47 protein-coding genes and 1 pseudogene (1 of these 48 cut by a window edge) are annotated in these 57,671 nt (G+C 70.0%); 12 read left to right on the top strand and 36 right to left on the bottom strand.

The features are described 5' to 3' along the window. The 14 genes from ACFVYE_RS07785 to ACFVYE_RS07720 all read right to left on the bottom strand — a co-directional run. On the bottom strand, positions 1–386 hold the 5' end (the start) of the coding sequence (locus ACFVYE_RS07785) for a sugar phosphate isomerase/epimerase family protein (protein WP_383961966.1). The gene continues 472 nt to the left of window position 1, outside the view; only the first 386 of its 858 coding nucleotides appear in the window; it begins with the start codon at positions 384–386; the stop codon falls past the left edge of the window. Then, entirely contained in the window at positions 383–1,441 is a 1,059-nt protein-coding gene (locus tag ACFVYE_RS07780; protein WP_389604576.1) for an SCO3242 family prenyltransferase, read from the bottom strand. Before ACFVYE_RS07780 ends, ACFVYE_RS07785 begins: the two co-directional genes overlap by 4 nt. Beyond that, positions 1,438–2,556: an inositol-3-phosphate synthase gene (locus ACFVYE_RS07775; RefSeq protein ID WP_383961960.1), complete on the bottom strand. Its 1,119-nt coding sequence runs from the start codon at positions 2,554–2,556 to the stop codon at positions 1,438–1,440. The genes ACFVYE_RS07780 and ACFVYE_RS07775 overlap by 4 nt, the downstream gene beginning before the upstream one ends. A gap of 131 nt (positions 2,557–2,687) precedes the next feature. Then, on the bottom strand, positions 2,688–6,410 hold the full coding sequence (locus ACFVYE_RS07770) for a ThuA domain-containing protein (protein WP_383961957.1): 3,723 nt from the start codon (positions 6,408–6,410) through the stop codon (positions 2,688–2,690). A 373-nt stretch (positions 6,411–6,783) separates the two neighbouring features. Continuing rightward, positions 6,784–7,788: a sugar phosphate isomerase/epimerase family protein gene (locus ACFVYE_RS07765; protein ID WP_383961954.1), complete on the bottom strand. Its 1,005-nt coding sequence runs from the start codon at positions 7,786–7,788 to the stop codon at positions 6,784–6,786. A 12-nt stretch (positions 7,789–7,800) separates the two neighbouring features. Continuing rightward, positions 7,801–9,042: a Gfo/Idh/MocA family protein gene (locus ACFVYE_RS07760; protein ID WP_383961951.1), complete on the bottom strand. Its 1,242-nt coding sequence runs from the start codon at positions 9,040–9,042 to the stop codon at positions 7,801–7,803. Positions 9,043–9,110: 68 nt separating this feature from the next. Beyond that, positions 9,111–10,148, bottom strand: coding sequence for a substrate-binding domain-containing protein (locus ACFVYE_RS07755; protein WP_114247671.1), 1,038 nt, complete (start codon positions 10,146–10,148; stop codon positions 9,111–9,113). Between the two features lie 100 nt (positions 10,149–10,248). After that, complete coding sequence (locus ACFVYE_RS07750; RefSeq protein ID WP_266356074.1) at positions 10,249–11,298, bottom strand: ABC transporter permease; 1,050 nt, start codon at positions 11,296–11,298, stop codon at positions 10,249–10,251. Beyond that, a complete protein-coding gene (locus ACFVYE_RS07745) occupies positions 11,295–12,821 on the bottom strand; it encodes a sugar ABC transporter ATP-binding protein (protein WP_389604572.1) in 1,527 nt (508 codons plus the stop codon). The genes ACFVYE_RS07750 and ACFVYE_RS07745 overlap by 4 nt, the downstream gene beginning before the upstream one ends. A gap of 141 nt (positions 12,822–12,962) precedes the next feature. After that, positions 12,963–14,144 (bottom strand): ROK family protein, encoded by a 1,182-nt coding sequence (locus tag ACFVYE_RS07740; protein ID WP_383961944.1) that lies wholly within the window; start codon positions 14,142–14,144, stop codon positions 12,963–12,965. Positions 14,145–14,353: 209 nt separating this feature from the next. Next, the gene (locus ACFVYE_RS07735) at positions 14,354–15,013 is read right to left on the bottom strand and encodes an NUDIX domain-containing protein (protein WP_383961942.1); all 660 of its coding nucleotides are present in this window, start codon (positions 15,011–15,013) and stop codon (positions 14,354–14,356) included. 30 nt (positions 15,014–15,043) lie between these two features. After that, the gene (locus tag ACFVYE_RS07730; RefSeq protein WP_389604570.1) at positions 15,044–15,829 is read right to left on the bottom strand and encodes a DeoR/GlpR family DNA-binding transcription regulator; all 786 of its coding nucleotides are present in this window, start codon (positions 15,827–15,829) and stop codon (positions 15,044–15,046) included. 155 nt (positions 15,830–15,984) lie between these two features. Then, positions 15,985–16,662 (bottom strand): GntR family transcriptional regulator, encoded by a 678-nt coding sequence (locus tag ACFVYE_RS07725; protein ID WP_389604568.1) that lies wholly within the window; start codon positions 16,660–16,662, stop codon positions 15,985–15,987. A 64-nt stretch (positions 16,663–16,726) separates the two neighbouring features. Next, positions 16,727–17,677, bottom strand: coding sequence for a beta-ketoacyl-ACP synthase III (locus ACFVYE_RS07720; RefSeq protein WP_383961933.1), 951 nt, complete (start codon positions 17,675–17,677; stop codon positions 16,727–16,729). 211 nt (positions 17,678–17,888) lie between these two features. Here ACFVYE_RS07720 and ACFVYE_RS07715 point away from each other — a divergent pair, with 211 nt between their 5' ends. Both ACFVYE_RS07715 and fdhD read left to right on the top strand, forming a co-directional pair. Then, a complete protein-coding gene (locus tag ACFVYE_RS07715; RefSeq protein WP_389604565.1) occupies positions 17,889–19,070 on the top strand; it encodes a 2-dehydropantoate 2-reductase in 1,182 nt (393 codons plus the stop codon). A gap of 5 nt (positions 19,071–19,075) precedes the next feature. Then, positions 19,076–19,924, top strand: a complete 849-nt coding sequence (gene fdhD / locus ACFVYE_RS07710; protein ID WP_389604563.1) for a formate dehydrogenase accessory sulfurtransferase FdhD — start codon at positions 19,076–19,078, stop codon at positions 19,922–19,924. 98 nt (positions 19,925–20,022) lie between these two features. Here fdhD and ACFVYE_RS07705 read toward each other — a convergent pair whose 3' ends face one another. Continuing rightward, positions 20,023–21,051, bottom strand: a complete 1,029-nt coding sequence (locus ACFVYE_RS07705; protein ID WP_383961925.1) for a bile acid:sodium symporter family protein — start codon at positions 21,049–21,051, stop codon at positions 20,023–20,025. A gap of 111 nt (positions 21,052–21,162) precedes the next feature. On the opposite strand from ACFVYE_RS07705, the gene ACFVYE_RS07700 reads away from it, so the two are divergent. Both ACFVYE_RS07700 and ACFVYE_RS07695 read left to right on the top strand, forming a co-directional pair. Continuing rightward, the gene (locus tag ACFVYE_RS07700; protein WP_383962028.1) at positions 21,163–22,074 is read left to right on the top strand and encodes a LysR substrate-binding domain-containing protein; all 912 of its coding nucleotides are present in this window, start codon (positions 21,163–21,165) and stop codon (positions 22,072–22,074) included. Between the two features lie 349 nt (positions 22,075–22,423). Further along, positions 22,424–24,223 (top strand): AMP-dependent synthetase/ligase, encoded by a 1,800-nt coding sequence (locus ACFVYE_RS07695; RefSeq protein WP_383961923.1) that lies wholly within the window; start codon positions 22,424–22,426, stop codon positions 24,221–24,223. 32 nt (positions 24,224–24,255) lie between these two features. Here the strand turns inward: ACFVYE_RS07695 and ACFVYE_RS07690 are convergent, their stop codons facing one another. From ACFVYE_RS07690 to ACFVYE_RS07670, 5 genes are all read right to left on the bottom strand, one after another. Continuing rightward, positions 24,256–26,319 (bottom strand): PQQ-dependent sugar dehydrogenase, encoded by a 2,064-nt coding sequence (locus tag ACFVYE_RS07690; RefSeq protein ID WP_389604560.1) that lies wholly within the window; start codon positions 26,317–26,319, stop codon positions 24,256–24,258. Between the two features lie 11 nt (positions 26,320–26,330). Beyond that, positions 26,331–27,971, bottom strand: a complete 1,641-nt coding sequence (locus ACFVYE_RS07685) for a glycosyl hydrolase family 8 (RefSeq protein ID WP_389604558.1) — start codon at positions 27,969–27,971, stop codon at positions 26,331–26,333. A 9-nt stretch (positions 27,972–27,980) separates the two neighbouring features. Next, complete coding sequence (locus ACFVYE_RS07680; RefSeq protein ID WP_389604556.1) at positions 27,981–29,333, bottom strand: carbohydrate-binding protein; 1,353 nt, start codon at positions 29,331–29,333, stop codon at positions 27,981–27,983. A gap of 292 nt (positions 29,334–29,625) precedes the next feature. Beyond that, positions 29,626–29,769, bottom strand: a complete 144-nt coding sequence (locus ACFVYE_RS07675; protein ID WP_383961912.1) for a hypothetical protein — start codon at positions 29,767–29,769, stop codon at positions 29,626–29,628. 11 nt (positions 29,770–29,780) lie between these two features. Next, a complete protein-coding gene (locus tag ACFVYE_RS07670) occupies positions 29,781–30,563 on the bottom strand; it encodes a Tat pathway signal sequence domain protein (RefSeq protein WP_383961909.1) in 783 nt (260 codons plus the stop codon). Between the two features lie 453 nt (positions 30,564–31,016). On the opposite strand from ACFVYE_RS07670, the gene ACFVYE_RS07665 reads away from it, so the two are divergent. Together ACFVYE_RS07665 and ACFVYE_RS07660 are read left to right on the top strand one after the other, a co-directional pair. Then, positions 31,017–31,853 carry an aldo/keto reductase gene (locus ACFVYE_RS07665; protein WP_389604554.1) on the top strand — a complete coding sequence of 279 codons (837 nt, stop codon included), beginning with the start codon at positions 31,017–31,019 and terminating at the stop codon, positions 31,851–31,853. 87 nt (positions 31,854–31,940) lie between these two features. Next, positions 31,941–32,423: an RICIN domain-containing protein gene (locus ACFVYE_RS07660; RefSeq protein WP_383961904.1), complete on the top strand. Its 483-nt coding sequence runs from the start codon at positions 31,941–31,943 to the stop codon at positions 32,421–32,423. A gap of 357 nt (positions 32,424–32,780) precedes the next feature. On the opposite strand, the gene ACFVYE_RS07655 is transcribed toward ACFVYE_RS07660, so the two are convergent. The 3 genes from ACFVYE_RS07655 to ACFVYE_RS07645 all read right to left on the bottom strand — a co-directional run bounded on the left by ACFVYE_RS07655 (position 32,781) and on the right by ACFVYE_RS07645 (position 36,505). Beyond that, on the bottom strand, positions 32,781–33,398 hold the full coding sequence (locus ACFVYE_RS07655; protein ID WP_383961901.1) for a hypothetical protein: 618 nt from the start codon (positions 33,396–33,398) through the stop codon (positions 32,781–32,783). A gap of 984 nt (positions 33,399–34,382) precedes the next feature. Then, positions 34,383–35,336: a methyltransferase domain-containing protein gene (locus ACFVYE_RS07650; protein WP_389604551.1), complete on the bottom strand. Its 954-nt coding sequence runs from the start codon at positions 35,334–35,336 to the stop codon at positions 34,383–34,385. Between the two features lie 425 nt (positions 35,337–35,761). Next, entirely contained in the window at positions 35,762–36,505 is a 744-nt protein-coding gene (locus ACFVYE_RS07645; protein ID WP_383961895.1) for a class I SAM-dependent methyltransferase, read from the bottom strand. Between the two features lie 79 nt (positions 36,506–36,584). Here ACFVYE_RS07645 and ACFVYE_RS07640 point away from each other — a divergent pair. Then, positions 36,585–36,930: pseudogene (locus tag ACFVYE_RS07640) on the top strand (LysR family transcriptional regulator); the annotation flags it as partial. A gap of 20 nt (positions 36,931–36,950) precedes the next feature. On the opposite strand, the gene ACFVYE_RS07635 reads toward ACFVYE_RS07640, so the two are convergent. Beyond that, on the bottom strand, positions 36,951–37,280 hold the full coding sequence (locus ACFVYE_RS07635) for a 4a-hydroxytetrahydrobiopterin dehydratase (RefSeq protein WP_383961892.1): 330 nt from the start codon (positions 37,278–37,280) through the stop codon (positions 36,951–36,953). Positions 37,281–37,343: 63 nt separating this feature from the next. Between ACFVYE_RS07635 and ACFVYE_RS07630 the strand changes: the two genes are divergently transcribed. Continuing rightward, complete coding sequence (locus tag ACFVYE_RS07630; RefSeq protein WP_389604548.1) at positions 37,344–38,207, top strand: helix-turn-helix domain-containing protein; 864 nt, start codon at positions 37,344–37,346, stop codon at positions 38,205–38,207. Here ACFVYE_RS07630 and ACFVYE_RS07625 read toward each other — a convergent pair. Both ACFVYE_RS07625 and ACFVYE_RS07620 read right to left on the bottom strand, forming a co-directional pair. Next, entirely contained in the window at positions 38,197–38,862 is a 666-nt protein-coding gene (locus tag ACFVYE_RS07625; RefSeq protein WP_383961887.1) for a DUF1275 family protein, read from the bottom strand. The two genes, ACFVYE_RS07630 and ACFVYE_RS07625, sit on opposite strands and share 11 nt — an antisense overlap. Positions 38,863–38,899: 37 nt before the next feature. Continuing rightward, positions 38,900–40,114, bottom strand: coding sequence for an RNA-guided endonuclease InsQ/TnpB family protein (locus tag ACFVYE_RS07620; RefSeq protein ID WP_389604545.1), 1,215 nt, complete (start codon positions 40,112–40,114; stop codon positions 38,900–38,902). Between the two features lie 50 nt (positions 40,115–40,164). Between ACFVYE_RS07620 and tnpA the strand changes: the two genes are divergently transcribed. Then, entirely contained in the window at positions 40,165–40,605 is a 441-nt protein-coding gene (tnpA, locus tag ACFVYE_RS07615) for an IS200/IS605 family transposase (RefSeq protein WP_383975643.1), read from the top strand. Between the two features lie 276 nt (positions 40,606–40,881). Here the strand turns inward: tnpA and secD are convergent, their stop codons facing one another. The 9 genes from secD to ACFVYE_RS07570 all read right to left on the bottom strand — a co-directional run bounded on the left by secD (position 40,882) and on the right by ACFVYE_RS07570 (position 53,232). Continuing rightward, positions 40,882–43,203 carry a protein translocase subunit SecD gene (gene secD / locus ACFVYE_RS07610; protein WP_383975640.1) on the bottom strand — a complete coding sequence of 774 codons (2,322 nt, stop codon included), beginning with the start codon at positions 43,201–43,203 and terminating at the stop codon, positions 40,882–40,884. A gap of 30 nt (positions 43,204–43,233) precedes the next feature. Then, positions 43,234–43,836, bottom strand: a complete 603-nt coding sequence (locus ACFVYE_RS07605; RefSeq protein WP_389604542.1) for a hypothetical protein — start codon at positions 43,834–43,836, stop codon at positions 43,234–43,236. Next, a complete protein-coding gene (locus ACFVYE_RS07600) occupies positions 43,833–44,657 on the bottom strand; it encodes a rod shape-determining protein MreC (RefSeq protein ID WP_383975634.1) in 825 nt (274 codons plus the stop codon). Before ACFVYE_RS07600 ends, ACFVYE_RS07605 begins: the two co-directional genes overlap by 4 nt. 157 nt (positions 44,658–44,814) lie before the next feature. Continuing rightward, on the bottom strand, positions 44,815–46,926 hold the full coding sequence (gene ligA, locus ACFVYE_RS07595) for an NAD-dependent DNA ligase LigA (protein ID WP_389604540.1): 2,112 nt from the start codon (positions 46,924–46,926) through the stop codon (positions 44,815–44,817). Between the two features lie 27 nt (positions 46,927–46,953). Then, positions 46,954–49,053, bottom strand: coding sequence for a phage holin family protein (locus ACFVYE_RS07590; RefSeq protein WP_389604538.1), 2,100 nt, complete (start codon positions 49,051–49,053; stop codon positions 46,954–46,956). A gap of 100 nt (positions 49,054–49,153) precedes the next feature. Further along, on the bottom strand, positions 49,154–49,567 hold the full coding sequence (locus ACFVYE_RS07585) for a hypothetical protein (RefSeq protein ID WP_383975626.1): 414 nt from the start codon (positions 49,565–49,567) through the stop codon (positions 49,154–49,156). A gap of 153 nt (positions 49,568–49,720) precedes the next feature. Then, a complete protein-coding gene (locus ACFVYE_RS07580) occupies positions 49,721–51,160 on the bottom strand; it encodes a gamma-aminobutyraldehyde dehydrogenase (RefSeq protein WP_383975623.1) in 1,440 nt (479 codons plus the stop codon). Positions 51,161–51,250: 90 nt separating this feature from the next. After that, positions 51,251–51,661, bottom strand: coding sequence for a YybH family protein (locus ACFVYE_RS07575; RefSeq protein ID WP_389604535.1), 411 nt, complete (start codon positions 51,659–51,661; stop codon positions 51,251–51,253). Positions 51,662–51,693: 32 nt separating this feature from the next. Then, positions 51,694–53,232 (bottom strand): purine-cytosine permease family protein, encoded by a 1,539-nt coding sequence (locus tag ACFVYE_RS07570; protein WP_389604533.1) that lies wholly within the window; start codon positions 53,230–53,232, stop codon positions 51,694–51,696. A gap of 98 nt (positions 53,233–53,330) precedes the next feature. Between ACFVYE_RS07570 and ACFVYE_RS07565 the strand changes: the two genes are divergently transcribed. The 3 genes from ACFVYE_RS07565 to ACFVYE_RS07555 all read left to right on the top strand — a co-directional run bounded on the left by ACFVYE_RS07565 (position 53,331) and on the right by ACFVYE_RS07555 (position 56,455). Beyond that, entirely contained in the window at positions 53,331–54,782 is a 1,452-nt protein-coding gene (locus ACFVYE_RS07565; protein WP_383975614.1) for a PucR family transcriptional regulator, read from the top strand. Positions 54,783–55,055: 273 nt separating this feature from the next. Beyond that, positions 55,056–55,838: an MBL fold metallo-hydrolase gene (locus ACFVYE_RS07560; protein WP_389604531.1), complete on the top strand. Its 783-nt coding sequence runs from the start codon at positions 55,056–55,058 to the stop codon at positions 55,836–55,838. Then, positions 55,835–56,455, top strand: coding sequence for a DedA family protein (locus ACFVYE_RS07555; protein ID WP_383977278.1), 621 nt, complete (start codon positions 55,835–55,837; stop codon positions 56,453–56,455). The genes ACFVYE_RS07560 and ACFVYE_RS07555 overlap by 4 nt, the downstream gene beginning before the upstream one ends. A gap of 17 nt (positions 56,456–56,472) precedes the next feature. On the opposite strand, the gene ACFVYE_RS07550 is transcribed toward ACFVYE_RS07555, so the two are convergent. Next, entirely contained in the window at positions 56,473–57,528 is a 1,056-nt protein-coding gene (locus ACFVYE_RS07550; RefSeq protein WP_383977275.1) for an MBL fold metallo-hydrolase, read from the bottom strand. Between the last annotated feature and the right edge of the window lie 143 nt (positions 57,529–57,671).

Raw genomic sequence — 57,671 nt, 5'->3', positions numbered from 1 at the left:
GGGGTGGTGTCCGGTGGGGTGATGCCGCTGAAGCAGTGCACGGCGTGCGCACCGAGGTCGGCGGCGATGCCGACGGCCCGGACGAGCAGCCGGGTGCGGGCTGCGCGGGCCTCGGGGTCCGGGTCGAGGAGCGACGGCCCGTGCTTGCGACGGGGGTCGAGGACGTAGCGGGCCCCGGTCTCGACCGTGACGCCGAGGCCCAGCTCCTGGAGCCTGGACGCCACGTGGCGGGTGCGCGCGGCGACGTCGGGGGCGAGGGGATCGAGGTGCATGTGGTCGAGGGTCAGCCCGACCCCGTCGTACCCGAGATCGGCGAGGAGTGCGAGGGCGTCGTCCAGGCGGAGGTCGGTGAGCCCGTTGGTGCCGTAGCCGAGGCGGATCGTCATGTGAGGCTCACCTTCCGGGCGAGGGTGCGGGCGAGCGGGACGAGTCCCATGACGGCGAGCCCCGAAGCTGCTGCTCCGGCGCGGGCGGCGAGTGCTGCCTGGAGCGGGATCATCGCCCGGATGCCGCCGCCGACGGCGCGCTGGGTGAGCGGCGGGGACGGGTTGAGGGCGGCGTGGAGGAGGGGACCCGCGGCCGTACGGAAGTAGGAGCCCGTGAGCGCGGTGAGCAGGAGGCGGGGGGTGGTGGAGGCGGGGGTCGCCGGTGGCCGGTGCGGCTCCCCCTTCCTGCCGCGTCCCGCATCCGGGCTCGCGTCCCCGGGTCCGCGCTGCTCGCGCAGGGCTGCGGCGCCCAGTGCGGCAGTGACCGCGAGCGCGGCGAGGGGCGCGGTGGTGGATCCGCCCTGCGCCTCGTGCCGTGAGACGGCGGTGACGGCGTAGGTGTGCGCCCCGAGCAGGCCGGCGGCCGGGAGGGCGCCGGAGACGAAGCCACGCGAACCCGAGGCCGGTCCCGGGCCCGTGCGCGAACCGGAAGCCGTAGCCGCACTCGCACCCGAGGCCGTACGCGACGCCGAGCCCGCACGCGACCCCTGGCCCGCCGCCCTCTTCGCCGCGCCGGTGGCGGTGGCGCCGAGCAACAGATCCAGTCCCCGGGCCGCCGCCATCGCCGCCGGTCCCGCCGGGGTGTGCTTGAGACGGAGGTCGTACGCCCAGACCGTCGCCGCCAGCCCCGTGGCAACCGCGAGGGCCGGTCGGCCGGCCCGTGCGGCAAGGCCCAGTCCTGCGGCCGTCAGCGCGCCCGCCGCCGCGAGGGCCGCGCCGGGAGCGATGCGGCCCGAGGGGATCGGCCGGTGCGGGCGGTCGACGGCGTCCTCGTCGCGGTCGGCCCAGTCGTTGAGCGCCATGCCCGCCTCGTACAGGCAGAGCGAGGCGCCGACGGCGAGCGCGGTACCGCGGTCGGGGCGCCTGCCCGACGCCGCTGCCCCGGCGAGTGCGTCGCCGGGGACGGTGAACAGCGCCGACACCCGCAGCAGCTCCGCCCAGGCCCGTACCGTCACTTCTCCCCCCGCAGCGTTTCGGCGAAGGCGAGCAGCGCCATGTACTGCTCGAAGAGTGCGGCAGGGCCGCCGTCCGGGTCCTTGAAGTAGAAGCCGAGCTGGGGCAAGGGGCCGGTCAGCCCCTTCTCGTGGGCGCGGGCCACCAGTCTGGCCAGGTCCAGAACCAGGGGTGCGGCCAGTGCGGAGTCGCACCCCTGCCAGGTCGTCTGGAGCACCATGCGCGCCCCGAGGAATCCGTCGAACGCGATGTGGTCCCAGGCCGTCTTCCAGTCACCGAGGGCCGGTACGTCGTCGATGTGCACCTCGCCCTCGGGCGCGGTTCCCAGCGTGTCGGCGAGGACGCGTTCCTTGCCCGCGTTCTTGGCCGCGGCCGCGCCCGGGTCGGCCAGCGCCGCTCCGTCCCCGCCGCCCAGCAGGTTGGTGCCCGACCAGGCCCGTACAGGCAGGGCGCGTTGCACGAACATCGGGGCGAGTACGGAGCGGAGCAGCGTCTGGCCGGTCTTGCCGTCGCGGCCCGCGTGAGGAAGTCCGCAGCCCGCGACGGCGTCCTGGAGGGCGGGGGTACGCAGCCCGGTGGACGGGGTGAAGTTGATGTACGGGCAGCCTGCCCGGAGCGCTGCCGCGGCATAGAGCGAGCTGGCGGGCAACCGCCGCTCGCCGGGGGCCGGGAGCGGTTCCGTGGAGGCGACATTGATCACGACCGTCCTGGCCAGGTCGTTCCGGTGCCCGAAGTCCGCGAGGTCGTCGGCGAAGGCGGTGATGAGCTCCTCGTCGCTGCGGGTGTCGCCGGGCAGCGGCCCGCCGGGCCGAATCTCCGCGTCGGCGGCGGCGAGTTCGGAGCGTACCGCCGAGGGCAGGCCGTGCGGCAGCACTCCCCCGGTGGCCAGTGCCTCGGCCCGTTTGGGCAGCGGACAGCCGACGGTGTCGTGTCCGCCGAAGACCAGTGAGGTGAGGGTGGGCAGCGCGCTCTCGGCGAACGGCGGTGTTTCGGTGACCATGCCCGCCGCCGGGTGAAGCCCTGCTGCGATGGCCGCGCACCCCGCTGTGGCGGTGGTGGCGACGGAGCCGCGTGCTCCGATGAACCAGACTCCGGTACGAACGGCGGGTGCTGACACGGGCTGCCTCCCTGGCTGGGGGTCCTGGCTGGGCAGAGCAAGTGGCGCTGTGCGACGAGGTGGACGGGATCGGGTGGTGACGGCGGGCGGGGAGGAGGTCCTTCCCCGCCCGCCGTCGGCCGGAGTGCGCCCTACGCCGAGGGCAGTTCCTTCAACTGGATGTTGCGGAAGGACACATGATCACTGGCACCGTGGTTCTGGATGCCGATGTAGCCGTCCTTCAGGCTCCGTACCGGATCGGTGTTGGTGAAGTCGTTGATCTTCACTCCGTTGAGGAAGACCTGGAGACGTTCGCCCTGGACCTTGATCTCGTAGCTGTTCCACTGGCCGGGCGGTCGCAGGACCTGGTCACGGGCCTTGATGTTCGCCGCCTTGAAGGTGTAGACGGAGCCCGTGGTGCGGTCGGGCGCGTCGGTGGCGTCGATCTGGACCTCGTAGCCGTTGTTCACCGCGGACCAGGGGTCGTCGGACTCCGGGAAGCCGACGAAGACACCGGAGTTGTCGTCGCCCTCCATCTTCCAGTCGAGCTTGAGCGAGTACGACCCGAGCTCCTTGGCCTGGTAGGTGAGCAGACCCATGCCGCCCTCGGAGCGCAGTTCACCGTCGACGACGTCGAACTTTCCGGGGCCGGCCTGCTTCCAGCCTTCGAGCGTCTTGCCGTTGAAGATCGACCGGTAGCCGGTGTCGGGCTTGCAGTCGGCCTTCACCTGACCGGCCGCGTACCGCATGCCGCCGAGAAGGAGCTGACGGAAGGCCGGTTCGGCGTACGACTCCTTGGTGTGGCCGAGGCCGGTGTAGAAGGAGCGGCCGCCCTGGTAGCTCTGGCACCAGGTGATCGGGTGATCGCCCTTCATGGTGCCGCCGGTGTAGGTCGTCTCGTCGAGTGTGGCGAGGACCTTGGCCTGACTGCGCGGGTTGGTGCGGTAGTTGTACCACTCGTCGGTACGGTCCCAGGCGTCGTCGAGGTGTGCGGTCGCCGGGTGGTTGTGGTCCTCGACGCGTACGGTGGCGGGCTGGATCGCGGGGTGCCCGGCGAAGTACGCACCGACGAGTCCGCCGTAGAACTCCCAGTCGTACTCGGTGTCCGCGGCGGCGTGCACGCCCATGTAGGCGCCGCCGGTGGCCACATAGTTCTCGAATGCCTTCTGCTGATCGGCGTTGAGCACATCACCGGTCGTCGAGAGGAACACGACGGCGTCGTACCGCGCCAGGTTGCTGGTCGTGAACTGGCCGGCCTCCTCCGTGGAGTCGACGGTGATGTTGCTGCTCCTGCCGAGTTCCTTCAGCGCCTCGATGCCCGTGGGGATCGAGTCGTGGCGGAAGCCGGCCGTCTTCGAGAAGACCAGGACCCGCTTGGCGGTCCGGTCGGGGGCGCTGTTGGAGAGCTCGAAGTCATCGACGTCGTACAACGCTCCGGCGCCTCCCTTGAAGACGAGGAAGAGTTCCGTGGCCTTCTTGGGAACTCCGCGCAACGGTACGTCGATGTCCTGGAAGTTCTCCCAGCCGCCGGTCACCGGCACCGGTGCGGAGCCGAGGATCGTGCCGGTCGGGGATCCGGACCGTACTTCGAGGAAGCCGCCCGCCCCGCCGGAGGCGATCCGGGCGGTGAGCTTGGTCGAGTCGCCGAGGATGTACGGCTTGAAGGCGATCCAGTCGTCGTTGTCGATGTCGCCGACCGTCTTCCCTCCGTGGGCGGCCGCCTTGTCGTACGTCTTGATGCCGGACGACGAGGTGAAGTGCTCGGCCTGCCGGTGGCGGGGCTGGAGCTGCGACTGGTCGTGGCCGGACAGCGCGGCCTGGCCGCCGCCTCCGTTGTCGGTGTAGGAGGCGTCGATGACTCCGAAGATGTTCGCGTTCGGGTCGTGTCCGCCGTCGATCGCGGTCTTGATCGTGCCGGAGCACCCGTTGACGGTGGTGATGGGGTGTCCGTGGCTGTCGTGGCCGAGGACGAAGCGCACCTCGACCTTGGAGCAGTCGATCGTGCCGTCCTCGGGATCGGTGACGGTCACCTTGAACGGGATGTCGTCCCCGAAGTCGAACAGCTGCCCGTCACCGGGGAGTTCCAGGTTCACCTTGGGTGCCGTGTTGCCCACGGTCACATGGACGCTTGCCGCGCCGGTGCGCCCGGTGGGGTCCTTGGCGGTGACGGTGGCGGTGTAGGTGCCGTTCTTCTTGTACGTGTACGTCGGGTTGGCGGCCGTGGAGGTTCCGCCGTCGCCGAAGTCCCAGGCGTACGTGAGTGCGTCGCCGTCACCGTCCGTGGTGCCCGCGGAGGAGAACTGCACCTTCAGCGGTGCGGTGCCGGATGTCTTGTTGACAGCTGCCTCGGCGACGGGTGAACGGCCACCGGTGGCGTTCTCGATGCGGTAGAGCGCGGAGTTCTCGTCGCCGCCGAACCAGGAGAGACCGTAGTCCAGGACGTACAGCGCCCCGTCCGGGCCGAAGGCCATGTCCATCACCTGGGTCCCGGACCACGGGATGTCGTTGATGGACTTGACCGTGCCGTCGCCGTCCTGCTCGATGCGCTTGATCCATTGCCGGCCGAACTCGCCGGCGAAGAAGTCCCCGTCGTACGCCTCGGGGAACTTCACGGGCGAGTCGAGGTCGGCGTCGTAGTGGTAGACGGGGCCGCCCATCGGCGACTCGGAACCGGTACCGAACTCGGGCACGGAGCCGCCGTCGTACGGAATCCACGCGGGCTGCGCCGCGGGCAGGTCGACCAGGCCGGTGTTGTGCGGCGAAGTGTTCTTCGGGGCTGCGCAGTCGAAGGCGGCGCCGGAGGTCTTCGTCGCGAAGTCGTAGTCGATGAAGGGGTCGTTGTTCCCGGTGCAGAACGGCCAGCCGAAGTTGCCCGCCTTGGTCACCCGGGCGAACTCGACCTGTCCGGCCGGTCCGCGCTTCGGGTCGGCCGCGCCCGCGTCGGGGCCGTAGTCACCGACATACACGATGCCGGTGGCCTTGTCGACGCTGAAGCGGAACGGGTTGCGGAAGCCCATCGCGTAGATCTCGGGCCGGGTCTTGTCCGTGCCCGGGGCGAAGAGGTTGCCCTCGGGGATGGTGTACGAGCCGTCGTCGGCGACCTTGATCCTCAGGACCTTGCCGCGCAGGTCGTTGGTGTTGCCCGAGGTGCGCCGGGCGTCGAACGCCGGGTTGCGGTCGGGGCGCTGGTCGATGGGGCTGTAGCCGTCGGAGGCGAACGGGTTGGAGTCGTCACCGGTCGACAGGTACAGGTTGCCCTGGGCGTCGAAGTCGATGTCGCCGCCGACGTGGCAGCAGATGCCGCGCGACGTCTTGACGTCGAGGACCTTCTTCTCGCTGGCCAGGTCGAGGGTGCCGTCCTCCTTGAGGACGAAGCGGGACAGCCGGTTCACTCCGTCGAACTTGGCGAAGTCGGCGGCGGTCCCGGTCTCGGGCGCGTCGCCCGCGGGGGTGTCCAGCGTGGGTGCGTAGTAGAGGTAGATCGCCCGGTTCTCGCTGAACTCGGGGTCGATGCCGACGCCCTGGAGGCCTTCCTCGTCGTGCGAGTAGACGGGCAGGACGCCGGAGACCTTGGTGTTGCCGGCGCTGTCGGTGATCCGCAGCTCGCCGTTGCGCGAGGTGTGCAGGACGCTGCGGTCGGGGAGCACGGCCAGCGACATGGGCTCGCCGGTCTCGGCTGCGCCCTTGGCGAGGGTGACCTGCTGGAAGTCCTCGGCCGCCGCGTCGGCGGCGGCCGGCGAGGACGGTCCTGCTGCGGCCGCTCCGGGCGAGGCACCCAGGGCGAGGGTGGCCGCCGCGAGCAGTCCGCCGGTGAGCAGCGCGAGGGATTTACGGACGCGGAGCCGCGTTCTGCTCCTGCTTCTGGTTCTGTGCACGAGTGTCCTCCGGAGAGTGCCGGTTGTACGGGCGGGTGCTGCCGTGCCGTTCTGCGCGGGGACTGCCGCGCAGGTCATACGGGGCCTGTGGGGCGCCGGTGACCCGGGTCATGTCATGAACACGTTTGGGACGGTAGACCTGTTCGTCCGGGACGGAAAGCCCTTACGCAGCGGTCTTGTTGAACTTTTTCCTGCATCAGGACAAAGCGGTGCGAGGGCAGGGGTGAGCGCGGGGTGGCGGCCGACTCTCTGCCTGCCCCGCCCCTTCACGAACCGGGACTCCGCCCCGGACCCCGGTCCTCGATCGCCGGACGGGCTTGGTTTTCGGCGACCGAGGAGCGGAGGACCGGGGGCAGCCCCCCGGAAGGACCCGTCAGTCCCCGCCCCCGAACGCCGCGTCGAACGAAGCCGACGGTGGCTCGAAGTCATACCGCTTCAGCGTGGCAAGCGCTTCCGGCGCACCCGCCAGCCGGTCCATCCCCGCGTCCTCCCACTCGACGGAGATCGGCCCCTCGTACTCGATGGACCGGAGCATCCGGAAGACGTCCTCCCACGGCACGTCACCGTGCCCGGCGGAGACGAAGTCCCAGCCGCGCCGCGGGTCGCCCCACGGCAGATGGGAGCCGAGTCGGCCATTGCGGCCGTCCAGCCGCCTGCGGGCCTCCTTGCAGTCCACGTGGTAGATCCGGTCCCGGAAGTCGTACAGGAAGCCGACCGGGTCGAGGTCCTGCCAGACGAAGTGGCTGGGGTCGAAGTTCAGCCCGAACGCGGCCCGGTGGCCGACGGCCTCCAGAGCGCGGTGCGTGGTCCAGTAGTCGTACGCGATCTCGCTGGGGTGCACCTCGTGGGCGAACCGCACGCCCTCCGCGTCGAAGACGTCCAGGATCGGGTTCCAGCGCTCGGCGAAGTCCTCGTAACCCCGCTCGATCATCTGCGGCGGGACGGGCGGGAACATCGCGACCAGGTGCCAGATCGAGGAGCCGGTGAAGCCGATGACGGTACGCACACCGAAGGCGGCGGCCGCGCGGGCGGTGTTCTTGATCTCCTCGGCGGCCCGTTGGCGCACCCCTTCGGGTTCACCGTCGCCCCAGATCCGGGCCGGCAGGATCCCCTGGTGCCGTTCATCGATCGGGTTGTCGCAGACGGCCTGGCCGACGAGGTGGTTGGAGATCGCCCAGCACTTCAGTCCGTACTTGTCGAGCAGCTGCCGCCGCCCGTCCAGATAGCCGGGGTCGGTCAGAGCCTTGTCGACCTCGAAGTGGTCGCCCCAGCAGGCGAGTTCGAGCCCGTCGTACCCGAAGTCCCGGGCCAGCCGGCAGACCTCCTCCAGCGGCAGGTCGGCCCACTGGCCGGTGAAGAGTGTGAAGGGACGGGGCATGCGCAGGACCTCCTAGAGAACTACGGGGGTGTGTACGGAGTTCTTCTCGGCGCTCTCCTCCACCGCTGCGAGCACCCGCTGCACCTGCAGTCCGTCGGCGAACGACGGTGCGGGGGCGGTTCCTTCGGCGATCGTCCGCACCAGGTCACGGGCCTGGTGGACGAAGGTGTGCTCGTAGCCCAGGGCGTGGCCCGGCGGCCACCACGCCTCCAGGTAGGGGTGTTGGGGTTCGGTGACGAGGATGCGCCGGAACCCTGCCGTGGTGGCGGGTTCGGTGTGGTCGTGGAAGGACAGTTCGTTGAGCCGTTCCAGATCGAAGGCGAGCGAGCCGTGCTCCCCGTTGATCTCCAGCCGCAGCGCGTTCTTCCGTCCGGCCGCCATCCGGGTCGCCTCGAACGAGGCCAGCGCCCCGGAGGCGAGCCGGCCGGTGAACAGGGCCGCGTCGTCGACGGTCACCGCGCCCCGCTCGGCCGAGTCCGCGGCGCCGGAGAGCCCGGCCGACGGGCCGGCGAGCAGCGGCCGTTGCGTCACGAACGTCTCACTGACCGCCGACACCCCGACCAGCAGCTCCCCCGCCAGATACTGGGCCAGGTCGACGATGTGCGCCCCCAGGTCGCCGAGCGCTCCCGAGCCGGCCCGCTCCCGCTTCAGCCGCCAGGTGAGCGGTGATTCGGGGTCGACGAGCCAGTCCTGGAGGTAGGTGGCGCGGACATGCCTCAAGGTGCCGATCCTCCCCTCGGCGATCAGCTGCCGGGCATACGTGATCGCGGGCACCTTGCGGTAGTTGAAGCCCACCATCGCCACCTGACCGCGGGCCGCCGCGCGCTCCGCCGCCTCGGTCATGGCCTCGGCCTCGGCGACCGTGTTGGCGAGCGGCTTCTCGCACAGCACGTGTTTGCCCGCCTCCAGGGCGGCGATGGCGATCTCGGCATGGCTGTCGCCGGGGGTGCAGATGTCGACGAGCTGCACATCGTCCCGGTCGATCAGGGCCCGCCAGTCGGTCTCCGCCGCCGCCCAGCCGTGGCGGGCGGCCGCCGCCTCGACCGCTGCCCGGTCGCGTCCGCAGATCGCGGCGAGAGCCGGTTTCATCGGCAGTTCGAAGACGTGTCCGGCGGTGCGCCACCCCTGCGAGTGGGCGGCGCCCATGAACGCGTATCCGACCATGCCGACTCCCAGCGTCGGCGCACTCGTCATCGGCCGATACGTCGGCGGCGGCGCTGCGGCCTCCTGATCCGTCTCTTCCCTACGGGCCATCCGGGCTTCCTCCTCGTCGGTCGTTCGATGGGCTCGGCAGGAGGGTCAGGACCCTCCTGCGGGGCGGATCAGCTGAAGCCCGTCGGCAGGTACTGGTCGATGTTCTCCTTGGTGACCACGGCCGAGTAGAGGGTGAGACTGGTCGGGATCTCCAGTTCGGCCAGGCCGCCGATGCCCTTGCCCTGTCCGAGTGCGCGGGCCAGGTCGATGGCGGACGCGGCCATCGTCGGCGGGTAGAGAACGGTGGCCTTCAGCACGCTGTTGTCGGCCTTGATGGCATCCATCGCGGACTTGGCACCGGCGCCGCCGACCATCAGGAATTCGTCGCGGCCCGCCTGCTGGATGGCGCGCAGCGCGCCCACGCCCTGATCGTCGTCGTGGTTCCACAGGGCGTCGAACTTCTTCTGCGCCTGAAGGAGTTGGGCCATCTTCGCCTGGCCCGACTCGACGGTGAAATCGGCGGCCTGACGGGCCACCAGTTTGATGTTGGGGTAGTTCTTCAGCGCGTCGGCGAAGCCCTGGCTGCGCTGCTTGGTGAGCTCCAGGTTGTCGATGCCGGCCAGCTCGACGACCTTGGCGTTCGCCTTGTCCTTGAGCTGCTCGCCGATGTACGTACCGGCGTTGAGGCCCATGCCGTAGTTGTCGCCGCCGACCCAGCAGCGGTACGCCTGCGGCGAGGCGAAGATCCGGTCCAGGTTGACGACGGGGATACCCGCCTTCATCGCTTCCAGACCGACCTGGGTGAGCGCCTTGCCGTCGGCGGGGAGGATGACGAGGACGTCGACCTTCTTGTTGATGAGGGTCTTGACCTGGCCGATCTGCGCGGCGGTGTCGTTGGAGCCCTCGGTGATCTCCAGGGTCACCTCGGAGTACTTCGCCGCCCGCGACTTGGCGTTCTCGTTGATGGCGTTGAGCCAGCCGTGGTCGGCCTGCGGGCCCGCGAAGCCGATGGTGACGGGCTTGCCGGGCTTGTCGTCGGCGGCGGGCTGATTGCTCTGCGCGGTCTCCGATTTCTTGGGCTCGTTGCTGGTGCAGGCGGTGAGGAGGGCGCCCGCGGAGACGGCTGCGGTGCCGAAGAGCAGTCCTCTGCGGCTGGTTTCTGGCATGGCTGTCAAACCCTTCATCCGGTGCGTGACATGTCACATATGGCGTACAGGGCGGTGGGTGGGGTGGAGAAGCGGAGCTGCCGGGAGTGCGCCCGAGGGCTCAGGTCTCCCCGTGCGCCGATGTGCGGCGCTGGACCAGGACGGCGGCGACGATGATCGCGCCCTTGGCGATCTGCTGGACATCGCTCTGCAGATTGTTGAGAGCGAAGATGTTGGTGATGGTGGTGAAGACGAGGACGCCGAGGACGGAGCCGACGATGGTGCCGCGTCCGCCGCTGAGCAGGGTGCCGCCGATGATCGCTGCGGCGATGGCGTCGAGCTCGTACAGATTGCCGTTGGTGTTCTGTCCCGAGCCGGAAAGGATGATCAGCATGAAGGCGGCGATGCCGCAGCACAGCCCGGAGAGCAGATAGAGGTAGAGCCGCTGCCGTCGTACGTCGATACCGGCCAGCCTGGCCGCTTCCGCGTTGCCGCCGACCGCGACCGTACGTCGTCCGAAGGTCGTGCGGTTCAGCACCAGCCAGCCGATGACGGTCACCGCGGCGAACATCATGACCAGGGGCGGGATGCCGAGGACGTACGAGTCGGGCAGGCCCAGGTCGAGGACCGACTTGACGGTGACGATCTGGGTCTTGCCGTCGGTGATCTGGAGGGCGAGCCCGCGGGCCGAGGCGAGCATGGCCAGCGTCGCGATGAACGGCACCATCCGGCCGTACGCGATGAGCACCCCGTTCACCAGCCCGGCACCGAGTCCGACGATCACGGCGGTGAACAGAATTCCCGCGAACCCGTACTCCTGGGTGGCGAGCGTGGTCGCCCAGACGGAGGCGAGCGCGACCATCGCGCCGACCGACAGATCGATGCCGCCGCTGGTGATGACGAAGGTCATCCCGACGGTGACGACGCCGATGACGGACGACTGGGTCAGGATCAGCTGAAGGTTCCCGGTGTCCAGGAACGCGTCGGGCTCGGTGAACCCGCCGACGGCGACAAGTACGGCGAGGACGCCGAGGAGCGAGAGGTTGCGGACGTCCGCGCGCAGGCCGAAGGTGCGCGAAGGTCCGTCCTTCTTACGGGGTTCGGCGACCGGGGCGGGGGCGGCCCCCTTGTCCGGCCCGCCCTGCTGTGCCGAGGAGACGGGCTGCGTCATGACGTCGGGCTCCCTTCCATCACTAGGTCGAGTACGCGGTGCTCGTCGAGCTCCCGGGCGTCCGCCGTATGCACGACGCGGCCCTCGCGGAGCACCAGCACCCGGTCGGCGAGGCCCAGCACTTCGGGCACCTCGCTGGAGACGAGCAGCACGGCGAGGCCTTCATCGGCCAGCCGGCGGATCACGGCGTAGAGCTCGGCGCGGGCGCCGACGTCGACACCGCGGGTCGGTTCGTCGAGCAACAGCACCCGGCAGCCGCGCAGCAGCCAGCGGGCCAGGACGGCTTTCTGCTGATTGCCGCCGGAGAGCGTGCGGACGGGGGTGTCCGGGTTGTCGGGACGCAGGGAGAGCTCGCGGGTGGCGGCACGGGCCGCCCGGCGCTCGGCCCCCCGGTCGAGCCAACCTGCCCTGGAGAAGCGGGACATGGAGGAGACGGAGACATTGCGGGTGACGGATTCGAGCATCAGCAGGGCCTGCGCCTTGCGTTCCTCCGGGGCGAGCCCGATGCCTGCGGCGACGGCCGCGCGGACGCTGCCGGGCCGGAGCTGTTTGCCGGCCACGGTGACCCGTCCGGCGCTCGGCCTGCGGGCGCCGTAGACGGTCTCCAGGATCTCGGAGCGCCCCGATCCGACGAGTCCGGCCAGGCCGACGATCTCGCCGGGCCGGAGCTCAAGGTCCAGCGGGTCGAATTCGCCCTTCCTGGCCAGTCCCTCGACCTTCAGTACCGGCTCCGCCACTGCCGCTCCCGCGCTGCCCGTGGCGCGCGGCGGGAAGACGTACTCGACATTGCGGCCGGTCATCATGGCAACGATGTCTCGTGTCGGTGTGGACTTGGCGGGCAGCCCCACGGCGACGGCCCGGCCGTCCTTGAGCACGGTCACACGGTCGCCGATCCGGCGGATCTCCTCCAGGCGGTGCGAGATGTAGACGACGGCGACTTTGTCGGCGGTGAGGGCGGCGACGATACGGAAGAGGTTGTCGACCTCGTCGGGGTCGAGTGCGGCGGACGGCTCATCCATCACGATGAGCCGTACGTCGTGGGAGAGCGCCCGCGCCATGGAGACGATCTGCTGCTGGGCGGCGGACAGTTCGCCGACCGCCCTGGCCGGGTCGATCTCCGGGTGGCCGAGCCGCTTCAGCAGTGCGGCGGCCGCCGTGCGGCCCTCGCGGGTACGGACGACGAAGCGGGCGGTGGTGGGTTCATGGCCGAGGAAGACGTTCTCGGCGACCGACAGTCCCTCGACCAGGTCGAGTTCCTGGTAGATGGTGGCGATGCCCAGGCGCATCGCGGCGATGGGCGACTTGAGCGCGGCCGGTTCGCCGCGCCAGGTGATCTCGCCGCCGTCGGGCTGATGGGCCCCGGCGAGCACCTTGATGAGGGTGGACTTGCCGGCGCCGTTCTGCCCGAGGAGACAGTGGACTTCGCCGGCCTGGACCTCCAGGTCGACGCCGTCCAGGGCGCGTACTCCGGGGAACGACTTGGTGATGCCGGACATGGTGAGCAGGGGTGGTTCCGGTGCCATGACAAATCCCCTCGGCTAGTGGGGTCTCCCCGGCTCGAGCGCAGCCGAGAGCTTGGGGAAGGCCGGTGAGCGGGCAGGGCTGTACCAGGTGCGGTGGTGCGGGTGTTTCCGGTCTGTGCCGATGTGCTGCCGGCCCGAGGGTCAGGCCGGTGAGAACAGGTGGTCGCTGATGAGGCGGGCGGCGCCGATCACTCCGGCGGCCGGTCCCAACTCGCCCAGCACGATGGGAAGATTGCCGGTGGCCAGCGGCAGCGACTGCCGGTAGACCTGGGTCCGGACGCTGGCGAGGAGCGTGTGGCCGAGTCCGGTCACACCGCCGCCGATCACCACCAGTCCGGGATTGAAGAAGCTGACAAGTCCCGCGATGACCTGGCCGACCCGGTTGCCGCCTTCGCGGATCAGGTCGAGCGAGGTCGCGTCACCGGCGGCCGCGGCGGCGGCCACATCGGCGGCGGTGAGCTTTCCGGCCGCCTCCAGCCGGCCCGCGAGTTCCGCCGACTGCCCGGCGCGCGCCGCGTCCTCGGCGTCGCGGGCGAGCGCGGCACCGCTGAAGTGGGCTTCCAGGCAGCCCCGGTTGCCGCAGGCGCAGGCGCGTCCTTCGGGCTCGACCTGGATGTGGCCGATGTCTCCGGCGCTGCCCGTCGTACCGCGGTGGACCTCGCCGCCGACGACGATGCCGCAGCCGATACCTGTACCGATCTTGACGCAGAGGAAGTCGCCCACGGAGCGCGCGACGCCCGCGTGCTGCTCCCCCATCGCCATCAGGTTCACATCGTTGTCGACCATGACGGGGCAGCCCAGTTCCTGGCTGAGCGCCTCGCGTACCGGGAAGCCGTCCCAGCCCGGCATGATCGGCGGTGCGACCGGTACCCCTTCGGGGAAGCGGACCGGTCCGGGTACGCCGATGCCCGCGCCGTCGAATCCTTCGGCGAGCCCGGAGGCCCGGAGCTTGGCCGCCATGGACAGCACCTGCTCGAAGATGGCGACGGGCCCTTCGCGTACGTCCATGGGGTGGTTGAGGTGACCCAGGACCTCCAACTCGGCGTTGGTGACGGCCACATCGACGGATGTGGCACCGATGTCGACGCCGAGGAAGCGCAGCTGCGGGGCGAGCCGGATGTTGTGCGAGCGACGTCCTCCGCGGGATGCGGCGAGTCCGTCGGCCACGACAAGTCCGGTCTCCAGCAGCCTGTCGACCTCGACGGCGAGCTTGGAGCGGGAGAGATCGACCTGATCCCCCAGCTGTGCCCGTGAGTTGGGCCCGCCGTCGCGCAACAGCCTGAGCAGTCGCGCTTGATGCGCATTCGCGGGTCGTGCCGTCATACGTCTCACGCGCCCCTCCCCGCCACATCGGCCTGTCCGTCGGGCTTTCGAGGGGAACGTAGCAGCGGTTGCCGGGAGTGGGAAGAAGTTGCGCAGGAATCCGCTACAACTTTCTCCACACCGAGGACAAAGCCGTTCGGTCAGGTCATGGTCCGGCCACCGGCGCGGGTGACATTCGGGGCGTGCACCGGGGCGGTTCGGGTCGGAGGTCAGCGATGCCGGAACGGGCCGTCCAGGGCCGCCCACTGGAGCAGCATGATGGTCTTGGCGTCGGCGATGGCCCCGCCGCGGACCATGGAGAGAGCCTCCTCGAAGGGGAGTTCCACGGTCTCGATGTCCTCGCCCTCGGCCGCGACCCCGTGTGCGCCGGCGGTGTCTGCCGTCGAACGGTAGGGGGCGGCGAAGAAGTGCAGGCGTTCGGTGACCGAGCCGGGGCTCATGTAGACGTCGAAGACGCGCTCGGGGGTGCCGACGAGGTGTCCGGTCTCCTCGGCCGCTTCCCTGCGGATGGCTTCCTCGGGGCTGTCGCCGTCGAGCAGCCCGGCGGCGGTCTCGATCAGCATCCCGTCGTGGTGCCCGTTGACGTAGGCGGGCAGCCGGAACTGACGGGTCAGCAGAACTGTGCGGCGATCGGGGTGGTAGAGCAGAATCGTGGCGCCGTCGCCCCGGTCGTAGGTCTCGCGCTGTTCCCGGCTCCAATGGCCGTCGCTGTGCTGATAGTCGAAGGTCGTCCTGCGCAGGACGTACCAGTCGCAGGACAGCACCTCCACGTCGCTGATGCGCACCCGCGGATTGCCGGTCAGGTCGCGGCCGTGCCGGTCCAGACCGGTGCGCCCGCGGCGGTCGGGGGTGTCCAGGCCTGCGGTCATGATGTGTGCTCCTCGCGGTTGATCCGGTTCTCAGGCCAGGACGGTGCCAACGCCCGCGTCGCGCAGGGCGGACAGCGTCAGCGGGCCATTGGGGTGGGTGGCGGCGTCCTGGGCCGCGCTGTCGGTGACGAACACGTCCACCGCACCGACGGCGGCGACCTGACTGAACGCGCGCACCCCGAGTTTGGTCGCGTCGGCAACGGCGATGGTCCGATCCGATTGCGCGAGCGCGGCCTGCTTGACGGCCGCGTCGTCCAGCGAGAACTCCGACCAGCCGTACTCGGCGTGCACACCGCCGATGGACAGTACGAAGCAGTCGAAGGCCAGCGCCTCGATGGTGCGCAGGGCCAGCGGGCCGACCAGCGACTGTTCACCGGGGCGGGACCGGCCGCCGACGATCAGCAGCTCGATGCCGGGCCGGTCCGCCAGGCGGACCGCGGCTTGAAGACTGAGCACCGCCACCGTCAGGGGCGCCCGTTCGGCCAGGTGCTCGGCGACGTGCACGGTGGTGGTGCCCGCGTCGAGGAGCACCCGCGATCCCGGCTCCACCATCGCGGCCACGGCCGCACCGAGCCGGTCCTTCGTCGCGGCCTGCCACGGCTCACGGGCAACGAAGCCCGCGCCCTCCTCCCGCGGACGCGTGGCGACCGCACCGCCGTGCACCCTGCGCACCAGCCCCTGCCGCTCCAGTGCGTCGAGATCCCGGCGGACGGTCATTTCGGAGACCCCCAGGCGATGGGAGAGCTCCGACACGGAAACCCGGTCGGAGCCCTGCACCAATCGCAGGGTCAGGTCCAGACGATTGGCGACACCCATGACTCATTTCTAACACATCGATGTTCGATTGAACATCTGATCGTGAGAAAACCGGGCGGCACCAGGGACCAGGACGGCGCGGAACGCGGAAAAGGGCCGGGGCTCAAAGCCCAGACCCTTCTCTCACCACGCCGTTCGACCTGTCCGGCCGCGCGCTAGCTCTCTTCGCGCTGGTGGTACGTCTTGCGCGTGTGTTCCGTGTGCGCCCTCATGATCTCCGTGGCCCGCCGCTCGTCACGCGAGGAGATCGCCGCGATGAGCGAGCGGTGCTCGATCCAGGACTGGGTGCCGCGCCGGCGGGCCACCGGGGTGTAGTACCAGCGCACCCGGCGGTCCACCTGCCCGGCGAGTTCGGACAGGACTACATTGCCGGCCAGCTCCATGACCTTGGCATGGAAGGCCGCGTTGGTGGCGACCGCCAGGTCCACGTCGTCGTCGGCGACAGCCTGCTCACCCTTGGCGCAGAGCTCCTCCAGGGCGGCGATCCCGGCCGTGCCGGAGTTGGCCGCGGCAAGACGGGCGGCCTCGGCCTCCAGGAGGGTGCGGACCGAGAGCAGCTGGTCGGCCTCGTCCTCGGTGGGCTCATGGACGAATGCGCCCTGGGCGGGCCGCAGATCGACCCAGCCCTCGGTGTTCAGCCGCTGCAACGCCTCCCGCACCGGCTGCCTGGACACTCCGAGATGGCCGGCCAGCTCGCTCTCGACCAGATGCTGGCCGGGGCGGAGCGCACGCGTCGTTATGAGCTCGAGCAGCGCCTCGTACACGCGCTCGCGTAGCGGACCGGGCCGTTCCAGCTTCGGCACAGCCCCTTGCGGCAGTCCTGTGGACAACATCGCGGTCCCCCTCCGGGCGACGAGCAATTGCTTATCGTCTACAGTCTACCGAGCGCAACGCCCCTCAGGGACAGCGGATCACCTGACCCGCGTACGAGAGATTCCCGCCGAAGCCGAAAAGCAGCACCGGCCCGCCGCTGAGGACCTCGCCGCGTTCCACCAGCTTGGACAGGGCCATCGGGATGGACGCCGCGGACGTATTGCCGGAATCCACGACATCCCGGGCGATGACCGCGTTGACCGCACCGATCTTCCTGGCGACCGGTTCGATGATCCTCAGATTGGCCTGATGCAGTACCACCGCGGCCAGATCCTCGGGGGCGACACCGGCCTTCTCGCACACTCTGCGGGCGATGGGCGGCAGCTGCGTGGTGGCCCAGCGGTATACGGACTGCCCCTCCTGCGCGAAGCGCGGGGGCGTCCCCTCGATCCGTACCGCGTTCCCCATCTCCGGCACCGAGCCCCACAGCACGGGGCCGATCCCGGGCCGGTCGCCGCCGTCCGGGTCCGCGACGACGACCGCCGCACCGGCTCCGTCGCCGAGCAGGACACAGGTGCTGCGGTCGGTCCAGTCCGCGATGTCCGCCATCTTGTCGGCGCCGATGACGAGGACGCGCTCGGCCGCGCCCGCCCTGATCGCGTGATCGGCGGTGGCGAGGGCGTGCGTGAAGCCGGAGCAGACGACATTGATGTCCATCACCGCGGGCGAGCCCATGCCGAGCCGGGCGGCGACCCGGGCCGACATGCTCGGTGAACGGTCGATCGCGGTGGAGGTCGCGACAAGAACCAGATCGACTTCGGCGGGCTGCAGCCCCGCCGCGGCGAGCGCCTTGCCCCCCGCGTGCGCGGCCATCTCGTCCACCGGCTCGTCAGGGCCTCCGACACGGCGGGTCTTGATGCCGACGCGACTGGTGATCCACTCGTCACTGGTGTCGACCATGGCCGCCAGATCGTCGTTGGTGAGCACCTTGGCGGGCTGATAGTGGCCGAGCGCCACGACACGTGAGCCGGTCATGTAGAGGTTCCCCTCGCTGTATGGCAGGAACTATCCAGTCTTGGTGGCTACCGCCCGGTACGCGTGCACGTGATCCCACAGGATTACCGGCCGAGGCTTGGAGGCTTGACAACACCCTTGACCGCCCTGAACGCATACTGTAGACAATATTCTGTCGACTTGGCATCGCCTCCTGTTCCCTCGCTCGGTCCCTTACCGAACGGAGAGCCCCGTGAAAGTCGCAGTTGTCGGTGCCGGTGCGATCGGCGCCTATGTCGGGGCCGCGCTCCACCGCGCCGGCGCCGAGGTCCATCTCATCGCCCGCGGGCCGCATCTGGCCGCGATGCGGCGTGACGGCGTACGCGTCCTCAGCCCTCGCGGAGACTTCACCGCGCGCCCCTCGGCCACCGACGACCCCTCCGAGGTGGGGCCCGTCGACTATGTGTTTCTCGGGCCCAAGGCCAACTCCTATGCGGCATCGGGCCCGCTGGTTCATCCGCTGCTGCACGGGGACACCGCGGTCATCGCCGCGCAGAACGGCATCCCGTGGTGGTACTTCCACGGGCTCACCGGCCCGCACGCCGGACGCCGCATCAACAGCGTCGACCCGGCGGGCACGGTCAGCGCCACCCTGCCGCCCGAACGCGCCATCGGCTGCGTCGTCTACGCCGCCACGGAGATCGAGGCACCGGGCGTCGTGCGCCACCTCGAAGACGCCTGCCGGGTGTGCGTCGTCGAGGTGGAGGGGGCCCACACCCTCGCCCCGGCGTGCTCGCGCCGTGCGGAGCCGGGCATGACGGTCCGGACGGACAGTGAGCGCGCCCGGCACAGCCGCAAGGTCGTGCTGGAGCTGCTCGCCTCGTCCACGGACCTGTCGACGACGCCGCGGGCCGCCGAGTGGATCAAGGAGTACGAGGCGAAACCGGACCGCTTCGGCGTCGAGGCGGCGCGCGTCGACGAGGAACCGAAGGTGGACAACGATCTCTACGTCCGCGAATACGACAAATGCATCCTCTGCTACAAGTGCGTCGACGCCTGCGGCGAGCAGTGGCAGAACACCTTCGCGATCGCCCTCGCGGGCCGCGGCTTCGACGCCCGTATCTCCACCGAGCACGACGCACCGCTCACCGATTCGGCCTGTGTCTACTGCGGCAACTGCATCGAGGTGTGCCCCACCGGGGCGCTCTCCTTCAAGACCGAATTCGATATGCGCGCGGCCGGGACCTGGGACGAACAGGCCCAGACGAAGACCACCACCATCTGCGCGTACTGCGGTGTCGGCTGCAATGTCACACTCCATGTGCAGGACAATGAGATCGTCAAGGTCACCTCTCCGCACGACAATCCGGTGACCCACGGCAACCTCTGCATCAAGGGCCGGTTCGGCTTCCAACACGTACAGAATCGGGTTTAACCGCTATGGGACGGGTCACCGAGCGTCGCCGCACCATCCGTATCCGGGACGGGGCCGTCACCACGCGCCCCGACACGCTCGTCGCCGAGGAGCCCCTGGAGATCCGGCTGAACGGCAAGCCGCTCGCCATCACGATGCGCACGCCGGGCGACGACTTCGCCCTGGCGGCGGGCTTCCTGGTGAGCGAGGGCGTGATTGGTGACGGCTCCGAGGTGCAGGGGATCGTCTACTGCGCCGGGGCCACGGCGGACGGCGTCAACACGTACAACGTCGTGGATGTGAAGCTCGCCCCCGGCGTCCCGGTCCCCGACATCACACTCGAACGCAATGTGTACACCACGTCGTCCTGCGGGCTGTGCGGAAAGGCGAGCCTCGACGCGGTGCGCACCACCACCCGGCATCCGATCGCCGACGCTCCCCCGGTCCGGGTCGAGCCCGCCCTGCTCGCCGCCCTCCCCGACCGACTGCGCGCCGCGCAGCGGGTCTTCGACCGGACCGGGGGTCTGCACGCGGCGGCGCTGTTCTCCGAGACGGGTGAACTGCTCGACGTCCGGGAGGACGTCGGCCGGCACAACGCGGTCGACAAGCTGGTCGGCCGGGCTCTGACCGACCACCGGCTGCCGCTGTCCCGGGCGATTCTGCTGGTGTCGGGGCGGGCCTCGTTCGAGCTGGCCCAGAAGGCGGTGATGGCCGGGATCCCGATGCTCGCGGCGGTCTCGGCACCGTCTTCCCTCGCCGTCGATCTGGCGGCCGAGACCGGACTGACCCTGGTCGGCTTTCTGCGGGGTCCTTCCATGAACGTGTACGCGGGTGAGCACCGCATTGCCCTGGAGGCGACGGTCGGCCAGGGCTGATACGCCCCGCCCGTCTGCACGGGTCAGGGGTCCGGCCGGCGGGGAGCGCCCCCTGCGCCGGCCGGTCCCACCCTCTGGGCGGGACTCCGGGCGCATCCTCAGCCCACCGTGACGGGCTCCCGTGACACCGCACTGTTCTCCCGGTTCTCCTCCTGCGGATCGCGCGAGCGGCGCTTGGCGATCACCGCGCACACCATCAGCTGCATCTGGTGGAAGAGCATGAGCGGCAGTACGGCGAGGGACGCCTGCGCCCCGAACAGGACGCTCGCCATCGGCAGCCCGGAGGCCAGGCTCTTCTTCGAGCCGGCGAACTGGATGGCGATCCGGTCCCCACGGTCGAAGCCGAGCCGCTTCGCCCCGTACCAGCTCAGCGCGAGCATCAGCGCGAGCAGCACCGCCTCGGCGCCGAGCAGCGCCCCGAGCCTGGCCGGGGTGACCTGGTGCCAGATGCCCGCGACCATGCCCTCGCTGAATGCCGTGTAGACGACGAGCAGGATCGAGCCGCGGTCGACATGGCCGAGGACCTTCTTGTGGCGGGTGATGAAGCCACCGATCCAGCGGCGCAGCAGCTGCCCCGCGACGAACGGCAGCAGCAGCTGGACCGCGATCTTCAGCAGCGCATCGGCCGAGAATCCACCGCCGCTGTTGCCCAGCAGCGCGGCGGCGAGCAGCGGCGTGAGGAAGATGCCGGCGATCGAGGAGAAGGAGCCCGCACAGATCGCCGCGGGCACATTGCCGCGGGCGATCGAGGTGAAGGCGATCGACGACTGGATCGTCGAGGGGACGAGGCACAGGAAGAGGAAGCCGCTGTAGAGCTGCGGCGTCAGGACGTACGGCACCAGTCCCTTGGCCGCGAGACCGAGCAGCGGAAACGCCACGAAGGTGCAGACGAGGACGGTGAGGTGGAGCCGCCAGTGCTTGAGGCCGTCGAGTGCCTCGGCGGTGGAGAGACGGGCGCCGTACAGGAAGAAGAGAAAGGCGACGGCCCCGGTCGAGGCGCCGCCCGCCACATCGGCGGCGGTCCCCGATGCGGGCAGGATCGCCGCCAGCACGACCGTGCCGATCAGCGCCAGGATGTACGGGTCGATCGGCAGCCAGGACGGCAGTTTCAGGGTGCGGCGGCTCATGTGCTCCACATGTTCTCTTGGTTCTGGTCGTGCCCCTCTCCATCCTGCTCTTGATCATCGCGATCGGGAATCCGGCATACCGCTCTCACTGTCATCACGGTTCGCGATAGCCTGGGGGCCATGTACGACCCCGCGCAGTTGCGTACCTTTCTCGCCGTCGCCCAGACACTGAGCTTCACCCAGGCGGCCCGTCGGCTGGGTGTGCGGCAGTCCACGGTGAGCCAGCATGTGCGGCGCCTGGAGGATGCGACGGGGCGGCAGCTGTTCACCCGGGACACGCACCGGGTCGATCTCACCGTGGACGGTGAGGCGATGCTCGGTTTCGCCCGGACGATACTTGAGGCCCATGAGCGGGCCGCGACCTTCTTCACCGGCACCCGGCTGCGCGGACGGCTGCGGTTCGGGGCCTCCGAGGACTTCGTGCTGACGCGGCTGCCGGAGATCCTGGAGTCGTTCCGCCGCGACCACCCGGAGGTCGAGCTGGAGCTGACGGTGGAGCTCTCCGGGACGCTGCACCAGCGGCTGGCTGCGGGCCGGCTCGATCTGGTGCTCGCCAAGCGGCGCGCCGGCGACACGCACGGCGAACTGGTCTGGCAGGACGCGCTCACCTGGATAGGTGCACCGCAGCTGCGGATCGACCCGGATCGTCCGGTGCCGCTGATCCTCTTCCCACCGCCGGGCATCACCCGGGCCCGCGCTCTGGAGGTCCTGGAGGAGCACGGCCGGTCCTGGCGTGTCGCCTGTACGAGCACCAGCCTCAGCGGACTGATCGCTGCGGCCCACGCGGGCCTTGGCGTGATGGCTCACAGCCGGGGACTGATCCCGCCGGGTCTGGCGCCGGTGCCGGCCAGAGCGGGTCTGCCGGAGCTGGGCGATGTGGATTTCGTCCTGCTGCACGGCCGCCGCCGGGACGGGGCGCAGGAGGCCGCGGACGCCCTGGCGGCGGCGATCCTGGCGGGCGGCGACCGGCTGATCCGCGGTGTCGGCACAATCGGTTCGATCAGTGGCCGGGACGGCGCATGACCGCACGTCTGGACGGGGAGAATGGACGGCGGCCGCAGTTCCGCACCCGACCCGGCCAGGTCGCGCATATGCGGGACCGTCTGCGGATCAACACCCTCGTACCCGCTCGAAACGGAAGTGACAGCGGCGTACAGATTCGGTGGAGATTCCGGCGCCGGCCTCTTACTCCGCGGTCTCAGCCGCGCCCGAGCCTTGCCCATCTGGCCGGATTTCGGTGGCTGACCTGTGCATATGCCACGTTGTCCGCCGTTACGGGGCCCTCCCACCGCGCCGCCGGGTGGGGTAGCGTCACGGCGCTGTGCGGAGCGCCACAAGGAGCAGGTCATTGCGCGAGTTCACTGTCCCACCCATGGCGGCCGCGCCCCTCGTAGGCGGGCTGGCCGATGTGGTGTTCGACTACGCCGAGGAAGATCCGCACCGGGTCGCGCTCGGCCGAAAAGACGCGAGCGGACGCTGGCAGGATGTCACTGCGGCAACGTTCCGCGACGAGGTGCTGGCGCTCGCCAAGGGGCTGATCGCGCACGGCGTCAGATTCGGCGACCGGGTGGCCCTGATGTCGCGTACGCGCTACGAGTGGACGCTCCTCGACTTCGCACTGTGGACGGTCGGCGCCCAGTCCGTACCGGTCTATCCGACGTCCTCGGCCGAACAGGTCTTCTGGATGCTGCACGACGCCGATGTGTCCGCCGTCGTGGTCGAGCACGAGGACCATGCGATGACGGTCGCGTCGGTGATCGACCGGCTGCCGCAGCTCAAGCGGCTCTGGCAGTTGGACGCCGACGCGGTGACCGAGCTCATCGACGCGGGATCCCATGTCGAGGACGAGGTGGTGCACCGCCACCGGCGCGCGGTGACACCCGAGTCGGTGGCGACCGTCATCTACACCTCGGGCACGACGGGACGCCCCAAGGGCTGCGTGATCACGCATGCCAACTTCATGTTCGAGACGGACACCATGGCCGCCCGCTGGGAGTCGGTCTTCCACTCCAAGCCGGGCGACGAGGCGGCGACCCTGCTCTTCCTGCCCCTGGCGCATGTCTTCGGCCGTATGGTCGAGATCACGGCGGTCCGCGGCCGGGTGAAGCTGGGCCATCAGCCGGAGCTGTCGGCGAAGGCCCTGATGCCGGACCTGGTGTCGTTCCGGCCGACGTTCATCCTGGCGGTGCCGTACATCTTCGAGAAGGTCTTCAACGCTGCCCGGCGCAAGGCCGAGGCGGAGGGCCGGGCCGGGCCGTTCGACAAGGCCGTGGACATCGCGGTGAAGTACGCCGAGGCGACGGAGGCGCGGGCGTTCGGGACCGGTCCGGGGCCGTCCGCCGGGCTGCGGATGCAGCACCAGTTCTTCGACAAGGTCGTGTACAAGAAGGTGCGCGAGGCGATGGGCGGCCGGATCCGGCACGCCATGTCCGGCGGTTCGGGGATGGAGCGGCAGCTCGGGCTGTTCTTCGAAGGCGCGGGCGTCAGGGTGTACGAGGGGTACGGGCTGACCGAGTCGACCGCGGCGGCCACCGCCAATCCGCCGGAGCGCACCCGGTACGGCACGGTCGGGCAGCCGATCCCCGGCACCACCGTGCACATCGCCGAGGACGGCGAGGTGTGGGTGCACGGCGGCAATGTGTTCGCGGGCTATCTCGGCGACCCGAAGGCCACCGACGCGGTACTGCGCGACGGCTGGCTGGCCACCGGGGATCTGGGGGCGCTCGACGAGGACGGCTATCTGACGATCACCGGGCGGAAGAAGGAGATCCTGGTGACGTCCGGCGGCAAGAGTGTGTCGCCGGCCGGTCTGGAGGAGCGGGTGCGAGCACATCCGCTGGTCGCGCAGTGCATCGTGGTCGGCAACGACCGGCCGTACATCGCGGCCCTGGTCACGGTCGACCAGGAGTCGGTGGACCACTGGCTCGCCATGCAGGGGCGGCCGTCCATGAGGCCGGGGGATCTGGTACGGGATCCGGACCTGGAGATGGAGGTCCGGCGCGCGGTGGTGGCCGCCAACACAGCAGTGTCGCAGGCCGAGTCGATCCGTACGTTCCGGATTCTGGCGCATCCGTTCAGCGAGGAGCACGGTCTGCTCACGCCGTCTCTGAAGCTGAAGCGCAAGGCGATCGAGACGGCGTACGCGGCGGAGGTCGACGCGCTGTACCGCTGAGGCACGGCCGTGCCCCAGCGGTCGAGCGCCTGCTAGGTGATCGAGATGCGGAACAGCTTGTCCGCGCCGTCCGGTTCGCCTCCGTTGTTGTCGCAGTTGGTGGTGGAGAGCCAGAGCTGGTCCTGGCCGGGCACCTTGGTGACCGTACGCAGCCGGCCGTACGTACCGACGTAGTACGCGGTCGGCGTGCCGAGGTTCTCGGTGTCACCGGTGATCGGCACCCGCCACAGCCTCTCGCCCTTCAGCGCGGCCATGTAGATGACATTGCGGACGATGGCGATCCCGCTGGGCGAGGCCTCGGAGACGTTCCAGGTCTTCTTCGGATCGGTCATTCCGGCGGTGGAACAGCTGCCCTCGCAGACGGGCCAGCCGTAGTTGTTGCCCGGCTTGATGAGGTTGAGCTCGTCCTTCTTGCTGTCGCCGAACTCCGCCTCCCACAGGCGTCCTTTGCCGTCGAAGGCGAGGCCCTGCGGGTTGCGGTGGCCGTAGCTGTAGACGTAGTTGCCGAACGGGTTGCCGGGGGCGGCCTTGCCGTCCGTGGTCATCCGGAGGATCTTGCCGTTGAGCGAGTTCTTGTCCTGCGCCAGGTCGGGGGTCTGGGCCTCGCCGGTCGACGCGTACAGGTAGCCGTCGGGGCCGAAGGCGAGCCGTCCGCCGTTGTGGTACCTGCTCTTCTTGATCCCCTGGAGCAGGACCGTGTATCCGCCGAGCGAGCTGCCGTCGTATGTCATGCGGGCGACGCGGTTGCCCTCGGACGCGGTGTGCATGAAGTACACGTAGTGGGTGGTGGACCACTTGGGGTCGACGGCGACACCGAGCAGGCCGCCCTCACCGTTGGTCGTGACGGCGCCCGGCACGGTGCCGACCTGGGTCCTGGTGCCGCCGGGGGTGACCTTGAAGACCTTGAAGCTGTCCCTTTCGGTCACCAGCGCGGTCTTGCCGTCGGGCATCCAGTAGGTGCCCCAGGGGATGGACCAGCCGGTGGAGACGGTGGCGATGCCCGACGGTACGCCGCCGTCGGTGGCGCAGGCCGGGGTGGTGAAGGTGACCGTGTTGCCCGGAGGCGAGACATTGCCCGCCGCGTCCTTGGCAACGACATCCAGGGTGTACGGGCTGGCGCAGGCGAGCCCGGTGAGGGTGGTCGTGGTGGCCGGCGGGGTGCCGGTCACGGTCTTGTAGACGGTGCTGCCGCTGCGTACCTCGTATGCGGTGACGGCCTTGTTGTCCGTCGATGCTCCCCAGTTCAGGACAACGCTGTTCGCGGTGAGGCCCGAGGTGGACAGGGTGCCGGGTGCCGAGGGCGCGGTGGTGTCGGAGCTGGGCAGGGTGGTGCAGTCCACGATCGGGCTGACCGACGACACATTGCCGGCCGCGTCACGCGCGAACAATGTGATGTTGTACGTGGTATTGGGGGTGAGCCCGGTCAGGTTCTTCGTCGTGGCGGTGCCCGCCGCCTCCGCGAACTTGTTGCCGTGTTCGTAGATGTCGTACGCGGCGACGCCCACGTCGTCGGTGGCGGCGTCCCAGTTCAGCGTGAGGCTGTCCTCGGTAATCGCCGAGCAACTGGGCCGGCCGGGTGGGGTGGGTTCTTGTGTGTCCGACGAGGTGACCGTGAAGTCGATGTAGTCGAGGTTGGGCAGCCCGTTGGCCGTCGTGGACGTCAGCCGGATCTTGTTGCTGCCTGCCTTGACCGGGGTGGTCAGGGTGGAGGTGGCCCAGGTGTTCCAGTCGGCGGTGGCGTCGAAGGCGCGGCCGGCCGAGACGACCGTGCCGCCCACGGCGACATCCGCGGGCCGGCCGGCCGTCGTGCCATTGGAGTACCGGATGGCGATCTGTCCGGTCCCGGCCGAGGCCGCGGTGACCGTGAACTCCACATGGCTGCCGACGACATTGTCGCCGTTGACGAAGCCTGTCCCGGAGTAGCCGGTGTGGTTGGACTCGGCGGCGCCCTGGACGATCGTCGCGGACTCCGCCTCGTACCGGGTGGCCGCCGCGGAGGCGGATTGCGGCACCGCCTGCACCAGACCGGTACAGAGCAGCATGACCGCGAGCGCGGCCACTCTTCCTCGTAACGTGGTGAGTGTGCTGTTCTTCATCTGAACCTCCGTCAGGGAACCCAGTAGTTGCCGGATGCGACGATCATCGACTGCAGCTGGACGCTCCCGCCGTAGTAGAGCTGTGGGTCGATCGAGGTGGCGGCGAGCTTGCTCCAGAGCGCGTCGAGCCAGGCCTGGGAGCCGGAGTCGGTCAGCGCGGTCACGACGAACGGGGCGGTGAATGCCATGTCGTCGCCGCTGTCGAACGCCGTGCCGTTCAGGTGGTAGCCGGTGACGATCCTGTCCGGGTCACCGCCGGTCCTGGACTTGATCCAGGAATTGAGCTTGCGCGCCGAGGCGAGCGAGGCTGCGTCCCCGCTGGTGACGGCGTCCGTGCCGATACGCCACGGGTCGCGGCAGGCGTTCCAGGAGTAGTCGCCGTCGTTGGGGCCTTCGAGCACCTCACCCGCAGCGGGCTTGGGCGTGGTGTTCGTGTTGACGACGAAGTCCGCCAACAGGCCTGTGCTCGCCGCGTACTTGGACTGCTGGGTGGTGATCAGATTCTGATGGGCCGTGCGCACATTGTCCCAGGTGCTGTCGCCCGTAGCCGTCCCGAAGGCGCGGAAGTGGTCGATGAGCCAGTCCGAGGAACGGGTCATCCAGTAGTGGGACTCACCGGAGTCCGACCAGTCACCGAGCAGCATGAGGTGGGTGGTCGGGTTGACCTCGCTCTTCTTGATGGCGTTGATGTGCTTGACCGCGAGATCCTTGTAGTTGTACGTGCCCGTGGATCCCCACTGCTTGTCGGCGAGGAGCAGCCCGTAGGCGACGTCGAGGTCCCCGTCCGTCGCCGAGTCGGAGCCGTCGACGCTCTTGCAGGAGGCGTCCTGCTCGGCGGCGAGAAGGTTGGCGTTGTTGACCGAGGGGTGCGCAAGCATGTACTTCACCATGCCGTCGAAGACGGTCTTCGCCTCCGGGTCGGCTCCTGCCATCGTCGCAGTGACGACCATGCCGTAGCCCTGGGCCTCGGCGACGTAGGGGTGGTCGGCGTCCGGCGAGATGACCTCGTACCAGCCATTGCCGCAGTTCTTCCTGACGAACGCGGACTTCCAGGCGTTGTACGTCTTGATCACGGCCTGGTCGAGCGCGGACTGTGAGCCGGACGGCTTCAGCGTCCCTGCGGCGTACGGGAACCGGTGGCTGCCGAAGGGCACCGCGGGACCACCGGCGGCGGGGTCCTGGCTGTCCAGGTAGTCGAGGTTGGGGCCGCCGTTCGCCGTGGTCGCAGTGGCACGGATCGTGTTGGTTCCGGCGACGAGCCGGGCGGTGATGGTCTTCGTCGCCCAGGTGTCCCAGGAGCCGGTCCCGTTGAAGGCTGCCCCGGAGGCGACGACCGTACCGTTGACGCTGATGTCCATCGGGCGGTCGGTGGTCGTACCGTTGGCGTAGCGGATGGCGAGCGAGGTGCTGCCCGCCGTGGCGTTCACCGTGAACTCCACCGACGAGCCGGCGACGTTGGTGTAGTCGACGAAGCCGGTTCCGGAGTAGCCGGTGTGATTCGTCGCCACGGCCGCCTGGGAGAGCGTCGCGCCCTCCGCCTCGTAACGGGTGGGCGCGGCAGCCGCGGGCGGCGCAGCGAGCAGGGGCAGCAGCAGTCCGGCGGCAGCGAGGGCCGTCCCGCCGAGGGTTCGCATTCTCGTGGTGGTACGCATCGGACCTCCTCAGCCCTTGTACTGGACGACGATCTCGGTGAAGTCGTACGGGGACTGGGAAACCCCGCTGCAGGCGTCCGCGTCGTTGCCGGAGCCGCAGGCGCGGTCCCGGTTGACGGACCAGAAGGCGAAGCGCGCGATGTGGTGCTGCTGCGCGTAGCCGAGGATCGTTCTGAAGTCGGTGGTGGTGACGGTCTCGTCCGACTCGTCGGTCTTCCCGTTCATCGAGGAGACCCCGATGTGCCGGTAGGCGGCGTCGTCGCTGTACCCGTACGCGCTCTTGACCGCGGCCTTCAGTCCGTCGAGCGCGCCGACCGTGGCCGAACCCATGGTGCCGGTGTGCCCGCCGAAGTCGAACGGCATGATCACCCAGCCGTCGTTGGCGAGGCCCGCTGCCGCTCCCCGTTTGATGAGGTCCTTGCCGTTGGCGTCGGGGCCGGTCGGCGTGGTCCCCATGGTCACGTACGTCACGATGCCCGGGTTGTCGGTCTTGACGATCTTCAGGGCGTCGACCACCCGCTGCCGCACCGTGGCGTTGGAGAACTCGGTGTCCTCGATGTCGATGTCCAGCGCCTTCAGGTGGTACGCGTTGATCACCTTCTGGTACGCCCCGGCGAGCGCGGCGGCGCTGGAACACTTCTCACCGAGCTTGTTGCCGCTCCAGCCGCCCGCCGAGACGACGATGTCGCCGCCGGCCTCCCGGATGGAGTTGATGGCGGCCTGGTCCGAGCCGCCGGTCAGGGCCCGGTCGCCGTCCCACTTCGGGTTGCAGGTGCCGTCCGAGAGGATGAAGGCCAGCGTGAACCACTTCACCCCCGTCGCCGCCATCACATCGGTCGGCTTCTGCGGGTTCCCCCAGCCGAGGTACTCGTACGGGGCCGCGGCCATCGCACCGGGGCCCGCTGCCGTCGTACCGGTGGTCAGGGAGTCGATGTTGGGGCCGCCGTTCGCCGTGGTGGCCGTGGCCCGGATGGTGTTGGCACCCGCCTTGAGCGTGACGGCGACCGGGGCGGTGGCCCAACTGTCCCAGGACCCGGTGCTGTTGAACGCCTTGCCTGCGGCAATGGTGACGCCGTTCACTGAAATGTCCAGCGGGCGGTTGGTGGTGGTGCCGTTGGCGTAGCGCAGGTCGAGCGTGGTGGAGCCGGCGGTGTCGGCGTCAACGGTCCACTCGATGTAGCCGCCGGCGACATTGGTGTAGTCGACGAAGCCGGTGCCGGTGAATCCGGTGTGGTTCGTCGCCACGGTCGCCCGGTACAGGCTCGCGTTCTCGCCCTCGTACGCGGCCGTGGCGGCTGAGGCCTTCGGGAGGTGGGCGAGCAGGGGCAGAAGCAGACAGCTGAGTCCGGCGAAGACTGCCACGATGCGACGTGGGGGTGCGGCAGGGTGCACGGTGATCCCTTCCGGTTCGGCGTTAGGAAAGGTTCCTAACCAACACTGCATGGGATTCCCTGGGGCTCGTTCTGTCAATGCCCCGCGCGGGCCCAAATCCCGGAAGACGAAGGCGGGTTGGGCGGACTGCGGGCAGCTCTGCGGGGCGACGGGATCACCCGCCGCCCCGCATCCGAGAGGGCGTTCCACCTCCTGTCGAGATGGCCGGGGTCGGGGGCGGTGCCCCTTCCGGTGCCGGACGCCGATGTCGTGTTGCCGCCCGTCAGGCCGCGCCGATCCAGGTCTCGTCGATCCGCAACCGGTGGCAGCGGCTCGTGTGCGTGGACGCGACACAGGTGCCGGCGACCTCCGGCCGGACGTGCCGGGCAGGGGGCGCGGGGATGTCGATGCGCCTTCGGTTAGTCATGGGTCAGCCGTTCAGACCAGTTGGTAGCCGCGCATGCCGGTGAGCAGAAGATGGGTGTCCTGCAGCGATCCCGAGGTGTCGCCGAGCGACCGGTAGATGCCCCACTTGGGCCGTACGCGGTCGGCGAGGAAGGTGTCGGCACCGGACTTCGACTTGTCGATGACGGTGGTCGAACCGTCCTTCAGGATCCAGCGGACCGAACCCGCCGTAGCGTCGCCGACCGTGATCCGGAAGTCGACGTCGATCCATTTGTTCTGCAGCGGTACCAGGTCGGTGCGGCCGACGAGGATGTCGGCGACGGCGAGCTTGAGCTCGATGGTCTGTACGCCGTTCACCCGGCGCAGCGACTGCACGACGATCGGCGAGGTGCCGTTGCCCGGCTGCTTCATCTGCATGATGTGCGTGAAGGTGGTGGTCGCCTTCAGCGAGCCGGGGATGTACATCCGGTACGTGACCCGCCAGGTCTCTCCGGGCAGCCACTTGAGGTAGGAACTGCCGCTGGTGCGCAGTCCGGTCACCTCCTGGCGCTGACGGTCCGTCGAGGTGTCCCGGTCGACGGTGTGCATGTTGAACCGGAAGTTGTCGCCCTCGGTGAGGATGTGCGGCTGCCCCGCCGGATGGGAGTCGGCCCGGTCGTCCTCGACAGTCTCGAAGGCGCCGAGTCCGCCGCTGCTCGCCGAGGGCGACCAGCGCAGTCGCCAGCTCGCCGCGTGCGCGGTGACAGAGGGCCCGGCGGTGGCCGCCACGGCGCCGCCAATTGCCGCACCGAGTAACGCTCGCCTGGAGGGATTCATCGCTTCGGCCTCGCTCGGAGTTGTTCGTTCATGACGAGAAAGGCACCCGGGCCATGGAAGTCGCTCGTGGCCCTGGTGCGTCCCGCAAGGCCGTCGAGGCGGCATCCGAACAAGTGGTGATCCGATGTCTTCTTACGATCAGACATAAGCCGTACCAGCCTTCCCGAGGCGGGGGTTCAGGGTTGAGTGGGGTGTTGCAGTTTTCACCGCAGCAACCAACCGATATGTTCACAAGAGTGTTCATCGTTCAGTGATGTGCTCCAGAGTTGCGCCTTGACGGGACTCGGTCAATGACTTGGACTGAATGAGGTCGGAGCAATATCGAATCGGTGTCGCGTCGATCCCGGACGGGGCAGTAAGGAGTCGCTGAACGTCAGCCCGGCAGGGAATGCATCGCGCCCTGTGATCGTTGAGCATGAGAATCCCAACCGACGACGTAAGGATCGACCGCTCGTGAGCAAGGTCCCCTCCATCACCCTCAACAACGGCGTCGAGATGCCGCAGCTCGGTTTCGGTGTCTGGCAGGTGCCGGACGACGAGGCCGCGAAGGCGGTCGCGACAGCCATCGAGTCCGGGTACCGGAGCATCGACACCGCCGCGATCTACGAGAACGAAGAGGGCACGGGCAGGGCAGTCGCGGCCTCCGGTGTCGCCCGTGAGGAGCTCTTCGTCACGACGAAGCTGTGGAACGCCGACCAGGGCTACGACTCCACCCTGCGCGCCTTCGACACCTCGCTCGACAAGCTGGGTCTGGACTACGTCGATCTGTATCTGATCCACTGGCCGGTGCCGGCCAAGGACGCGTACATCGACACGTACAAGGCCATCGAGAAGATCTACTCCGAGGGCCGCGCGAAGGCCATCGGTGTCTCGAACTTCCTGCCCGAGCACCTGGAGCGCCTTGTCGGCGAGACCTCCGTGGTCCCGGCGATCAACCAGATCGAGCTGCACCCGCAGCTCCAGCAGGCCGAGTCGCGCGCCTTCCACGCCAAGCACGGCATCGCGACCGAGGCCTGGTCGCCGCTGGGCCAGGGCAAGGGCCTCCTGGAGGTCCCGACGGTCGTCGCGATCGCCCAGAAGCATGGCCGCACACCGGCCCAGGTGGTGCTCCGCTGGCACATCCAGACCGGCAATGTGGTGATCCCGAAGTCCGTGACGCCGTCCCGGATCGTGGAGAACCTCGATGTGTTCGGCTTCGAGCTGGACGCCGACGACCTGGCCGCGTTCACCGCACTGGACGAGGGAAAGCGTCTCGGCCCGAACCCGGGCGAGTTCAACCTCGGCGCCTGAGCCGTGCCGCCGCACCGTTGAAGTACACAGAGCGCCGCCCGGCCGCCGAGCCGGGCGGCGCTCTGCTGCCCAGGAAGGAAACGGAACATGAGCGGGGACACCGCGCCCGTCGTCGCAGCGGGTCGCTACCGACTGCGGAATGTGGGCAGCGGGCTGCTGCTGGAGGTGCACGGTTCCGCCAAGGGCGCAGGCGCCCCGGTGCAGCAGGGTGAGGAGAGCGGTTCGGCGGCCCAGCACTGGGAGCTGACGCCCGTGCACGACGGTGCCGCGCTGTACCACCTGGTCAATGTCCACAGCGGCAAGCGGCTGGACGTCGCCAATGCCTCCACCGAGAACGGCGCCGTGGTCCAGCAGTGGCGGGCCAACAACTACGGCGCCCAGGAATGGCTGATCGAGCAGCACCTGGAGGCGCCGGGGGTGGTGACCCTGGTCAGTTTCATCAGCGGGCTCGTCCTCGAAGTGGCCGATGGCAGCACGGTGGACGGTGCCCGCGTCCAGCAGTGGGAGGACACCGACTCCCCCGGCCAGTGGTGGCAGTTGGAGCCGGTGCCGGATACCCCCATGGTCTGAGCCGTTTCGTTCGGATTCGATCGCAGGCCCGGTAAGGCCATCAGGAATCCGGCCCCATGCCTGGCCAGGCTCCCGGCGGCCGGGACGTGGGCGGCGTCTGCCGCGCCGGCGCCACGTTCTGCCGCCCCGGTCGCCGGGTCCTGCCAAAGGCTCGAAGGCCACGTACGGCACAGCTGTCCAGCCGGGGCTGGCAGCGCCTCGCCGTCCGGCTCCAGTATGGCGTGGCAGAAGTATCCAGACTGGAACCCCGGCCCGATTCCGGCGGGCCGGGGTTCTATGTCAGGCGGGTGAATCGATCACCGGCCTTTTTAGTGGTGCTCGGTTACCGGCCACCGTGATGGTGCTCGATCACCGGTCTCAGTAGTCGCCGCCACCCTCGCCGCCGCCGTAGCCGCCGCCGCCGTAGCCGCCACCGTCGTGGTGACGCTCGATCACTCGGAAGCTGCCCACGACTCCGTTGTGGACCTTCACGCCGCCCCGGACACGGCCCGGGAAGACACCGTCGCTGGAGCTCCAGGGACCGACGGTCGCCAGCGGGGCGCCGTTGTCGCAGGTCGCGCCACGGAAGACCTCGACGGTCCTGCGGCTGTCGTTGCGGATGTTGAGGCTCTTGGAGCCGAGACCGCTGACCACCGTCACGCAGCCGCCCGCTTCCGCGGTGTAGGTGCGCTCGTTGATGTGGATACGGCCCTCGTAGTGGCCCCGGTGGCCCTTGTTGCCACCCTTGTTCTCGTAGCCGCCGCCACCACCCTTGCCCTCGTTGCCCTTGCCCTCGTTGCCGTTGCCCTCGTTGCCGTTGCCCTCGTTGCCGTTGCCGCCGTTGAGGGCCGACACGGGGGCGGCGGCCTGCTGCTGGACGACGGGGGCAGCTTGAGCCGGCTCGGTGGAGGCGGCCGAGGCGTAGGTGATGCCGGTGGCGGCCAGGGCCGCGGCAGCCGCGAGAGCGGCGGTAACGACAGTGGAACGCGTAACCATGTCACTTCTCCTGTCTCAGAGAGGCCGGCCGAGCAGCCGACCCGTGATTGAACGTACTAACGGCCCCCATAGCTGTCATATCGGACACGTTGGAAGGTCGGCGCCGGAGCGCCGATCGGGGTACACAAGACACCCAAATGCCATTTTCAGATAATCTGACAAGCTTCCAATCACCCTTATTTATGGGCGAATTGATATGGCATTAGCCTGTCCAGGCGACTTCCTGATGCCCTCTCACCCCTGGTGGCAGCGTGTCTTAGTTGACACGGCCCGGTCCGGGGGTGCATACCGGCGTCCTGAATACCCGTCATCCGCAGCCCCACCCGCCCTGACCTGCGGTGACGCGCCGACGGAGCGCGCCGAAGAGCGCTGCTCGGGTCGCCGGGTGCCCAGTGACCGCGGGCGAGCGCTCATTCCACGCCTCCGTCGACCGTACCCGGTGCGTCCCTCCGTCCGGAGCGCAGTGCCCGGCCCGCGGCGTGCGCGAGCAGCGCTACGCCCCAGGCCAGGAGGCTCGTCAATACCCTGGCTGAGCTGTGCGACCACGCTCACCATCGTCGCGATTCCGGTCCTGACGTACTTCGTCGCCGACGGCCGCTCGCAGCCGGCTGTTCCGTTTCGTGGCTCATCGCGCTCCTGGGCCGGCTCCGGCTGGGGTGCTGGAGAAGGGAAGCCCGGCCGGCCCGCCTCCGTACCCCGGCACCCATTCCGATCCACACCGGCAGCACGTACCGAAGGAGTTCCCCCATGCCCCCGGCCAAGCGACTCAAGGACCGCCACCTGCTGGACAACGCTTCCCCGCTCACCGACGAGGAGCGCGAGATCCGGGCCGCGGTCGCCCGATTCCCGACCGGGCCGTCGGGGTCCGCGTCGGCCGGTGTGCCCCGCGGGAACAGGCCCAGCCGTTCGTCTCCCATTCCCCGGTCCCCGCGCACCGGCCTGCCCGGTCCGCTGTGTCCCGGGAACCCAGCAGGTCAGGGCAGGTCACGCCCGTCGGGCCAGGTGCACTGTACGGACCGTGAGCAGGAAGACATCGGGGCGGCGGCGCAGCCCGGCGGGGTCCTCGGGGTCGAGCAACCGGTCCAGTACGGCGATGTCGTCGGCTGTCAGGGACTCTTCGAACATCTCGCGCCGACGGGCGAATTCGGCGATGGCATGGTCGCGGGCCGGCTCGGAGAGCGGCGCCGGAAGGTCCAGCAGGAAACTGCGGGTGCCCTGCGGGTCCAGACCCACCGCGGTGAACAGGGCGCTCCAGTCCTCGTTCTCCCGCTTGGTGCCGGGCAGTGACGCCCGCATGTCCTCGAACCGGTCCGCGTTGATCGCGTCGAGCCTCGCCTCCAGACCCGGCCGCCCCATGCCGATGTCACGCGGGAGCTGGCGGGGCGGCAGACCGCCCTCCACCAGGGCGACGGTCCCACCGGGGCGCAGCAGTGCCGCGAACCCGGCGAGGACTGCGCGCTGGTCACCCATGTGGTGCAGGGCGTTGCCCACCCAGATCAGATCCGCCTCCCCCAGCTCGGCGAGGCCGTCGGGGATGTCGGCCTGCTGTGTACGGACCCGGTCACCGAGACCGAGCCGCTGCGCGCGGGCCCGAGTGCGTTCCAGAAGCGCCGGGGTGCCGTCGACGGCGACGACTTCCGCCTCGGGAAACACCTCGGCGAGCAGACAGGCGATCACGCCGGGTCCGCTACCGATGTCGAGAATCCTGCGCACCTTCGGGGCCGTGGGCAGGCCGGCGATCCAACGGGCCGCCTCCTCGTACTGCGGGCGGCTGAGCTCGGCGTTCTGCTCCAGCAGCGGGCCCATGACGTCCCAGTCGAATTCGGTCGTGCCGTGATGGTGTCCATGAGTGTTGTCGCGCTGATGACCGTGAGTGTTGTCGTGGTGATGACTGCTCGCGGCGTCGTTGTGATGACCGTGGTCGGTGCGCTGGCTCATGGGGACATCCTCATCACACATCAGCCCCGTGGCAAGATTCCTTGCCGATTCGGCAAGCCGCCGCCGTACTCCTGGGGGCCGACGCCTCGGACACACTGCTGAGGTCCGTTCCGGCCGGGCGGACGAGTCGGGCTGGGCCGCGGCTGCTGACGTTCGACGAGATGGTGTCGGAGATAGCGCGGGCCACGGGGCACGGTGCGGTATCTGCCGGTGTCCGGAGCAAAGTACGCGCAGATGCTGGAGCGGTACGGAGTACCGGGGCCCGGAGCCGGTTTCCTGGCCGGCCTGTTCACGATGCTGCTCGACGGGCACAACGCGACGGCGACCGAGGGCGTGAAGCAGGTACTCGGGCGCGACCCGCCGGGCTTCGGGGCGTTCGCCCGCGTGGCGGCACAGCCGGGTGCGTGGGAGGGCCAGGGCCTCTCTCAATCTCTCAGGCGCAGCGCCAGCACCCGGTACCGCGGATCTGCTCGCGGCCTGTCGGGCTCGGGCAGCGACGTCAGCGCGGTCGCAAGCCTCTCGGCCGCCGTCCCCGGCAGGTTCAGGCGTGAGGCGAAATAGCCCTCGCGCACGTTCTGTGCCGCGCTCAGCGGGCTCTGGCCCTGGCCATGGCCCCGGAAGCGGGCCTCCCCCACCACATCGAGTCCGGCCTCCGAGCCGTACCTGACGATCCGATCCGCGGAATCGGACGGATCGGCGTCGAGGTAGGGGGAGAACGCCTCGTCGATGTCGCTGCCCACGTCATGGGCCGCGTCCTTGTCGACGGTGGTGACGAACACACCACCCGGCCGCAGCACCCGCGCCGCCTCGGACACCACCGCCCGCACATCCCCCTCCCCACGCAGCAGGTGCAGCAGCCAGATGGCGCCGACCGCGTCCACCGCCCCGTCCGGCAGCGGCAGCCGGCGCGCGTCGGCGAGCGCCACCGCGCCGATCCGCTGCCGAGCGACCTGTGCCATTGCGTACGAGGCATCGGTGCCGAACACGCCGAGTCCGGGGCGGGCAAGAGCTATTCGCCGGGTGACCAGTCCCGTACCGCAGCCGATGTCCAGAAGGGTGCGGGCGGGTGACGGGATCAGTCCGAGCACTGCGGCGGCTGCGGCCTCGGCCCTGGGCACGCCGCCGCGAGTGGCGTCGTAGTGGGCTGCCGCGGTTTCGTAGTTCAGCACCTGGCCGACTCTAGGAGACACCCGACCGAATGGACACCGGCATATTGCCGGTGGGCCGCCGGACCCATGACTTGCGTTTCTGGAGCTGGAGTTGCGTCATCTGCCTCCCGTGCGGGTCATCGCCGGCACCGGGAGCCCGACCGGGGCGGCCACCGCCCTCGGGCTCGGGCTCGCCCAGCCTGCGCCGAGCGCGCAATTGCGACGGATCGAGAAGGCTCTCGGCGGCCCGCCCTTCGAGCGGGACCACACCGGTGCCCGGTCCGCACTCCTCGGTGAGCCGGTACTCGAACGGGCCCGGGTGGTGCTGCCCGCCGTGAGCGAGCTCCAGGAGGAGACGGTGCGGTTCACCAACGCCCGGGGGGGCGATGGAGCGCTTCCGGCTGGGCGGCATGCACGGCCCGCTGCTGGGCGGTCTCGTCGCCCGCCCGCGCCGGCCCCCGGGTGTTCAGCCGCGTGCCCGCCCGTCCGGCTGCCTCACGCCGTGCCCGGCGGCGATCGCCACCACCCGCGCGGCCAGGTTCAGATCGTTCTCGGTGACCACACCACCCGCGTCGTGGGTGTTCACGGAGAGGGTGACGGTGTTGTAACCGAGGGTCAGATCGGAGTGGTGGTTCAGTTCGTCCTGGATCTGCGCGACATGCACGGTCAGCCCGACGGCGGCGAAATGCGTGCGGAGCCGGTAGGTGCAGGTGATCCGGTCTCCCTCCAGCGACCAGCCGGGCAGATCGCCCAGACGGTCCTCGATCTCCTTCTGCGACAATGGTGCGGCGGGCATGCTGCGACTCCCTCACGAGCGATCGGTGCCGGTCGGCGGTGCCGGTGACGTTACGGTCTTGGTATGACAACTGTCGCGCTTGACACGGGGGTAGGGCCGCTGCTGCGCAGCTGGCGGGAGCAGCGTCGCATCAGCCAGCTGGAGCTGGCGCTCCGCGCGGATTCCTCGGCCCGGCACATTTCCTTCATCGAGACGGGCCGTTCCCGCCCCAGCGAGGACATGATCCTGCGGCTGGCCGAGCATCTCGACATCCCGGTCAGGGAACGCAACGCCCTGCTGGTGGTGGCCGGTTACGCGCCCCGCTACACACAGACCGCGCTCGACGACCCGGCGTTGGGCGCGCTGCGTGAGGGGATGGAGCGACTGCTCCAGGGGTACGACCCCTACCCGGCGCTCGTCGTCGACGGCATGTACAACGTGGTGGCGGCCAATCGGGGTATCGCAATGCTGCTGGAGGGAGTGGCCGGGCATCTGCTGGCCCCGCCGCTGAACGCCATGCGGCTCACTCTCCACCCGGAGGGCCTGGCCCCACGCATCCGCAATCTTCGGGAGTGGCGTGCCGATCTGCTGGCGCAGATGGAGCGTCAGATCGCCCTGGCCCGGTCCGCGGAACTGCGTGAGCTGTACGAGGAGGTCGCGGGCTATCCCGCACCGGAAGGTACTGACAGGGCCGAGGGGACCGAAACCGCGGGGAGCGGCGGGGGCGCCGGGAGCCCTGTCGGGGAGAACGCCGGAGCCGGCCCCGCGTCGCCCCTGCCGTTCGCGCTGCCCTTGCATATCGAGCACGGCGGGCGGGTGCTCTCGTTCGTCTGCTCCATCGCAACGTTCAACACCCCGATGGATGTGACAGTGGCCGAGCTGGCCATCGAGACGTTCCTGCCCGCCGACCCGGCGACCGCCGACCATCTGCGGACCCTCACTTCCTGACGATCGGTCGGATCCAGGGGGCGTCGGCCCGCGCCAGGACGATCGCGGCCGTGGTCACGACCGCCAGGACCGCCACGGCGAGCAGCAGGGGAAGTCTCGGTTGCCCGTGCAGTACGGCCACGGCTCCGACGAACGCTCCGGTCATCATGGCGGCGGCCGAGAGCACCCGCCGTCCGGCCCTGCTGCCGCCTCCGCCGGCGAAGCGGCTGTCGGAGATGATGCCGGCGATGGTCAGGGTCAGCACGGTGGTGGTGAGGTCGGGGACCGCCAGCGCCCGGGAGACGGCGTTCTGCGCACCGAGGCCGAGTCCGAGCAGCGCGATGAGGGCGAAGCGGACCCCACCCACGAACGGATGGCCGGAGGCCAGAGTGACGATCAGCGCGGCCAGGACACAGCCGGTTTCGACGAGGAGCGCGTACAACAGCATCCGGCCGCGATGTGTCAGGGCACGGTGCACGATCAGGCCGCCGAGCAGTGCCCCCATCGCGAACGCGGCGAGTGCGACGAGCGAGGCGGCGAACGAGAATCCGGGGGCTCCGGCGATCGCGAAACCGGAGAAGACCACATTGCCGGTCATGTTCGCGACGAAGACCCGGCCGAGTTCCAGATAACTGACGGCGTCGACCAGCCCTGTGACCACGGTCAGGGCGAGCATCGTGACTCCTCCACCCCGTGAACGGGGTGGCTTCTCGCTATGCCTGGTTGGCGTCGCGGCGGACCAGCCCGGCCCGTAGAACGTTGGTTGCTCCAACGACGTCGGCGTGTTCCTGGTGGCCGCACGAGACGCAGTGGAACTTTTCCTGGGCGGGCCGGTTCTCCTTGGCGGTGTGCCCGCATTCGGGGCAGGTCCGGGAGGTGTTGCGGGGGTCCACGGCGATCACTTCCCGTCCGGCGCTCTCAGCCTTGGCGTGCAGGATCGTCAGGAACACCCCCCATCCGGCATCGGCAATGCAACGGCTGAGCCCGGACTTCGCCGCTGCCCCGTTGGGCAGGAAGGTGCCCGGCGTTCCAGGATCGGGCTTCGGCGTGGGGGCCTTGCTCATGTTGCGGATCTTGAGGTCTTCGTGCGCGATGAAGTCGTGCTCACGGACCAGGGCAAGCGCGGTCTTGTGCGCGTGGTCGAGCCGCTGGCGGCGCACCTTGCCGTGGAGCGTGGCAACCTTCTCCACGGCCCGCTGGTGGTTTTTCGTGCGGTCTTCGGCTTTGCGGCGCGGGAACCGGCTCAGGGCCTGCTGTGCGGCTTCGAGCTTCGCGGCGGCCTTGCGGCCGTGGCGCGGGTTGGGGACGTGTATGCCGTTGGAGTCGGTGAGGAACGAGGCAATGCCAAGGTCGATGCCGGCGACGCTGCCCGTGGGCGGGAGCGGTTCGGGTCGGTCCTGCTCGGCGGTGAGCACGACGAACCACTTGCGGCCCTCGCGCTTGACGCTGACGGTCTTGACCTTGCCGACCACCACACGGTGCTGGTTGACCTTGACGTGCCCGACGCCCTGGAAACGGACCCGGGTAACGGGGTCGTGCGGGGTGGAGTCCCACCGGCAGCCGTCGCCGTCCTTGGGAAAATCCACCGTGCCGAACCAGTTCACTCCACGAAAGCGCGGGTAGCCGGGCGTCTCGCCGGCCTTGATCCGGCGGAAGAACGCGGCGAACGCCTTGTCCAGGCGACGCAGCGTGGCCTGCTGCGAGGAGAAGGACCAGCGGCCCTGCCGCTCCGGGTCGAACGCCCGGATCTCCTTCAGCTGTGCTGACTGCACCCCGTACTTGATGCTCGTCCTCGACACGTGCCGGAAGGCGTCGCGGCGTTCCTGCAATGCCCCGTTGTAGAGCGAACAGTGGTCGCGCAGCATCTCGCTCAGGGCCTGTGCCTGACCCGCGGTGGGCCGCATGAGGAATTTGTACGCACGGATCACCGGCCCACCCCCTTCCGGTCGAGCTCGCTCGATCATTCTACGCTTGGTTTATGTCACCACGCTGGGAACCGAATTCCGAGGTCCGTCGGGGCCGTCACGTCGTCCACAACCTCCACGCACACTTGGTGTTCGTGACAAAGTACCGGCGCGAAGTCTTCAACGACGCCATGCTGACGCGCTGCGAGGAGATCATGAGGAACGTCTGCACGGACTTCGGCGCGGAGCTGATCGAGTTCAACGGCGAAGAGGATCACGTGCACCTCCTGGTGCACTACCCGCCGAAGGTCGCCCTGTCGGCCCTGGTGAACTCACTCAAGGGCGTTTCATCCCGCTACCTGCGACAGGAGTTCACCGGCCGCGTCAACCGCTTCATCATGCACGGCCGTTTCTGGTCGGGCTCCTACTTCGCCGGGTCCTGTGGTGGCGCACCGTTGGATATCGTCAACCAGTACATCGAGCAGCAAAAACGTCCGCTTCAGCCTGAGAGTTAGAGCAGTCCCGAGATCGGATTCCCTCCCCGCCCGAAGGCGGGGATTCCCTCCGAAGAGAGGGATGGGCGGCAGCGGTCCATGCCGGTCGTTCATGTCCGGTACGACGGTGGACCATGCCTCACGCAGCACGACGGGCACGGACACGCTCCGATCACGGGGTGGGTGGTCAAGATTGTGCCGCCCCGGGCGCACGGAACACCACGACCGACGCACATCGCCCCCGCCCGGAAGGAGGCTCGGTTGCCCGGGGCGGGGGCGGTGTGCGTTGCGGAGCCGCTATACGCGTGCCCCGTTGTCGAGCGGATCCCGGCGCGCCGCCTTCGTGCCGGACCGGCGTCCGGGAGCCCGTTTCCGGGCGGGCGGCGGGGCCTTGCTGCTCCGCTCCAGGAGGAGCGCGGCCGGTACGGCGGTCAGCACCGAGGAGTACGTGCCGACGCAGATTCCGATCAGCAGGGCGAGCGCGAAGTCTGCGAGGGAGTCGCCGCCCAGCACGGCGAGTGCGGTCAGGATGAACAGGGCGCCCATTCCGGTGTTGAGCGTTCTCGGGACGGTCTGGAGGACGGCCCGGTTGGCGACCGTGGCGAGAGGTACCCGACGGGCCTTCGCCCACAGTTCCCGCACCCGGTCGAAGACGACCACCGAGTCGTTGACGGAGTATCCGATGACGGTGAGGAGTGCGGCCAGGAAGATGCCGTCGACGGTGCGTCCGAGCCAGGCGAAGGCGCCGACCAGGATGATGACGTCGTGGACCAGCGCCGCGACCGAGGCCACGGCGAACGTCCAGCGGAACCGGATCGCCAGATACGCCAGCTGCACGAGGACGGCGATGCCGAGCGCGATCAGGGCATTGCGCCGGAGTTCGTCGCCGAGGCTGGGGCCGATGAGTTCGTCGCGGACCTTGGTGGTCTTGCCGCCCTCCTCCGCGAGGGCGGCGCGCAGGGCGTGTTCGCCGTCGTTGTCGAGTTTCCCGGTGCGTACGGACAGGTCGCCCGCGCCCGCTGTGGTGACCTCGGCGTCACCGAAGCCCGCGTCGGCGAGGGCGGTGCGGGCCCGCTCGACGTCGACGGGCCGGCTGGTCGAGTACTCGACGAGCCGGCCGCCGGTGAATTCGACGCCGAGGTTGACGCCGCGTACGACGATGCCGAGGACGGCGACGGCGATCAGTGCCGTGGAGATCAGCAGCCAGCGGCGCGGGGAACGCATCAGCTGGGGATCGCGGCGGGTCAGCCAGGTACGTACCCGGCCGGGGGCGGCGATGCCGTTGATGCCCCGGTAGTCGCTGACGAATCGTGAGCGTGCGGCGATCTCGGTGAGTGCGCGGGCGATGACGAGTGCGGAGAACATCGAGGCGAGCACACCGATGGCGAGTGTGACGCCGAAGCCCTTCACCGGCCCGGAGCCGAGGAAGAAGAGCAGCCCGGCCGCGATCAGCGTCGTGACGTTGGAGTCGGCGACGGCGCTCCAGGCGTTTCGGAATCCGGCGGTCAGCGAGGAGCGCAGGGAGCGGCCGGGGTGCTGTGCGTGTTCTTCTCTGGCCCGTTCGAAGACCAGCACGTTGGCGTCGACCGCCATGCCGATGGCCAGGACGAACCCGGCGAGGCCGGGCAGGGTGAGGGTGACTCCGAGGGCGACCAGGACCGCGTAGGAGATCACCCCGTAGGCAGCGAGTGCGACGGCGGCGAGCGCGCCGAAGAGCCGGTAGACGATGGTGATGAAGAGTGCGGTGGCCGCGGCGCCGATGAGGGCGGCCCGGGCACTGGCGTCGATGGCGGCGGCGCCGAGCGTCGGGCCGACGGTCCGCTGTTCGACGATCTCGACGGGGAGCGGCAGAGCGCCGCCCTTGATGAGCAGGGCCAGTTCCCGGGCCTCGTCGGCGCTGAAGGAGCCTGTGATCTGGGTGGACCCGGACGGCAGGCCGACGTTGCAGCCGACCGAGGGGGAAACCTGCGGCGAGGAGATGATCTGCTGGTCGAGGACGATGGCGACGCGGCGCCGGTCGTCCTGGACCGGGTGGCAGGCGGCCTCACCGGTCAGCCGGGTCCAGTCCCGGCCGGCCTTCTTGTGGAAGTCGAGGGAGACGGTCCAGCCGGCGCCCTGCTGGGCGTCGAACGCGGCGGTGGCGTCCTTGACGCCCGCGCCGGAGAGCCGGGCCGGGCCGAGGTCGAGGGAGCGGCCCTGCTCGTCGGGGAGCGTCGGCCCGTTGCCGGCGTCGGCCTCGGCGTCCGCCCTGTCGTCGTGCTGCGCTGCGGGGCTCCGGACCGCGTGGAAGCTGAGCTGGGCGGTTCTGCCGATGACTTCGGCGGCCTTGCGCGGGTCCTGGACGTCCGGGAGTTCGACGATGATCCGGTCCTCGCCGGAGCGCGTCAGCGTGGGTTCGGCGACGCCGAGGGAGTCGATGCGCTGGCGGAGCACCTCAAGGGTGCGGTCGGTGCTCTCCCGGTCCGCTTTCGCGGTGCCGGAGTCCTTGGCCTGGAGCACCAGTCTGGTGCCGCCCTGAAGGTCGAGGCCGAGTCTGGGTGACATGGTCAGTGTGATGAGCACGGAGACGAGCAGGACGGCCGCAGCCAGAACCGCTCGCACCGTGGTGGCGCGAGTCATGGGTTTCCTCCGAGGGGGCGCCGGGCGCCCTCACCTCGGCGAGGACGTTCCGGCGGGTCTGTGGGACGGGGCCGGTGGCAGGACCGGTGGCCGGTGAACGGCCGTCCTCGGAGGCCCGCGTACGGCGGGGAGCGCGACGCGGAAGCGGTCGGTGGCACGAGGGGGTGCGGCGGGGGCCCGCCGGTGGGCGTGCTGCGGTACGCGGATGCCCGGTGCGCCGGGCAGCAGGAAGTCGGGGCCGGGCGGCGGGAGATGGTGCTGGGTGCGGGCGTGGTCGGTGCCGGCCCTGGGCTGGGGTGCGGTCGTCGGCGCCGGCCGGTGGCGGTCGGTCGCCGTGGCCGTGCGGGTGCGCCGGGTGTCGTGGACGGTGCCCGTGCGGGCGGTCCGGTCCGTGTGCGGGGTGGGCTGATGGGCGCCGGGTGAGTACGCGGCGGAGGGCGGCACACCGGCGAACGGCCTGACGGGGAGTACGGATCCGGCGGCTGCGGGGGCGCCGCCGACGACGGTGAGTACGGCGAGAAGGAGGGCGACGAAGACCTGCCGGGCCGCCTGTGCGGCTCTGTGGTGCGCCGGGGCGCCCGGCCGTGCCCTCGGGGGCGCATTCCCCGGGGGCGGCCCCGGGAGGGGGGTCACCTCGTTCGGCCGGGCAGGACCGGTGTCGCGCCGGCTCGGCGGAGCACGGAGCTGAGTATCAGCCCGGCGCCGCGTACGACCGTGGTCGCCGGGTCGTCGGCGAGACGTACCGGAACGCCGAGGCGGACCGCGACCCGGTCGGTGACGTCGGGGCGGGCGGCGCCTCCCCCGGCGAGCAACGGGCCCTTGCGCAGGGCCCCGAGGACGGCTCCGTGCCGGTCCTGCTTCCACATCTCGTCCACCATGTCCAGGACGGTGCGGACGACGGCGGTGGGCGGCTCGCAGGGGTCGAGGTCGCTCAGTCCCGTCTCGGCCTGGCGGGCGTCGCGGACCAGTCCGTCGACGAGGAGGGTCGCCTCGGTCAGCTCGGCGCCGATGTCGAGGACGAGCAGCGGGCCGCCGTCCTGCGGTCCGGCGTATGCGGCGGCGGCCCTCGCGCTGTCCAGGGCGATGACGCTCGTCGGCCCGAGTGCGGTGATCAGTTCCCTCGCCGCGGCGCGTTGTTCGGGCCCGGCGAGGACGGGATGGCTGAGGACGATCACGGTGTCGGTGCGGTCCGCGCCCAGGGCTCTGTCGGCGATACGGCCGAGCATGCGGCCGCAGGACACGGGGTCGACGATGCGCCCTCGCCGGACCGGGCGGCCGTGCCCCGGCCCGTCGCCGAAGTCGCCGCAGGCGTCGGTGTCGGCGATGACGCCGTGTCCGGGCATCCAGGCGCGGGTCCGTGAGCTGCCGAGGTCGAGGGCGAGGCCGCGGGTGGCGCCCCGGTACTCCTGGCGGACGGACCGGCCGAGTCGCGGTCCGTTGTGCAGCGAACGCATCGCCCCTCCCACCGGCCTGCCGACGCGGCCGTTCACACACCCATTGACCCGCTGATAGCGAGGCATGGCCGAGCCCTCACTATGCAATAGGGAGGCAAAGAAAGCCACTCCCAGGCAAAATCCAAGGGCTCGGGCGCGGCGAGGTCTCCGTCGTACGTCACACCTCCGACGGCAGGAACCCTGCGATCAGTTCGGCGAACTCGTCCGGCGCGGCAATCCGGACGCCCAGGTCCTCGGCCTTGGTGCGCTTGGATCCGGCCTTCTCCCCGGCGACCAGGAGCGTGGTGCGCTTGGAGACGCTGGACGAGGACTTCCCGCCGGCTCGCTCGATCAGCTCGTTCATCTGATTGCGGGAGAGCTTCTCCAGCACGCCGGTCATGGCGCCGGTGACCACCACGGTCATCCCGTCCAGCGGCAGGCCGGCGGTCCCCTGCCCGTCGGCGGCGTCAGCCTCTTCCGTTCCCTCCTCGCCCGGCTCCGGCGGCGGCGTCGCACCGGGCTCCGTCATGTTGACCCCGGCGGCCACCAGCTTCTCGATCAGCGGGGCCAGCTCCACCAGCTCCGCGACGACGCCCGCAGCCTTCTCCTTGCCGATGCCGTCGACCCGCTGGAGCTCCTCGGCGTCGGCGGCCCTGATCCGGTCCATGTCCGCGAAGTACCGGGCGATACGCCGTGACATGGAGCGCCCGGTGCCGCGTACCCCCAGCGCGCAGAAGACCCGGGAGAGCGGCTGGGTCCGTGCCGCCTCGATGGCGGCCAGGAGGTTGTCGGTGCTGGTCTCGCCCATCCGTTCCAGGCCGAGCAGCTGCTCGCGGCCGAGGGTGAAGAGGTCTGCGAAGTCGGCCACCAGCCCGGCTTCGACGAGCTGGACGACCCGGGTGGCGCCGAGGCCCTCGATATCGAGCTGGTCGCGGCCCGCCGCGTACGAGATGGAGGCGACGAGGCGGCAGTCGCGGCCCCGGACACAGCGCCAGCGCTGCTCGCTGGTGTCGATCTCGGAACCGCACTGCGGGCATGCCTCGGGGAAGACTATGGGCTGCTCGTCACCGGTCCGCAGATGGGCGACGGGCGCCTCGATGCGGGGGATGATGTCGCCCGCCTTGTAGACCATCACACGGTCGCCCAGGCGGAGATCGCGGCGGGTGATGTCGGCCGGGTTGTGCAGTGTGGCGTAGCTGACGGTCGAGCCGTCGATCTCCACCGGTTCCAGCACCGCGCGCGGCGCGATGATGCCGGTCCTGCCGACGTTCCACTCGACTCCGAGGAGCCGGGTGACCTTCTCGACGGCCGGGAGCTTGTATGCGATGGCCCAGCGCGGCGCCCTGGTCCCGGAACCGGCCTCGCGCTGGTCGGCCGCCAGATCGGCCTTGATCACGATGCCGTCGATGCCGAACGGCAACGAGGCGCGCAGGGCCGCCACTTCCTCGACCCTGGCCTGCACCCCCTCGACGGTGGTCACGGTGCGCGGTGCCACATCCGTGTCCGCCGCGGTGTGCACGCCGAGCCCTGCGACGTACTCCAGGACCTCGCTGTGCGGGAGTTCGGCGAGGGTGCCGGTCAGCTCACCGGACTCGGGCAGCGGCAGCGCACCGTAGGCGAAGAAGGTCATCTCCACCGTGTACGCGCGGTCCTTGGCGCGGAGTGTGCCCGCCGCGCCGTTCCTCGGATTGGCGAAGGGGGCGCCGCCGTGCTCGGTGCGCACAGTGTTGGCCTGTTCGAACTGCTCGGTCGTCATGAGGATCTCGCCGCGCATCTCGATCGTCACCGGCTCGGCCAGCTGCTCGGGGAGGCCGACCACGGTGCCGATCGCGTGCGAGACGTCCTCGCCCGCGGTGCCGTCGCCCCGGGTGATCAGCTGTTCCAGGCGGCCCGCCCGGTAGCGGGCGGCGACAGCCAGGCCGTCGAGCTTCGGCTCCACGCTCCACGCGGCGACGGGTCTGCCGATCCGGCGCTCCAGCGACGCCGTCCATGTGGCGAACTGCTCGGCCGAGAAGACGTTGTCCAGGGACAGCATCGGCACCGTGTGGGGCACGTCTCCGCTTGCGGCGCCGCCCGCCACTTTGCCGGTCGGGGACGCTTCCAGCACCTCCTGCGGGTGCTTCTGTTCGTATGCGGCGATCCCCTGTACCAGCCGGTCGTACGCATCGTCGTCGAGCGTGCTCTCGCCCGTGGCGTAGTACGCGGCGGCGGCCTGCGACGCTTCTTCGACCGCGGCGGCGTAGGCGGCGGTATCGGCGAGCACAACAGCTGAGTTCGTCATGGCCCCCATCCTGCCGCCCACCACTGACAACGCCCCTCAGCCGGCCGCTTGAACCGTCCCGTCCGCCTCGTCGGCGCCACCCACCGCGCCCGACGGTGCCAGCGGGATCTGCGGTCCCGAACACTCCCGCAGCCAGCGCCGCAGCACCTTGTGCACCTGCTCGGCCCCCACCAGCTCCGTGCCCTGCGCCACCGGCGCGGACAGATCCGCCGGCCACAGCAGGAACGGCCGGGACTGCTCGCCGCCCAGACCGCCGTGCGAGCCGATCTGTTCCTCGAATGCGTGCACGCAGCCCGTGGCCCGGTCGTGCATCGAGTTGACCATGATGTCGGCGACGTGCGGGAAGGTGTCGGTGCGGCGCACCGCGGCCGCCGCGCCCGGGCCGAAGGGGGCCAGCGGCCCTTCCCCGTCCCTCAGTTCCGACACCGGGACCTCGGTGCCGCCACGGCCCAGCACCACCGATCCGTGCCGCTCGCTGCGAACCAGTAGAAAGCCGATGCCGGGGTGGTTGGCGAGGGTGGCGAGCAGTGCGGGACGGCTCCGGTCGAGCTGTTCGCGCGAGGCGCGTCCCTCGATGTCGGGGAAGGAGATCAGGCCGAGGTTGCCGGAGGCGAGGACGACCGGGTCGGACGGCTTCGCACGGTGTTCGACCTCGCCCTCCTCGACCGGCCGGTGCAGGGCGATCCGTACCGCGTCACGTGCCTCCGAACCGCTGCGGGTGCTCTGCGCCCGACGGGGTACGGGCAGCCCGCAGCCCGCCCGCACCAGATCCTTGAGCGTCAGCCCGTACGCCCCCGCGAAGGTCTCCCCGGGGCTCTGCCCGTGGTCGGACAGCAGCACGATCCGGTACCTGCGCGGGGTGTGTTCGGCGACCTTGACGATCAGGGCGAGCGAGCGGTCCAGGCGCGCGAGCACCTTCTCCGCGTCACGGCTGTGCGGTCCGGAGTGGTGCGCCACCTCGTCGTACGCGACCAGGTCGGCATAGACGGCGGTGCGTCCGGCGAACATGTCCCCGATGACGGCGGCAACCACCACATCGCGTTCGAGGACGGTCGCGAAGGCCCGGATGAAGGGGTAGAGCCCACCGCGCTTGACCCGGGGCGTGTCCTTCCGTATCCGCGCCCGGGTCGACTGCCCGATCTCGCGGCAGACCTCGGCGAGGAACGACAGCGCCGTGCGCACGGCGTTGGCCGGATCGGAGAAGTAGGCGAAGTACCCCGCCCTGGAGCGGCGGCCCTTGCCGAGCCGGGCCGCCATGGACAGGACGAGCGCCAACTGGTCGGCGCCGCCGCTGAAGAGATTGCCGCGGCTGGCACCGTCGAGCGTGAGCAGCCCGCCGTCATGGGTGCGTGCGACGGCCCGGCGCTGGAGCTCTATGGCGCTCGCGGGGCGGCTGGAGACCATGACGTCGCCGGTCTCCTTCTCGTACCAGCGGAAGGCGGGGACGTCGTGGTTGCTGCCGTGCAGGATGCCGAGCTGGCTGGCACCGGTCTGGCTGGACCAGTCGGTGCGCCACGGGGTGAGCCGGTGGCCCTCCTTGTCGGCGAGCCAGTTCGCGACGGTCGGCATCAGGCCGGAGCAGGCGGCCCGGGCGAGCACGTCGTGGCCGACGCCGTCGAGCTGGATGAAGACGGTGCCCGGCGGTCCGCTGCGCCCGCTGTCCGCACCGCTGCGTCTGCGGCGGCGGTCGGCGAGCCGTGAGAGCCGGCGCCGGTAGGCGTTGTCGTCGCGGACGGCCAGCGCCGTGGAGGTTGCGGAGGCGACGGCGGACATCACGGCCGCGACGGCGACCGCGGTCTCCGGGTTTGCGGCGCCGCGCCCGTCCGGGATGAGTCGCAGGGCGACCAGCAGCAGCGAGCCGTTCAGGAAGAAGACGAGCATCCCCAGGACGAGTGCGGGCACGATGAGCAGTGCCCGTACCAGGACCGGCCAGACCAGCGCGGAGAGCAGGCCGAACGCTCCTGCGCCCCAGGCCGCGGTGAACGCGATCTTGGTGATGCTGTCGCCGTCGTCCGACTGGAGCTGGAAGTCCGGCAGAATCCCGGCGAGCGCCAGCATCGTGAGCGTCGAGACCGCCCACACCACAACCACTCGTATCAGGGCGCTGCCGGCTGTTCGCCATCGCCCGTCACCCACGCCGTTCCACCTCACGTCCGGACCCCGCCGTTCCGGGCCCTGTCCCCCAGCTTTTCACAGCACGGCCGCGGGCCACCGGCGGCAGCGGGCGGGAGGCAGGTCAGCAGCCGTCGTATCCGGCGGTGGGCATGGAGAGCCTGCGGTGCACACTCGCCTTCGTACGGGCGTTGTACGGCGGCTCGTCCAGTCCCGCGATCTCCAGCCGTACGCCGCGCCGCTCGCACTCCGCGGCGAACTCCGGCACCGAGGTCAGGGCCCGCGCCAGCACCCGGTCGTTGGCCGCGACGAAGAGTTCGACATCGCCGCTCTCGATATCCGTCCACAGGGCGTGGTGGTCGGGGCGCAGCCCGTAGAAGCGCAGCTGCCGGGTGACGACGTATCCCTTGTCGGCGGCCCAGCGGGCGCACATGTCGTGCTGGCTGCGGGTGTCCACGAGGAACGGATCGCTGTCGAGCTCTTCGAGCGGCGTGAGACTGGCGATGGCCGCCACCCGTACGTCCGTTGCGTCCCCCATGGCCGTCCCCCCGTGCTAGGCGTACCGGCGACCCTACCCCTCCGGCTCCCGCACAAAAAGGCGCATGTCGGGACGGGAGGAGTACGGAGTACGGAACGCCGGTGCGCCCCCGCCCCTGGGCGGAGCCGGGGCGGGGGCGCCCGGGACGGTGGGTCAGAGCGACGTCATGACGTGCTTGATGCGGGTGTAGTCCTCGAAGCCGTACGCGGAGAGGTCCTTGCCGTAGCCGGACTGCTTGAACCCGCCGTGCGGCATCTCGGCGACGAGTGCCATGTGGGTGTTGATCCATACGCAGCCGAAGTCGAGGTTCCTGGACATCCGCATCGCCCGTGCGTGGTCCTTGGTCCACACCGAGGAGGCGAGGGCGTAGTCGACGCCGTTCGCGTACGCGACGGCCTGGGCCTCGTCCGTGAACGACTGGACGGTCATGACCGGGCCGAAGACCTCGTTCTGGATGATCTCGTCGTCCTGCTGGAGGCCGGAGACGACGGTCGGGGCGTAGAAGTAGCCCTTCTCGCCGACCCGGTGGCCGCCCGCCTCGATCGTGGCGTGCTCCGGGAGGCGGTCGATGAAGCCGCTGACCTGGGCGAGCTGGCCGGCGTTGTTGAGCGGGCCGTACAGCACGTCCTCGTCGTCCGGCTGCCCCGTCCTCGTGTCGGCGGCGGCCTTGGCGAGGGCGGCGACGAACTCGTCGTGGACGGACTCCTGGACCAGGACGCGGGTCGCGGCCGTGCAGTCCTGGCCGGCGTTGAAGAAGCCGCCGACGATCAGGTCCTCGACCGCCTTCTCCAGGTCCGCGTCCTCGAAGATCACCGCCGGGGCCTTGCCGCCGAGCTCCAGGTGGACGCGCTTGACGTCCTTGGCCGCGCTCTGCGCGACCTGGATGCCGGCCCGTACCGAGCCGGTGATGGAGGCCATCGCCGGGGTCGGGTGCTCGACCATCGCGCGGCCGGTCTCCCGGTCGCCGCAGATGACGTTGAAGATGCCGCGGGGAAGCTCCAGCTCCTCCAGTACGCCGCCGATGATCTCGGCGATCAGCACGGTGGAGGCGGGGGTGGTGTCGGAGGGCTTGAGGACGACGGCGTTGCCCGCGGCGAGCGCGGGCGCGAACTTCCACACGGCCATCAGCAGGGGGTAGTTCCACGGCGCGACCTGCGCGCAGACGCCGACCGGCTCGCGGCGGATGATCGAAGTGAGGCCCTCCATGTACTCGCCGGCCGAGCGGCCTTCGAGCATCCGCGCCGCACCGGCGAAGAAGCGGACCTGGTCGATGGCCGGGGCCAGTTCCTCGCTGCGGGTGAGGTGGAGCGGCTTTCCGGTGTCACGGCTCTCGGCGGCCACCAGTTCGTCGGCCCGCGCCTCCATCGCGTCGGCGATCCTCAGCAGGGCCAGCTGGCGTACGGAGGGGGTGGTGTCGCGCCAGACGGGGAACGCGGCAGCGGCGGCGGCCATGGCCGCGTCGACGTCCGCATCGCCGGAGAGCGGGGACGTCGCGTAGACCTCACCGGTGCTGGGGTCCACGACGTCGAGGGTGCGGCCGTCCGAGGCGTCCGCGAAGACGCCGTCGATGTAATTGCGGAACGTGGTGCTCATGGAACCGGTCTCTCTCGTGGTCGGTCGGCGGTACGGGTGGTGCTCGTGGTCACACGGCGGTGCGGGCGGACGTCTGGAGCGGCGGTGCCTTCAGCCCGAGGTACGGGCGGACAGGTGCTCGTGGACGGCGGGCCAGCTGCCGTCCTCGGCGCGGGCGAAAACGATCGTCTCCCGCTCGTGGACGGTCTCCTCACCGGCCCTGGTGGCGATCCTGGTCTCCACGTCGTGGCTGAAGACGGCGGTGGTGCCGAGGTGCTGGATCAGCTGTCCGGTGGAGGTGCAGCCCAGGATCCGGAAGTCGTCCTCGGCCACCCACTGCTGCCACAGCGCGCGGTACTCGGCGATGGAGCCGAGCCGCTGCGGGGTGGAGTGGAAGACGAACGTGGCGTCCGGGGCGAACGAGCCGAAGTAGTCGTCGAGGCGGCCCTCGGCGAAGGCGGCGATCAGCGCGTCGGCGGCGGCCTGGATCTCCTGGACGGGGCTGCTCTCGGGCGTGCTCATGGGTGGCTCCTGGTCACGGGCGGGGTGGGCGCTCAGTGAGCGGCGGCGGGTTCGGCGGCGAGAGGCTCCTGTGTACCGCCGGTGATCGGCGGGACCTCGGTGTCCGAGGCCCTGACGAATCGGGGGCCGTCCGGCCCGTACACTCCGCGCGGCTCGGGGAAGAGGGTGAGCAGGCCGAGGTAGACCACGGCCGCGAGGGCGAGGCCGACCGGGAGGGAGATGTCCGCGCCGTTCGCGAGGTTGCCGAGCGGGCCGACGAACTGGCCGGGCAGGTTGGTGAACAAAAGCGCCACACCGGCGGAGATGAACCAGGTGGACATCCCGCGCCAGTTCCAGCCGTGGTTGAACCAGTAGCGGCCACCGGTCTGGCGGCGGTTGAAGACCTGGAGCGCGTCCGCGTCGTACCAGCCGCGCCGGGTGACGTAACCGAGTGCCATCACGATCATCCACGGGGCGGTACAGGTGATGATCAGGGTCGCGAAGGTCGAGATGGACTGCGCGAGGTTGAGCGCGAAGCGGCCGATGAAGATGAAGGCGATCGACAGGACGCCGATGAAGAACGTCGACTGCACCCGGCTGAAGCGGGTGAAGACGCTCGAGACGTCGAGGCCGGTGCCGTACAGCGCGGTCGTGCCGGTCGACAGACCACCGATCAGGGCGATCAGGCAGAGCGGCAGGAAGTACCAGCCGGGCGAGATGGCGAGCAGTCCGCCGACGTAGTTGGGCGCGGCCGGGTCGACATACTTGGCGGCCTTGGTCGCGATGATCGAGGCGGTGGCCAGGCCGAAGACGAAGGGCAGCAGCGTGGCGATCTGGGCGAGGAACGCGGCGCCCATCACCCGGCGGCGGGGCGTCGTGGCCGGGATGTAGCGGGACCAGTCGCCGAGGAACGCGCCGAAGGAGACCGGGTTGGACAGCACGATCAGCGCGGCGCCGATGAACGACGGCCAGAACAGCGGGTCGGCGGTCGAGGTGAAGGTGCCCGCGTAGCCGGCGTCGAAGTCTCCCGCGAAGGCGAAGGCGCCGAGGACGAAGAGCGCCGATGCGGCGATCACCGCGATCTTGTTGACCATCAGCATGAAGCGGAAGCCGTAGATGCAGACCACCAGGACGAGCCCGGCGAAGATCGCATATGCAATGCCATATGTCACATCGGACTCGGGCACACCGGCGAGTCGGTGAGCGCCGCCGACGAGTGCGTCACCCGAGGACCACACCGAGATCGAGAAGAACGCGACCGCGGTGAGCAGCGAGAGGAACGAGCCGACGATCCGACCGTGTACGCCCAGGTGGGCGGAGGAGGAGACGGCGTTGTTGGTGCCGTTGGTCGGGCCGAAGAGCGCCATCGGGGCGAGCAGCAGCGCACCGGCCACGAGGCCGAGCAGTGTCGCCGCGAGTCCCTGCCAGAAGGAGAGGCCGAACAGGATCGGAAAGGCGCCCAGCACACACGTCGCAAAGGTGTTGGCACCGCCGAAGGCGAGCCGGAAGAGGTCGACCGGACGGGCGGTGCGGTCGGCGTCGGGAATCCGCTCGACACCATTGGTCTCGACTTCGGTGATCGAAGCAGTCACGGGCGCTCCACCTTTTGTTCATGGGGACGGTCCCACAGTCTGTGGCCCCGGACGACAGTCGACAATTGTGCACATCACAGAGCACTACGCTGTTGTCTGTGGCCAGCGACAAACTCACCGTTGAGGATCTGCTCTCCTTCCCCGCTCTGCAGCTCTCCGTGAAGGCGGGCAGCAGTGGCCTGGGCCGCTCCGTGTCCTGGGCGCATGCCAGCGAACTCGCCGATCCGACGCCCTGGCTGCTGGGCGCCGAGGTGATCATGACGACGGGCCTTGCCGTCCCGCGTACCGCGGCCGGACAGCGCGCCTATCTGGAGCGGCTCGACGACGCCGGTGTCTCCGCGCTCGCCCTGTCTGCGCAATTGCACATGCCACCGCTGCACGACGCGTTCTTCCGGGCGGCCGAGGAGCGCGGCTTCCCGGTCCTGGAGGTCCCGCTCGCCGTCCCGTTCATCGCGGTGTCCCAGGAGGTCGCGGCCTCGGTCCAGGAGGACGCCAGGCACCGGCTCGGTGCCCAGCTCCAGGTCTTCGGCTCGCTGCGCTGGCTGGTCGCCGAGGATCTCGACACGCCGACGCTGCTGCGCCGGCTGGAGCGCCTTTCCGGTTACGACGTGTATCTGTGCACGCCCCAGGGGCGCCCCCTGCTGCCCGGCGTACCTGTGCCGGAGCCGGGCGTGCTGCCCGCTTCCGTGGACGCTCCGCCGACCGTCCCGGGCGGGTTCGTGCTGCCCGTGCCGGCGCCCGGAGGCCCGGCGGGATTCCTCGTCGCGTACGAGCGGGAGGGCGCCCAGCCCGCCGGGCTCGCCGTCGTCCAGCACATCGCCACGGTGGCGGCGCTGCGGGTCGCGATGGTGCGCAACGAGCGCGAGACGCTGCGCCGCGAGGGCGCGGAGACGCTGGCCGAACTCCTTCAGGAGGTACTGGACCCGGAGGCGGCCCGGCGCAGGCTCGCCCGGCATGCGATCAAGGGCGACACCGTGCTGATCGTGGTGCGGCAGACCACGGACGAGGCGCTGCTGCGCTGCCTCCAGGACCATCCGCATCTGCTCCTCACCTGGGGCACGGACCGCTATGTCCTGGGGGCACCGCAGCTGGCCGTGGAGATCGGCGAACTGCCGGAAGTGGCGGCCGGGATGAGCCGCCCGTTCCTGCCGGGTGCCGCGCTGCGGGTGGCTCAGCGCGAGGCGCTCTGGGCGGTCTCGAAGGCTGCCGAGTCGGGCCGTTCCGTGGTCCGCTACGGCGACGACTCCCTGGGCCGCTGGCTGCCCGACGACCCTGCGGTCCTGACCGCGCTGGTCGAGCATGTACTCGGCGAGGTCCTGCGCTACGACAAGGCACATGGCTCGCAGCTGCTGGTCTCGGTGCGCACGTGGATGGAGCGGGACCGCCGCACGGAGACGGCGGCGGCCGCGCTCCATATCCATCCCAACACCCTCGCCTACCGGCTGCGCCGCTTCGGCGCTCTGACCGACCGTGACATGGCATCCACGGGGGCTCTGGCGGAGGTCTGGCTGGCCATCCAGGCGGCGGGGGCGCTGGGCCTCACCGACTGAGAGTGACCAGCCGGAGGCGACGACCGGACGAAGACCGACCGGCACATGGGGGGTGGGAGAAGGAGCGGGGCTGGGTGCGTGCAGCTGCAAGGCGGAGGAGGGAGGCAACGCGGAGCGTTGTCGACTGACGACAACGCCGCAGATGTGCGTGTCCAGCCCCGCGACGCCGCCCCCCATGTGCCGGTCGGTCTAAGCCGGGTCACCCGTTCCGGTCACGGCACTAGGCTCGATGCCAGGGCCGGAACAAGGAACCCGGGAACGAGGAGGCACCGCGTGCCGGTGGAAGTCACCTGGTGGGGTCATGCCACCTGCACGATCGAGGACTCCGGGGTCCGTGTGCTGACCGATCCGCTCCTCGTACGGCGCTTCGCGCATCTGCGCCGCCGCCGCGGCCGGCTCCCCGGCCCCGAGGCCACGGTCGCCGATGTGGTGCTCGTCTCGCATCTTCACTCCGACCATCTGCATCTGCCGTCACTGGCACGGCTCGCCCCCGGCAGCCGGCTGATCGTGCCGGTGGGTGCGGTGCGCTCCGTCCCGGGGCTGCGGGTGCTGCGTTCGGTGCGCGGGCTGCGGATCACCGAGGTGTCACCGGGCGACGAGGTCCGGGTCGGCGAGGTGCGGGTACGGGCGGTTCCCGCACTGCACGACGGCAGGCGCCTTCCCATGGGCCCGCAGCGCTCTCCCGCGCTCGGCTATGTGGTCGAGGGCGAGGCACGGACGTATTTCGCCGGTGACACCGGGCTCTTCGACGACATGGCCCGGGCGGTCGGTCCGGTGGATGTGGCACTGCTGCCGGTGGGCGGCTGGGGTCCGTATCTGGGCCACAGCCATCTGGACGCGGGCCGGGCCGCGCAGGCACTGGCCCGGCTGGCGCCGCGGTCGGCCGTGCCGGTGCACTACGGCACGTACTGGCCGATCGGAATGGACGGGGTCAGGCCGCACGAGTTCCACGCACCCGGTGACGAGTTCGTCCGCAAGGCGACGCTGCTGGCACCGGAGGTGGCGGTGCACCGGCTGTCCCACGGCGAACATGTGCGGCCGGAGGCCGCCAGGTGATCCAGGAGGTCGTGAGGCAGCTGCCCCCGGAGTCGACTCAGCAGGCGGTGGGCTATCCGTCCCTGTTCCTGCTGGTGGCGCTGGGCGCGCTGTTGCCTGTGGTGCCTACGGGTGCGCTGGTGAGTTCGGCCGCGGTGGTGGCGCTGCATCAGTCGTCGCCGTTCTCGCTGCTGATCGTCTTCGGGGTGGCGTCGGCCGCGGCGTTCCTCGGCGACATCTGTCTGTACTGGCTCGGTCAGCGCGGGGTGCGGTCGAAGAGCGGTTCGAAGTGGCTGCAGGCGATCAGCGACCGGGCCGCCCCGGAGCGGCTGGCGCAGGCGCAGCAGAAGCTGGACGAGCACGGTGCGGTGGTGCTCGTGCTGTCGAGGCTGATACCGGCGGGGCGGATTCCGGTGATGCTGGCCTGCCTGCTGGGGCGGATGCCGCTGCACCGGTTCGCCCGTGGGGATGTGCCGGCCTGTCTGGCGTGGGCGGCGACGTACCAGCTGATCGGCATTCTGGGCGGTTCGCTCTTCCCCGAGCCGTGGCAGGGTGTGGTCGCGGCGGTGGGTCTGACGCTGCTGATCAGCGGGGCGCCCGCGGTGTGGCGCCGGATGCAGGCGCGCTTCAGCCACTGATCGTGCGGGGCGCCGCTTCAGCCACTGATCGCGCGGGGTTCCGGTTCCAGCACGCGGGAGCCGCCGATCGGCAGGTCCCAGAGCCGCTCGCGGGGGTGTCCGGCCCGCTGCCAGGCGGTACGCAGTCGGGCCAGCGGTTCGAGTACAGGCTCCGCCGAGAGCAGGAAGGTGGCCCAGTGCATCGGCGCCATCGCGCGGGCGCCGAGGTCCTCGTACGCCTGCACGGCCTCCTCCGGATCGGTGTGCACGTCACCGAGCCACCAGCGCGGTTCGTACGCCCCGATCGGCAGCAGGGTCAGATCGATGCCCGGGTACCGGCGGCCGATCTCGCCGAACCAGTGCCCGTACCCGGTGTCCCCGGCGAAGTGGATCCGCTGCCCGTCGCGGCCGGTGCCGATGATCCAGCCGCCCCACAGGGAGCGGCAGGTGTCGGTGAGGGTCCGCTTGGACCAGTGGTGGGCGGGCACGAAATCGAAGCGGACGCCGTTCAGCCGGGCCGATTCCCACCAGTCGAGTTCGGTGACGCAGGTGAAGCGGCGACGGCGGCACCAGCGGCCGAGCCCGGCGGGCACGAACAGCGGGGTGTCCTTGGGCAGTCTGTGCAGGGTGGGGGCGTCGAGGTGGTCGTAGTGGTTGTGGCTGATGACGACGGCGTCGACGGGCGGCAGGTCCTCCCAGCGGACGCCGACCGGTGTGATCCTGGCCGGGGTGCCGAGGATGCGACGGGACCAGACGGGGTCGGTGAGGACGGTCAGCCCGCCGGTGCGCACGATCCAGCTGGCGTGCCCGGCCCAGGTCACGGATGTGGTGCCTGCGGGGGTGGCGGGCAGGGGTTCGGGGGCGTACGGGAGCCGGTGGATGCCGCGCAGTCCCTCCGCATCGGGCCGCAGGGCACGGTCACGGGCCAGCAGGGGCATGCTCATGACATCCGGGACGGGTACGGTGAGCCGGTCGGCGAAGGTCTTCGGCCAGGCCCGGAGCTCACCGAGCGGACGCGGTTCGACGACCTCGCCGCGAAAGACGTGGTGCAGGTGCGCGGTCCCGGGGAGGGAGCGCTCGGTCTGTTCCGTCATCGAGAGACTCCCGTCTCGGAGTCGGGCACCGGAGTTGTCCGGGGTCACGGGGTCACGGGGTCACGGGGTCACGGGGTCACGGGGTCACGGGGTCACGGGGTCACGGGGTCACGGGGTCACGGGGTCACGGGGTCACGGGGTCC

The organism is Streptomyces sp. NPDC058239 (assembly GCF_042882185.1).
In the GTDB taxonomy this organism is placed as follows: domain Bacteria; phylum Actinomycetota; class Actinomycetes; order Streptomycetales; family Streptomycetaceae; genus Streptomyces.
The sequence above is the reverse complement of the archived record's forward strand: the minus strand, read 5'-3'. Positions and strand labels throughout refer to the sequence as shown.

Excerpts from the sequence above, each read along its gene's own strand:
- ACFVYE_RS07675 (WP_383961912.1), bottom strand. The coding sequence starts at position 29,769 with ATGACTAACCGAAGGCGCATCGACATCCCCGCGCCCCCTGCCCGGCAC.
- ACFVYE_RS07685 (WP_389604558.1), bottom strand. The coding sequence starts at position 27,971 with ATGCGTACCACCACGAGAATGCGAACCCTCGGCGGGACGGCCCTCGCT.
- ACFVYE_RS07765 (WP_383961954.1), bottom strand. The coding sequence starts at position 7,788 with ATGCCCCGTCCCTTCACACTCTTCACCGGCCAGTGGGCCGACCTGCCG.
- ACFVYE_RS07600 (WP_383975634.1), bottom strand. The coding sequence starts at position 44,657 with ATGCGTTCGCTGCACAACGGACCGCGACTCGGCCGGTCCGTCCGCCAG.
- ACFVYE_RS07755 (WP_114247671.1), bottom strand. The coding sequence starts at position 10,148 with ATGCCAGAAACCAGCCGCAGAGGACTGCTCTTCGGCACCGCAGCCGTC.
- ACFVYE_RS07720 (WP_383961933.1), bottom strand. The coding sequence starts at position 17,677 with ATGACCGGCTCACGTGTCGTGGCGCTCGGCCACTATCAGCCCGCCAAG.
- ACFVYE_RS07725 (WP_389604568.1), bottom strand. The coding sequence starts at position 16,662 with ATGTTGTCCACAGGACTGCCGCAAGGGGCTGTGCCGAAGCTGGAACGG.
- ACFVYE_RS07550 (WP_383977275.1), bottom strand. The coding sequence starts at position 57,528 with ATGACGGAACAGACCGAGCGCTCCCTCCCCGGGACCGCGCACCTGCAC.
- ACFVYE_RS07655 (WP_383961901.1), bottom strand. The coding sequence starts at position 33,398 with ATGGTTACGCGTTCCACTGTCGTTACCGCCGCTCTCGCGGCTGCCGCG.
- secD (WP_383975640.1), bottom strand. The coding sequence starts at position 43,203 with ATGACTCGCGCCACCACGGTGCGAGCGGTTCTGGCTGCGGCCGTCCTG.
- ACFVYE_RS07580 (WP_383975623.1), bottom strand. The coding sequence starts at position 51,160 with ATGAGCACCACGTTCCGCAATTACATCGACGGCGTCTTCGCGGACGCC.
- ACFVYE_RS07705 (WP_383961925.1), bottom strand. The coding sequence starts at position 21,051 with ATGAGCCGCCGCACCCTGAAACTGCCGTCCTGGCTGCCGATCGACCCG.
- ACFVYE_RS07630 (WP_389604548.1), top strand. The coding sequence starts at position 37,344 with ATGACAACTGTCGCGCTTGACACGGGGGTAGGGCCGCTGCTGCGCAGC.
- ACFVYE_RS07670 (WP_383961909.1), bottom strand. The coding sequence starts at position 30,563 with ATGAATCCCTCCAGGCGAGCGTTACTCGGTGCGGCAATTGGCGGCGCC.
- ligA (WP_389604540.1), bottom strand. The coding sequence starts at position 46,926 with ATGGGGGCCATGACGAACTCAGCTGTTGTGCTCGCCGATACCGCCGCC.
- ACFVYE_RS07650 (WP_389604551.1), bottom strand. The coding sequence starts at position 35,336 with ATGAGCCAGCGCACCGACCACGGTCATCACAACGACGCCGCGAGCAGT.
- ACFVYE_RS07735 (WP_383961942.1), bottom strand. The coding sequence starts at position 15,013 with ATGACCGCAGGCCTGGACACCCCCGACCGCCGCGGGCGCACCGGTCTG.
- tnpA (WP_383975643.1), top strand. The coding sequence starts at position 40,165 with ATGTCACCACGCTGGGAACCGAATTCCGAGGTCCGTCGGGGCCGTCAC.
- ACFVYE_RS07625 (WP_383961887.1), bottom strand. The coding sequence starts at position 38,862 with ATGCTCGCCCTGACCGTGGTCACAGGGCTGGTCGACGCCGTCAGTTAT.
- fdhD (WP_389604563.1), top strand. The coding sequence starts at position 19,076 with ATGGGACGGGTCACCGAGCGTCGCCGCACCATCCGTATCCGGGACGGG.
- ACFVYE_RS07585 (WP_383975626.1), bottom strand. The coding sequence starts at position 49,567 with ATGGGGGACGCAACGGACGTACGGGTGGCGGCCATCGCCAGTCTCACG.
- ACFVYE_RS07635 (WP_383961892.1), bottom strand. The coding sequence starts at position 37,280 with ATGCCCGCCGCACCATTGTCGCAGAAGGAGATCGAGGACCGTCTGGGC.
- ACFVYE_RS07575 (WP_389604535.1), bottom strand. The coding sequence starts at position 51,661 with ATGAGCACGCCCGAGAGCAGCCCCGTCCAGGAGATCCAGGCCGCCGCC.
- ACFVYE_RS07750 (WP_266356074.1), bottom strand. The coding sequence starts at position 11,298 with ATGACGCAGCCCGTCTCCTCGGCACAGCAGGGCGGGCCGGACAAGGGG.
- ACFVYE_RS07695 (WP_383961923.1), top strand. The coding sequence starts at position 22,424 with ATGGCGGCCGCGCCCCTCGTAGGCGGGCTGGCCGATGTGGTGTTCGAC.
- ACFVYE_RS07730 (WP_389604570.1), bottom strand. The coding sequence starts at position 15,829 with ATGGGTGTCGCCAATCGTCTGGACCTGACCCTGCGATTGGTGCAGGGC.
- ACFVYE_RS07760 (WP_383961951.1), bottom strand. The coding sequence starts at position 9,042 with ATGGCCCGTAGGGAAGAGACGGATCAGGAGGCCGCAGCGCCGCCGCCG.
- ACFVYE_RS07745 (WP_389604572.1), bottom strand. The coding sequence starts at position 12,821 with ATGGCACCGGAACCACCCCTGCTCACCATGTCCGGCATCACCAAGTCG.
- ACFVYE_RS07660 (WP_383961904.1), top strand. The coding sequence starts at position 31,941 with ATGAGCGGGGACACCGCGCCCGTCGTCGCAGCGGGTCGCTACCGACTG.
- ACFVYE_RS07740 (WP_383961944.1), bottom strand. The coding sequence starts at position 14,144 with ATGACGGCACGACCCGCGAATGCGCATCAAGCGCGACTGCTCAGGCTG.
- ACFVYE_RS07690 (WP_389604560.1), bottom strand. The coding sequence starts at position 26,319 with ATGAAGAACAGCACACTCACCACGTTACGAGGAAGAGTGGCCGCGCTC.